The sequence below is a fragment of the Mesorhizobium sp. M8A.F.Ca.ET.165.01.1.1 genome (assembly GCF_004792065.1).
In the GTDB taxonomy this organism is placed as follows: domain Bacteria; phylum Pseudomonadota; class Alphaproteobacteria; order Rhizobiales; family Rhizobiaceae; genus Mesorhizobium.
Map to the genome: position 1 here is coordinate 1 of NZ_SRTH01000012.1, position 54,184 is coordinate 54,184.

Genomic DNA, 54,184 nt, shown 5'->3' on the forward strand with positions numbered 1-54,184 from the left:
ACAAACCGCAGCCGCTCGTCCATGATCCCAGTTTCTCGCCAAACCATCGCCGGTCCTCCCGGCGGACAAGAAAACTGTCACCCATGCTATCGGTCCATTCTGTTACCTATCTATCCGGTTCGGACACCGGCATCCTCTCCCCGTACAGTGACGGGGAGAGGGGTGCTCCCGTCGCCGGTTTCGCCAATCGCCGGCATTGCAAGATGGGCATCGAGGCCACGGCCAGCTTCCTTCTCCCCGTCACTATACGGGGAGAAGTGCCCGGCAGGGCGATGAGGGGCAGCGCCAACCTTGTCCTGTATCTCCGACAACTAATGCTTTCTGGAAAGCTGCTTCGTCGCGGCTTCCAATCCGGCCAGTGTCAGCGGGAACATGCGGCCGCCGAAGATGTCGCGAATCATGGCGATCGAATGCGTAAAGCCCCAATTCCTTTCACTCTCCGGATTCAGCCACACCGCGTTCGGCCATTGCTGCAGGAGCCGGCCGAGCCAAACGGCTCCGGCCTCGGGGTTCCAGTGTTCCACCGAGCCGCCGGGGTGGGCGATCTCGTAAGGGCTCATCGAGGCATCGCCGACGACGATGACCTTATAGTCGGGGCCATATTTGTGGATGAGGTCAAACGTCGGAATCACCTCGGCATGGCGGCGGCGATTGTCCTTCCACACGCCTTCGTAGAGGCAGTTGTGGAAATAGAAATATTCGAGCTGGCGGAATTCGGCGCGAGCCGCCGAAAACAGCTCCTCGACGCTCTTGATGTGGTCGTCCATCGAGCCGCCGACATCGAAGAACATCAGGAGCTTCACCGCATTGCGACGCTCGGGCCGTGTCCGGACGTCGAGATAGCCGTGCTCGGCGGTGGCGTGGATGGTGCCGGGCAGGTCGAACTCTTCCTCGGCGCCTTCGCGCACCCAGCGGCGCAGACGCTTCAGCGCGATCTTGATGTTGCGGGTGCCGAGTTCGACGGCATCGTCGAAATTCCTGAATTCGCGCTTGTCCCAGACTTTTACCGCGCGCCGGTTGCGGCTTTCAGCTTGCCCGATGCGCACGCCTTCAGGGTTGTAGCCATAGGCGCCGAAGGGCGAGGTGCCGCCCGTGCCGATCCATTTCGAGCCGCCCTGGTGGCGGCCCTTCTGTTCCTTGAGCCGCTGCTTCAGCGTCTCCATCAGCCTGTCGAAGCCGCCAAGCGCCTCGACCAGTCTTTTCTCCTCCTCGGTCAGGTGCTTATCGGCGAGCCGGCGCAGCCATTCCTCGGGAATGTCGGCGACGTCGACGGCATCCGGGCCGCCGAGCGCCTCGATGCCCTTGAAGACATGCGCGAACACCTGGTCGAAGCGGTCGATATGGCGCTCGTCCTTCACCAAAGCGGCGCGGGCGAGATAGTAAAAACCCTCGACGTCATAATCGACAAGCCCGGCTTCCAGCCCTTCGAGCAGAGAGAGGTATTCCCTGAGCGAAACGGGAACGCGCGCTGCCTTCAGTTCAAGGAAGAAGGGGATGAACATGACTACAACAGATCATACTCGATAAAGCCGGTCCTGCGCGCGACGTGGTCGTAGAGCTTGCGCGCGGTGGCGTTGGTCTCGTGCGTCATCCAGTAGACGTTTTTCACCTCGATCTTGCCGGCCTCCTGCTTCACGGCTTCGATGAGGGCCGCACCGATGCCCTTGCCGCGCACATCCGGGTCGGCGAACAGGTCCTGCAGGTAGCAATTGTTTTTCTCCGACCAGCCGGAGCGGTGATAGAGGTAGTGGGTGAGGCCGACGGCCTTGCCGTCGAGGGTAGCGATAAAACCCTTCGGCTCGAATTCGCCTGTCGTGAACAGCCGCTTCCAGGTGATCGCGTAGACCTCTTCCGGCAGCTTGGTTTCATAGAAGGTCAGATAGTCGGTCCACAAGCGGCGCCAGTCGGCGTGGTCGGATTGCGCGAGCGGGCGGACAACAATCTCAGACATTTCATCTCCTCCGAACGGTTCTGGCCGATGCTGACGTGCTCTGCGGCCGGCGGCAACGGTCCACATCAGGGGAAAGTGCTATTGCTGCCTTGCTATTGCTGCCGCCTGGCCATGAAGGCCAGCCGCTCGAACAGATGCACATCCTGTTCGTTCTTCAGCAGGGCACCGTGCAGCTTGGGCAGCGCGTTCTTGGCGTCGGCGCGCAAATCCTCGGGCGCGATGTCATCGGCGACCAGCAGGCGGATCCAGTCCAATGCCTCGGAGGTTGACGGCTTCTTCTTCAAGCCCGGCACGTCGCGAATTTCGTAGAACTGGGTGAGGGCCGCGCGCACCAGGTTCTGCTTGATGCCGGGATAATGGACATCGACGATCCGGTGCAGCGTATCGACGTCGGGAAAGCGGATATAATGGAAGAAGCAGCGGCGCAGGAAGGCGTCCGGCAGTTCCTTCTCGTTGTTGGAGGTGATGATGACGATCGGGCGGACGGCGGCGCGGATGGTCTCGCCGGTCTCGTAGACGAAGAACTCCATCCGATCGAGTTCCTGCAGGAGATCGTTGGGGAATTCGATGTCGGCCTTGTCGATCTCGTCGATGAGGAGCACGACCTTCTTGCCAGCCGCGAACGCCTGCCAGAGCTTGCCGCGCTTGATGTAGTTCTTGATGTCGTTGAACCTGACATCGCCGAGCTGGCTGTCGCGCAGCCGCGACACGGCGTCGTATTCGTAGAGACCTTGCTGCGCCCGTGTCGTCGATTTGACATGCCATTCGATGAGGTCGAGGCCGAGTGCTACCGCCACCTGCCGGGCTAGTTCCGTCTTGCCGGTGCCGGGCTCGCCCTTCACCAGCAGCGGCCGTTCCAGCGCTATCGCCGCGTTGACCGCCACCATCAGATCCTTGTCGGCGACATAGGCCGCCGTGCCTTCGAAACGCATTTTTGCTCCTTGGTTCATTCCGGGAACCGTAAGGAGGCCCTCCGGTCCGCGCAAGGGCGGGTCTGCAAGGCGATGATGCCGACCGGTGCGGAAAGAGCGCCTCCTCTCTGGCGCTTGTGTCACCATCGGCCTATATTGATCGAGGCGGTCTGCGCTTCCCGGCAGGAGACACTTTTCCCCGGGGCCTTAACGATCCTTAGGGAGCTGTCCCTGGGAAGACCCGTGGGTTTTCTCACACGGCGCCCACCTACTTTGTAGGCACCCGGGATCGACCTCTCCACCGGTTGTGTGGACCGTCACTTGTCGCAAGGCGTCCACCCATCCTGGCGGATGATGCGGTGGAAAACGTCGCGCTTGAGACGTCACACAGCTCTGACCTTTTCTACCTTGGCCGCATGACCTCTCCCAAAGACCTGAAAAAGCAGCTACGCCTCGAGGCACTCGCTCGCCGCGACGCGCTCGACGAATTCTGGCGGGTCGAGGCCGCGCTCGAAATGGCGGAGACGGCGCGCGACCATCTGGAGATCGGGCCTGGCCAGATCGTCTCCGGTTTCTGGCCGATGCGCTCGGAGGTCGATGTCAGGCCGCTGATGTTCGCCTTGCGTGAGCGGGGCGCACGGCTCTGCCTGCCTGCCATTCTCGACAAGACCACCATCGTCTTTCGCGAACTGGTGCGTGGCGCGCCGATGGTCGACATGGGTTTTGGCACGATCGGACCGCACGCGGAGGCCGAGGTTCTCGACCCCTCGGTCATGCTGGTGCCGCTCGCCGCTTTCGACGCACGCGGCCACCGCATCGGTTATGGCGCCGGCTATTACGATCGCGCGATCGCGAAGCTCGTCGACAAGGGGCATACGCCCCGGCTGATCGGCATAGCCTTCGACTGCCAGGAAGTGGCGCAGGTTCCGGACGAGAACCATGACGTGATCATCCCGGAAATACTCACCGAGAGCGGGTTGCGCCGCTTCACGCCAAAATTGTAGATAATGGAGGCATGATCTTTTCGCGGATGTCATGCGGCATTTGCTTCGCTGACTTTCGGTGCAGGATCATATGAGACTTCTCTTCCTCGGTGACATGGTTGGAAAAACGGGACGTACGGCGGTGTGGGAACAGCTGCCTGGCCTGATCTCGGACTTCAAACTCGACTTCGTCATCGTCAACGGCGAGAATGCCGCCGGCGGCTTCGGCATCACCGAAGAGATCTTTCGGGAGACCATCGCTGCAGGCGCCGATGTCGTCACCACCGGCAACCATGTCTGGGATCAGCGCGATGCGCTGGCCTTCGCGCCGCGCGAGCAGCGGTTCCTGCGGCCTTCCAATTTTCCCAAGGGTACGCCCGGGCGCGGCTCCGGCGTCTACATCGCCAAAAACGGCGCGCGCGTGCTGGTCGCCAACATCATGGGCCGAGTATTCATGCATCCCGAGCTCGACGATCCGTTCCAGGCCGGCGAACGTGAGCTTGCAGCCTGTCCGCTCGGCGAGCAGGCCGATGCGGTGATCATCGACTTCCATGCGGAAGCGACCTCGGAGAAAATGTGCTTCGCGCATTTCGTCGACGGCCGCGCCAGCCTGGTCGTCGGTACTCACACGCACCAGCCCACCGCCGATCACCAGATCCTCAATGGCGGCACCGGCTATCTGTCGGATGCCGGCATGTGCGGCGATTATGATTCCTCGCTCGGCATGGACAAGGAGGAACCACTCAACCGGTTCCTGTCGAAAGTACCGAAAGGGCGTTTCGAGGCAGCGACCGGCCCGGCGACCTTGTGTGGGGTCGGTGTCAATATTTCCGATCGTACCGGACTGACCGAGAAGATCGCGCCGTTTCGTCGCGGGCCGAGACTGGAAGAAACGGCTCCGTCGTTCTGGTCGTGACATTGATATAGGCGCGCGCAGTACCTAACTGCCGACGACATCTGCTTCAGATCGTTAAAAGAGGGGACAACGACCTCCATGCAGCTTATCGAATTTCTTGCGCCGCATTTTCAATTCGTTTCCGATCCAACCGCATGGGTCGCCTTGCTGACGCTGGTGGTGCTCGAGATCGTGCTCGGCATCGACAATCTGATCTTCATCTCCATTCTGACCAACAAGCTGCCCGTGGACCAGAGGGCTCGTGCGCGCCGGCTCGGCATCTCGGCGGCACTGATCATGCGCCTGGTGCTGCTCGCCACCATTTCGGTCATCGTCCAACTGACGACGCCGGTCTTCACCGCGTTCGGCCACGGTTTCTCCTGGCGCGACCTGATCCTGATCGCCGGCGGCCTGTTCCTGGTGTGGAAGGCGACCAAGGAGATCCACCACACGGTCGATCCCGACGACCACAAGGACACGATGATGGGAGAGACGCTCAAGATCTCGCTTGCCGGCGCGATCTTCCAGATTCTGCTGCTCGACCTCGTCTTTTCGATCGATTCCATCATCACCGCCGTCGGCATGACCGACGAGATCGCCATCATGTACATCGCGGTGATCGTGGCCGTCAGCGTGATGATGCTGGCGGCGGGTCCGCTGGCCAACTTCATCGCCAAGAACCCCAGCATCGTCATGCTGGCCCTGGGCTTCCTGTTGATGATCGGCATGACGCTGATCGCGGACGGCATGGGCTATCATGTTCCCAAGGGCTACATCTACGCGGCGATGGGTTTTTCGGCGCTGGTCGAGGGGCTCAACATGCTGGCGCGGCGGCGCAAGAAAGCGAAATCCGGCGACGGGCATTAGAGCGCGGACGCCACAGTCCGACTTTTGACTTGATTTTTACCGAATTGTATGTACAGTAATGTAAATCGAGGCTGCCCGCTTTGCGATTTGAATGGGACCTTGAAAAGGCCAGACGCAACCTTGCCAAACATGGGGTTGCATTCGATCTCGCCCAGAAGGTGTTCGATGACCCGCTTCATCTTATCGTGCCTGACCGCTTCGAAGACGGTGAGCAACGATGGCATGCGATCGGGATGGTCAAAACCGTAGTGGTTCTGCTGGTTGTCCATACCTACCCGGATCGCGAAGCTGAAGAGCGGGTTCGGATTGTCGGGGCTCGGAAAGCGACGCCGCATGAAAGGAGGCGCTATGAGCAGGAAGGACCTTAGCCACGACCAGCGAGACCAGCTTGCAAAGCTGGCCGATTTGCCTGACAGCGAGATTGATACTTCCGATATTCCAGAGGCTCCGGCCGAGAACTGGATACAAGCCCGTCGTGGGCATCTTTACCGCCCAATTAAGCAGCCGGTGACCATTCGGCTCGATGCCGACGTGCTCTCCTGGTTCAAGGAACATGTCGGAGGTGGGGGCTATCAAACCGAGATCAATCGCGTGCTCCGCCACCATGTGATCGAACAGGAAAAACGGCGATCCTGAGTCGTTTAACCTGCCGGTACCCCCTTCGGGTGACGATCACCGATGAGGCTCAGGGTCAGGCCCTGCTCCAGCCAGGCCTTGGCGCCGGCGAGCACCAGCGTGAAGCCGCCGGTTGAGCCGACCGCTTCTTTCACCTGCTCGTCCCCATGGCCGGTAAAGCCAAAATTCCGGACTTCGAGGAATGTCGCCTCGCCAGGCATTTCAGTGAAGGTCCAGACCACCGTGGTCGGCGGGTCGCTCCACGTCATGACGATCTTCTTGTCCCGGACGATCTCGCTGACGTCGACGGTCGTCGAGACGCCATACATGCGCCACTCCCACTGAACAGGCTTGCCACCGTCAAGCCGGCCGCTGCCATGGGTGAACCAGAATTGGGTCGTGATCGCCGGATCGACGATGGCCTCGAAAACATCAGCGACCGGCCGCCGGATCAGCATGGCGGCTTCGGCTGTCGGTGTTTCACGGATTTCCATGGCGATCTCCTTTCGAATACGCTCACCAGGCGTCGGGTTCGCGCACCATATGAATGATGTTGGCCGGATTGGTGATCCAGCCACCACGGAAACCCTCGCCCAATGGCTCGATGGCATCGCAACGCACAACGCCTGCCTTGGCCAGATGATCCGCGGCGCCCGGAAAATCCTGCGTGAAAAGCTCCAGCCAAATCTCGGCCTGGCTCATCATCGGCGCTTCGTCGATCCACAGCCTGTTGGGCCCAAGTTCGAAGCCGATCGCCGGCGGCTTGGCGGTGAACGGCTTGAGGCCGACGACGTCGCGGTAGAAGGCGATCGTCGCTTCGTACTGGTGCGACGGCACCTTCATGGCGATGTTGATGCCGCCAGTGATCTTCGCGGTCATGGTTCACGTCCTTGTTGGGGTGCTGGTTGGCTGGTTCAACTGGCGTTCCGTCATGGCAGGTTGATCTGCCAGGAGACGCCGAACCTGTCGTTCAGCCATGCGAAGCGGCGGCTAAAGCCATAGTTGTCTGGCGGCATCAGGAAGCCGCCCCCCTTCGCCAAGGTTTCGACGATGCGCTCCAGTTCCTGTTCGGAGGAACAGTCGACATAGAGCGAGAACGACGGCGTGAAGGTGAAAGCATGGTGAACAGGGCTGTTATAGACCGTCACCTCCAGGCCGCAGATGGAAACGCGCGCCAGTTTGAGCGTACCTTCCGCGCCGTCTTCACCGGAACCGTAACGTGTGACGTCGAGGATGCTACTGTCGGGAATGGTCCCGCAATAAAGGGTCATTGCCTCTTCGGCCTTGCCCTCGAACATCAGGAATGGCCTTACTTTCGTCATCGCGGGTTCTCCCCTTTTCCTATCGTCGTTCAAACATTGGCCTCGCTGGCGGGTTCGCCCCTCATCTCGCTGCGGTAATAACCGTCGCGCAGATTGATGCCGTACTCGACGTAGGCCTTCATGCAGGCCAGCATCTGCGACCAGCCCTCGCAATTCAGGTAGGACTTCTTCAGGCCGACCGCGCCTTCCTGCCAGCCGCTCTCGGCGATGGTGACGAAGGTGCCGCCATCGTCGAGCGGCTCGAAATTCATCTCGATGCGGGTCCTGTAGGCGGGCTTGCCGTCGATGTCGGTGGCATCCCAGCGCAGCACGATGCGGCTGTCCTTGACCACTTCGTCGACCTCGACCGGCACCTTGCCCCACCAGACGACACCCGAACCGGCAACCAATGGCGCGCTGGCGCCGCCGATGGTGGTGAAATAGCCGCTGAGCTTCTTCGGATTGACGACCGCGTCAAAGACTTCGGCGACCGGTTTGCCGATGCGCCCTGAAACACTGAATCCAAGAGACATATCCACAGCTCCTTGCTTGATCGCGACAACGATATGTTATAGAAACATAACATGTCAAGCCGATCGCAAGACGACAATGTTTTCAAGGCGCTGGCGCATCCGCGCCGGCGCGAAATACTGGATCAGTTGAAAGACGAGCCAAAGACCACCGGCATGCTGTGCGATGCCTTTCCCGCCATCGACCGCTGCACCGTCATGCTGCATCTCAAGGTGCTGGAGGAGGCGGATCTGATCGTTGCGCGTCGTGACGGACGCGAGCGCTGGAACCATCTGAATTCCCTGCCGATCAAGCAGATCCACGACCGCTGGATCAGCCAGTATGCCGGCCACGCGCTCAGCATCATCGACCGGCTGAGGTCCGATCTGGAAGCATAGACAAGGCCGGGATCGCCGTGGCGCTGCGCGGCTGGACGAATTGAGCCGATTTATCTATAAGCCGGCCATTCCGACAAGGAGCGCCGCGCGTCCACCCGGACGCATCAGGGTCGTTCTGAAATTTTGAATTCGAGCCTTTTGCAAAGGCGAGGTGACGCATCTCGCGGCAAGGGGCTCTAGCCGAACACGACAGGGGTGCCATGGCTGGCCATTCACAGTTCAAGAACATCATGCACCGCAAGGGCCGTCAGGACGCGGTGCGGTCGAAAATGTTTTCCAAGCTGGCGCGCGAAATCACCGTTGCCGCCAAGAGCGGGACGCCCGATCCATCGATGAACCCGCGCCTGCGCCTGGCGATCCAGAACGCCAAGGCCGTGTCGATGCCGAAGGACAACATCCAGCGCGCCATCAACAAGGCCTCGATGGGTGATGCAGAGAATTACGAAGCCGTGCGCTACGAAGGGTATGGCCCAGGTGGCGTCGCCGTGATCGTCGAGGCACTGACCGACAACCGCAACCGGTCGGCGTCCAACGTCCGCGCCGCCTTCACCAAGGCCGGCGGCGCGCTCGGCGAAACCGGATCGGTGTCGTTCATGTGGGACCGCGCCGGCGAAATCTACTATCCGGCCTCGGCCGGCAGTGCCGACAAGATCATGGACGCGGCCATCGAAGCCGGCGCCGACGATGTCGAGTCGGACGAGGAAGGCCACACGATCTATTGCGCCTTCGAGACTCTCGGCGAGGTGTCCAAGGCACTTGAAGCCTCGCTCGGCGAGGCCGAATCGGTCAAGGCGATCTGGAGGCCGCAGAACAATGTCCCCGTCGACGAAGAGCGGGCGCAGTCGCTGATGAAACTGGTTGCGACGCTCGAGGACGATGACGACGTGCAAAGCGTGTACGCCAACTTCGAAGTCGATGACGAGACCTTGGCCAAGCTCAGCGCGGCGTGAGTGAAGCCCGATCCGACATGAGCAAAGCTCGGTTGCCCGCCATCCGCATCACCTACTGCACGCAATGCCAATGGCTGTTGCGTGCCGGCTGGATGGCGCAGGAGCTGCTCTCCACCTTCGGCACCGATCTCGGCGAGGTGACGCTGGTGCCGGGCACAGGCGGCATCTTCACCATCTCCTGCAACGATGTGCTGGTCTGGGACCGCAAGCGCGACGGCGGTTTTCCGGACGCGGCTAAACTCAAGCAGTTGGTCCGCGATGTGATCGATCCGGATCGTGATCTCGGCCACGCCGACCGTAAGGCGAAGAGCTGAGATTTTGCTGCGAAAGCAGGACCATCATTTTCCGGGCCGGCGTCCGAAAACAGCACCGATGCCGGCACCGATCGCGATGCCCACGCCGACGCCGAGGGCCGAATCATCCATCGCCGCGCCAAGGGCAGCACCGAGGCCAACGCCGATCGCGATGCCGATGGCCATGGTCGAATAGGGGTCGTTCACGGCTCTTCTCCCGATAATGCTTGCGGCCGCCGCAACGCCCGATGCGGCGGCCCGCAAACATGTCAACGCGAGGCGAACCAGAAGGATGCCATCGCCACGATGGCGGTGACGGTGCGGACGTGGTTCCACATCACCCAGTCCCTGAGAAAGTCGGACCAGACCGCGGCACCATTGCTGCTGGCTGGATCGACTGCGGCCAGTGCATCGTTGAGCGGCACGTTGAAGACCATGGTCACGATCGGGTTGCCGACAAGATAGATAAGCGCGCCGGCGAGTAGCCAGAACGAACCCGGCTGGCTCCAGCCGATGATCGCGCCGGCGACGAGCACCAGGCAGATCAGCCCTGTGCCGAAAAGGGCGGTCATGAACATCGGCGTGATGACGGTGACGTTGATCGAATTCATGGCGGCGATGCCGCCCGCCGCCGGCAGACGGGCAAATGCCGGCATGACGAAATTGGAGAAGGCAAAGAACACGCCTCCGACGACGCCTGCGCCCAGGGCCGCGATGAAGGTGAGGCTGGGGAGAAGTTTGGCGATCATGTCAGTTGCTCCAGATGCCGGTTGCGGCGGTTTCGGTTGCGTAGGCGGAAAAGTCCCTGGGCTGGCGGCCGAGCACGCGCTGGACGCCGTCGGCGAGGGCCTCGTTGCGGCCGTCGAGAACTTGCGTGAACAGCTCGTTGAGCAGCCAGGCGAACTCAGGCGGCAGGTCATGCGCGGCGACCGCCGTGGTGAATTCGTCATGCGAGATACTGACAAAGCGGATGTCGCGCCCGGCGGCCCTTGCGATCTCTGCGACGGCGTCGGCGAAACTCAGCAGCCGCGGTCCGGTCAGTTCATAGAGCAGGCCGACATGGCCGGGCTCGGTCAGCGTGACGAAGGCCACTTCGGCGATGGCGTCGGCATCGACAAAAGGTTCGCCGACAGGCCCGACCGGCAGCGCCACCTCGCCCGCCAGCAGCGGCTCGATGAGAAAACCTTCGGAGAAGTTCTGCGAGAACCAGGCGCAGCGCAGGATCGTCCACTCCGCGCCCGAGGCCTTCAGCATCTCCTCGGCGCGCTGGGCCTCGTGCTCGCCGCGCCCCGAGAGCAGCACCAGCCGGGTGACGCCACTGGCCACCGTAAGCCGGGAGAAGGCGCCAACGGTTTCGGCGGCACCCGGCACGGCGAGGTCTGGATAGTAGCTGATGTAGACGGCGTCGACGCCATCGAGTGCGGGTCCCCAGGTGGCGGGAACTTCCCAGTCGAAGCGCGGCGCGCCGGAGCGCGAGCCGATGCGTACCGGCACGCCATGCGCGGTCAGCCGCGCCGCGAGACGGCTGCCGGTCTTGCCGGTGCCGCCGAGGATCAGGATTGGTTTGGTATCAGTCATGTCATTTTCTCCGCGTCAAAACATGAGTAATCCTCACATTTGCAAAACGTGATAAACCCTCGTATTTTGTAAGTCAAGTCATTCCCGGCGATTTGCCGAGCGGGTTTGTTGGAGACAGTCATGGACGGCACAGCGGCCAACGATCAGATCGCCTCGCCACGCCGGGCGCCGAGCCAGCAGCGCAGCCGCGAGCGGGTCGAGCGCATGCTGGCCGCCGCCTCGGCGCTGATCGCGGAGCAAGGCAGCGATGCCATGCGCATGGGCGAGGTGGCGGAACGGGCAGAGGTGTCGATCGGGTCGCTCTACCAATTCTTTCCGGACAAGCGGGCGATCGTCTGGGCGCTGGCCGAGCGCTACACCGTGGAAAGCCAGGCGTGCATTTCGGCGGCGTTGAAAGACGTCAACGACGCCGAAGGGCTTGGCCGGGCGTTCTCGGAGCTGGTCGACATCTATTACGGGCTGTTCCTGGCCGAGCCGGTGATGCGCGACATCTGGTCTGGTACGCAAGCCGACAAGACGCTGCGCCAGCTCGAGCTCGCCGACAGCCGGGCCAATGCCGAATTCCTGGTCGCGGTGCTAAAGCGGCTACGCCCCGGCGCCGACCCGGTCTCCCTGGAGACCACGGCGTTTCTCGTCTGGCAGATGGGCGAGGCGGTCATGCGCCTGGCGATCTCGGTCGAGAGGCAAGAAGGCGACAGGCTGGTCGCCGCCTACAAGCGCATGGCACTGCGGGAGCTGCTGGCCGAGTAGAGAAGCCTTGAACTTCCCATAGTTTTAACATCTGGTGAAGCCGCCAAGGACGGAGCCCCTCTCCCCCGTCACTATACGGGGAGAGGATGCCGGCAGGCAGGTGAGGGGCAGCGCGGGCCTGTGATATTTAAGAACAGCTTTATGACGGGGGGAGGGGAAGATGGTTCTGGTCAACAAAAAACCCGCCTCGAAGGCGGGTTCTTGATCTGCGAAAGCCCGATGCGGCTTAGAGGCCGAAACCCTCAAAACGCTTCTTGAACTTCGACAGGCGGCCGCCGCGGTCGAGCAGGGTCTGCTGGCCGCCGGTCCAGGCCGGGTGGGTGGTCGGGTCGATATCGAGGTTCATCGTATCGCCTTCCTTGCCCCAGGTCGAACGGGTCATGTATTCGGTGCCGTCGGTCATGACGACCTTGATGGTGTGGTAGTCGGGATGGATTGCGCTCTTCATGGCTCGGTTCCTGGCTTGCCGGCGCGGCTGACGGGCATAAGCCTGCGTCGATGCGCCTCTTTTTAAAACTCGAAGCCGCAGCTATTGAGGAGCCACGGCTTCTAAAACGGTCGGCGTGCCTATACATCAGCCGGAATTGAATCACAAGGCCGCGGCAAGCGCATATTCAAGGCGCATGAAGCTGAGGCGGCTAGAGGAAACAGCGAGATGGCGCAACCAAGCAGCGCAGACCAGCGCCGACGCTCGCTCAAGCCGCTCAGACGCCTGTTTCCCTACATCACTGGATATCGCACGCTGGTGGTCGGCGCCCTCATCTCGCTGGTCATCGCAGCGGCAACGACGCTGGCGCTGCCGCTGGCGGTGCGGCGCATGATCGACCATGGTTTCTCGTCGTCCAGCACCAGTTTCATCGCCGAATACTTCGCCGCCCTGGTGGCGATGGCCGCCGTGCTGGCGGCGGCATCGGCCGGCCGCTACTATTTCGTCATCACGCTCGGAGAGCGCGTCGTCGCCGACATCAGACGCGATGTCTTTGCCCATGTGACGACGCTGTCGCCTGCCTTCTTCGACACCGCCCAGTCCGGCGAGATCGTGTCGCGGCTTGCCGCCGATACCACACAAGTCAAATCGGCGGTCGGCGCCACGGCCTCGGTCGCGCTGCGCAACGTCATCCTTGGCCTCGGCGCATTGGCGATGATGGTTGTCACCAGCCCGAAACTGTCCGGCTTGGTCATTGCCGCGATACCGGTCATCGTGCTGCCGCTGGTCGCCTTCGGCCGCTCGGTGCGTCGCAAGTCGAGGCAGGCGCAGGACACGCTTGCCGACGCTACAGCCTATGCCAGCGAACAGATCGGCGCGGTGCGCACGCTGCAGGCGTTCACCAATGAGACACTGGTCACTGGACGGTTTTCGGGTGCGGTGGAAGCGGCCTTCGAGGCGGCGCGGGCCTCTATCTTCGCACGTTCCTTCCTCACCTTCTTCGCCATCTTTACCATTTTCTCCTCGGTCGTTGCGGTGCTGTGGTTCGGCTCGCGCGACGTGCTTGACGGCAATCTGTCGCCCGGCACACTCGGGCAGTTCCTGCTTTATTCGGTGTTCGCCGCCGGCGCGCTCGGCGCGCTGTCGGAAGTCTGGGGCGAACTCGCGCAAGCAGCCGGCGCCGCCGAACGGCTGACCGAGATATTGGCCGAGACACCGGCGATCCAGGCGCCTGCCGATCCGAAGCCGTTGCCTGCGGCCGCCAAAGGCGCGATCATCTTCGATGATGTCTCGTTCTCCTATCCGGCAAGACCCGACCGCGCCGCCGTCCATGGCTTGAGTTTTTCGGTCAAACCCGGCGAGACGGTGGCCATCGTCGGTCCTTCAGGGGCCGGCAAGAGCACCGTCTTTTCGCTGATCCTGCGCTTCTACGATCCCGAAACCGGCAAGATCCTGATCGACGGCGTCGACGTGCGCGAAGCTGATCCGGTTTCGGTGCGCGAGCGCATCGCCATCGTGCCGCAGGATGTCACCATTTTCGCGGCGAGCGCGCGCGACAATATCGGCTTTGGCCGTCCAGGTGCCAGCGAGGCCGAGATCGAGGCCGCGGCTAAGGATGCGCTTGCCGACGAATTCATTCTCAAGCTCGAACATGGCTATGACAGCCCGGTCGGCGAACGTGGCGTGACGCTGTCGGGCGGCCAGCGCCAACGGGTCGCCATCGCCCGCGCCATCCTGCGCGATGCGCCGATCCTGCTGCTCGACGAGGCGACCTCCGCCCTCGACGCCGAAAGCGAGACGCTGGTGCAGACGGCGCTCGAGCGGCTGATGCAGGGGCGCACCACCATCGTCATCGCCCACCGGCTGGCGACGGTGCTGAAGGCCGACAGGATCCTGGTCATGGATGGCGGCCGCATCGTCGAGGAAGGCACGCATCAGAGCCTGGTCGCCAAGGGCGGCATCTATGCGCGGCTGGCCAAGCTGCAATTCGAGACCGGCGCCAGCGCCTTCAGGGGCGCGGCTGAATAGCGGGCGCGTTTCGGCCGGCGACTACAGCGTCGCCTCACGCAGTTCCGTATCGTTTGCGCAAATGCTCCGTGAAATACATGGCGTTGAGTTTTTCGCCGGTGGCGCGTTCGAGCAGGTCCGGCGTCGACCAGCGCGACCCCTGCGACCAGATTTTCTCGCGACGCCAGCCGTTGATGGCCGCGAAATTCCCTTTCGCCAGGTCGTCCTCGGCTGAAGGATGTTCGCGCACCAGCGCGGCCCATTGCTGCGCCGCCATCATCGCGCCCAACGTGTAGGAGGGGAAATAGCCGAAGGCGGCACCCGGCCAGTGCACGTCCTGCATCGGCCCATCGGCCGGATTGTCGATGGTGGAGAGGCCGAGATAGTCGCGCATCTTGGCATCCCAGGCTTCGGGCAGATCAGCCACCTCCAGGCGGCCGGAGACAAGCTCCTGCTCCAGTTCGTAACGCAGGATGACATGCAGCGGATAGGTCACTTCGTCTGCGTCGACACGGATCAGGCCACGCTCGACACGATGCACATGTGGCAGGATATCGTCGAGCGACCAGGCTTCGCCGAGATGCTTTTCCACCACCGGCAGCGCCCAGCGCCAGAAGGCGGGATTGCGGCCGATCTGCTTTTCGACGAACGGGCTCTGGCTTTCATGCACGGCCATGCCGCGGGCCTTGCCGAGCGGCCAGTGCGACCATGCCTTGGGCAGGTTCTGTTCATAGAGCGCATGCCCGGTCTCGTGCAGCACGCCCATCAGCGCCGACAGGAAATCCGATGTCTTGTAGCGGGTGGTGATGCGCACGTCGCTGGGCACGCCGCCGCAGAACGGATGGTGCGACACCGACAGCGAGCCGTGGGTCAGGTCGAAGCCGACCGCGGCCATCATGGCAAGGCCGAGTTCGCGCTGCCGGTCGATCGCATAGGTGCCCGAAAGCGGCTTCAGCGGATGCTTGCGCAGCCGCGCTTCCTGGATCGCCAGCGCCTCAGGCACGAAGCCTTTGAGGAAGGCCTTCAGGTCGGCGAAGACAGGAGTGATGTCAGCCGTGCGGTTGCCAGGGTCGAATTGCTCCATCAGCGCGTCATAGGGGGCAAGGCCTAGCACGTCGGAGCGCAGGGCCGCCTCTTCGCGCACCAGCGCCACCACGCCCTCGAGCGCCGGCTGGAAGCCAGCCCAGTCGTTCTTGGCGCGCAGGTCGCGCCATAGCTGCTCGCAACGCATGCGCGCCGTCGTCTGGCGTTCGACGAACTCGACCGGCAGGCAGGTCAGGTTGGTGTACTGCCGCCGCAGCTCGGCGAGAGCCGCCCGCTGCTCATCGTCCAATGCCTCGCCTTCAGCGGCGGCGATCCAGTCCGATATTTCCGGTGCGGTCGCCCTGGTGTGATACATGCCGGCAAGGGCTGCCATCGCCTCGGCGCGCTTCTCGCCGCCACCGACGGCCATGTGGGTCGCTTCATCGGCGCCGAGGATGGCCAGCGCATGTTCAAGCGCTTCGAGCTTGTGGCCGAGGTCGTCGAGTTTGTGAAAGGACATGGCGGCTTCCGTGATTGAGGACGGCGCGAAAAGACACCAACGCAAAAGCATTGGCAACCCTCGGATACCATCCGGCGGATGCAGCTTGCGCAGGCGAGGTCGAGCATGAAATGCTGCCGGCGACGCATGAAGGGGAGCAGAATGATCGGCAACATCCTGGTCGGGCTGGTGGCATTGATCCATGCCTACATCGTCTATCTCGAGATGGTGCTTTGGGACACGCCGCGCGGGCACAAGACATTCCGCCTGACGCCGGAATTCGCCAGCGCCTCCAAAGTGCTCGCCGCCAATCAGGGCCTCTACAACGGCTTCCTCGCCGCCGGCCTGATCTGGGGGCTTTACCTCGGCGCCGCCGGTTTCCAGGTCAAGGTCTTCTTCCTGGCTTGCGTGGCCGTTGCCGGTCTCTATGGCGCGGCGACGGTCGGCCGCAAGATCCTGTTCATCCAGACCGTTCCGGCGGTGGTCGCCCTGATCGCGGTCTGGCTCGATTGGTAGATGGGCTGGCGAGGAAAAAGGACGCCCGCGGGATTGGGGTCCCGAAGACGCCAGGTGGTCCCTTCCTCTGGGACGCTTCCAGGCAGATGGCCTCAGCCGTTCGGATAGTTTCCGCCGTCGGAGCCGTCGCCCATCAGGAAACCGGTGCCGGTATCGACCCTCAGTCGCTGGTCGACATTGTCGAGCCGGCGCAGCAGGTCATGGTATTGCGCGGCCGGTATCCTGCCGTGATCCGACGCGGCTATCTTCTCGGCGGCCTGACCGATGCGGGCCGTTCGCATTTCCAGGCGCTCCGCGACGGCCGGGGTGATGTTTTTGGCCTGCCTTGCGTCGGCGATGCCCTGGTGGACACCTTGAACCTGCTGAACGAGCGCCTCGACACGCGGACCCGTCATGTCGGTCGGGTCGGTCGCGTCGAGAGCGCCCTTGTGATGGCCAGCGGCATAGGCGCCGGCAAGCGGGGCGGCGATCAGAATTGCGGCAAGGATTGCAGTCTTGAGAGATGCTGAAGAGCGCATGACGGCGCCTCCTTTTGCTGGGAAGGGAGCGGTCTTGCCGCTCCGCGTTCCGGACGTGGGCCGTCCGGTTCCGTCGCGTCGCGATGGGAGAGGCATCGCTGGCGGTTCTCGGCCCTGTGCGGCAAGCTAGGAGTGCCTCGGCGCGAAGTGTAATTAAAAAAAGATAATCTTTTCAGGCCTTGCCGGCCGATCCCTGCGCCCTAGAGTTGAGCCGACGAACAATTTCGCGTGAGTTCGCGTGATGATGGATCAACGTTCGGTGAGCTTCAGTTCAATGCGGCGGTTCTTGTTGCGCGCTTCGTCGGTGTCGGCGGGATCGAGCGGCTGGAACTCGCCGAAGCCGGCGGCGACCAGCCGGTTGGCTGGCACGCCGTTCTCGATCAGGAACTTGACCACCGAGGTCGAGCGTGCCGTCGACAGTTCCCAATTGTCGCGGTAACGGCCATTGCCGGACAGCGGCTTGTTGTCGGTGTGGCCGTCGACGCGCAGCACCCAGTTGATCTCCGGCGGGATCTCCTTCTGCAATTCGATGATGGCGTCGGCGAGTTTCTTCATCTCGACCTTGCCGGCATCGTTGATCACTTCGGAGCCGGTCGGGAACAGCACTTCCGACTGGAACACGAAGCGGTCGCCGACGATGCGGATGTTCTCGCGATCGGCGAGGATTTCGCGCAGGCGCCCGAAGAAATCGGAGCGGTAGCGGTTCAATTCCTGCACGCGCTGCGCCAGCGCCACGTTCAGGCGACGGCCGAGATCGGCGATCTTGGTGTTGGAATCGCGGTCGCGCGTTTCGGAGACGTTGAGGGCATCCTCGAGCGCGCCGATCTGCTTGCGCAAGGCCGCGATCTGCTGGTTGAGGATCTCGACCTGGCTCAGCGCCTGCTGGCTGATCTGGCGCTGGCTGTCCAGTTCGCCGCCCAGCTCGGCGGCACGCTGGTTGGCGGCGTCGCCGGCGCCGGCACCTTGTGCCAGCAACTGTTCGAGCCGGCTCTTTTCCGCCTGAGCCGCCGACAGCGACGCCTGCAGATTGGCGAGCGAATCCTCCTTGTCCTGCGCCGTCGAGCGCTCCAGCGCCAGAAGCTGGGTCAGTTCGTTGATCTGCGAATTGAGGCGCGACAGTGCCGTGTCCTTGCCGGAGATTTCGCGGCCGAGCAGGAACTGCGCCAGTACGAAGACGGTGAGCAGGAACATGATGGCGAGCAACAGCGTCGACAGCGCGTCGACGAAGCCAGGCCAATAATCGATGCGGCGATCGGTGCGCCGGCCCCTGGCAAGCGCCATGCTAGTGCACCCCGGGCTTCTTCAGCGCGTCGGCGATCTTTTCCAGCGTGTTGCGCATCGCCTTCTGCTCGTCGGACTGGGCCTCGACCCAGTCGCGCATGATCTGCTGCTCGGAACGCATGTTCTTGACCAGGCCGGAAATGCCGTCGGCGAGATTGGCCATGGCGGTGGCGACGCGTGGGTTGGAGCCGCCGCCATTCTCCTGCATGCTGCGCAGCCGCTCCGACAACAGGCGGATTTCGTCGGAGGGCTCGGTCCTGGCCGCATCGGAGACGACGATGTCGGACGACAGGTCGGTGACCGAGGACAGCCAGTTTTCGAGTTCGGTGTAGAAGCGCGTCTGGGCGCGGCCGGCCTGCAGGTCGAGGAAGCCGAGCACGAGCGAGCCGGAGAGGCCGAACAGCGAGGACGAGAAGGCGGTGCCCATGCCGGCCAGCGGCGCCGACAGGCCCTGCTTCAGCGAATCGAGCACCGCCGCGGCATCACCGGTACCGGGATCGAGAGACTCGATGGTCTCGCGGATCGAGCCGATCGTATTCAACAGGCCCCAGAAGGTGCCGAGCAGGCCGAGAAACACCAGCAGGCCGACCAGGTAGCGCGAGGTGTCGCGGCTTTCGTCAAGGCGCGTGGCGATGGAATCCAGCATTGTGCGCATCGATGAGGTCGAAAAGGCCATCGACGACGAGCGGCCGATCATCGCCTTCATCGGCGCCAGCAGCACCGGTTCCGTGGTCTCCGAGCCGGCGCGAAAGGAGTTGACCCAGCGCACCTCGCGAAACAGCCGCCCGACCTGCGTGAAGGCCAGCAGGATACCGACGACGAGCACGCCGACGATGAGGCCATTGAGGCCGGGATTGGTGACGAAAGCGGTGGTGACCTGGCGGGTCAAGATGGCGGCGATGAAGGCGACGATGGCCAGGAAGATGACCATGGTGAGCAGGAAGACCTGCGGACTCGACAATTTGTGTGGATCGTAGACCAGTACGTCGGAGCGCCTGCCCATGCCGAAGGATCTGAGAAAAGCCATCCGTGCCCCGTTTCCGATGCCGCTGCCGCCGATCACGTAGGTGGCGACTCTAAACGGAATTGTGACCAAATTGAATGGTGCTTGGCAATATTGCCACAGGTAGCCTTAGGAGCCGGCGCCTCAAAGGCGGTTGATGACCAGGCAGTCGACCATGGCCGCCAGGTGCAGACCGGCGCCGGTGACGACGAAGCCGTGCCACAGGGCGTTGTGGAAGCGCAGCGCCTTCCAGGCGAAGAAAATCACGCCGCAGGAATAGACGACGCCGCCGGCGACGATGAGCATGATCGACGTGGTCGGCAGCGTCTCGACGAGCGGTTTGACAAGGATGACGCCGCTCCAGCCGATGGCAAGGTAGAAGACGATCGCCAGCCTGTCGAAGCGGCCGGGGAAAAACACCTTGATGGCAATGCCCGTTGCCGCCGCGGCCCAGACCAGAACGATCATCCAGCGCGCCAGCGGCGAGTTTCCCAACTGGGCGAGAAAGGGTGTGTAGGTGGCGGCGATCAACAGATAGATCGCGGCATGATCGAAACGCCGCAAGATCCACTTCGCGGGCGAGGTCACCGGCCACAGATTGTAGGTCAACGATACCGACAGAACAGTGAGCAGCGAGACGACATAGAAGACGGCGGCGATGTATTCGCCGGGCCCGACCCGGAAGGCGGCGAGCGCCAGCAGCGCCGAGCCGGCCGTGATCGCCAGCACGATGCCCACCGCATGGACGATCCCGTCGGCGATCATCTCGGCGCGCGAATAATGCCAGCGTCCGATGAACGGAATCTCGATCTGTGACGGCGTGTTGATCATCTATCGTCCTAGCGTCACCCTTTATCTGGGCAACCGCCGGACAGTATTTCAAGCTTTGTTTGCGGTTTTGCGACTGCGGCCGTTCAGCGCGGCGGGAGCGGCTTTTTCACCGTCTTCAGCAATGCGCGCTGGATGATCTCATTGCCGGCGACGACCGTGCCGGTGTCGAGCATATCCTGTCCGCCATCGATGTCGGAGGCGAAGCCGCCCGCTTCGCGGATCAAGAGCAGGCCGGCGGCGATGTCCCAGGCCGACAGGCCCACTTCCCAGAACCCGTCCATGCGCCCGGCGGCGACATAGGCCAGATCGAGCGAGGCGGAGCCCATGCGGCGGACGCCGGAGACCTCGGCCATGACGTTGCGCAGCTCGACCAGGAAATTGCCGTGGTGGCCGCGGCCGAGATGCGGCACGCCGCAGCCGATCACCGTGTCGACAAGCTTCGTGCGGCCGGCGACGCGCAGGCGGCGATCATTCATGAAGGCGCCGCCGCCGCGCTCGGTGGTGTAGAGCTCGTCCATGGCAGGATTGTAGATGACGCCGGCAACGATCTGGCCCTGGCGCTCGAGCGCGATGGAGACTGCGAAAAGCGGAATGCCGTGGAGGAAATTGGTGGTGCCGTCGAGCGGATCGACGATCCAGCGGTGCTGGCTGTCATCGCCGGCGACCGCGCCGCGTTCTTCCATCAGAAAGCCGTAGCCAGGGCGTGCCTTCGACAATTCGGCAAAGACGATGTCCTCGGCCTTGCGGTCGGCCTGGCTGACATAGTCGCCGGGCCCCTTCATCGAGACCTGCAGGTTCTGGACCTCGCCGAAGTCGCGCGACAGCGAGCGGCCGGCCTTCATTGCGGCCTGGACCATGACGTTGAGGAGGGCTGAGCGTGCCATAGTGCTTCTTCCTGGTGCGGCGCTTTAAACTCTGTCTCGATACATGCCGGTGACCCAAATCCGGGGCCACTTCTGGGCGGCACGCATCAGTCGGCGCGGCGCACGTAAGTGATTTCGTTGGTGTCGACGATGATGCGTTCGCCGGCGCCGATGAAGGGCGGCACCAGCACGCGAATGCCGTTTTCCAGCACCGCCGGCTTGTAGGAGGACGCTGCGGTCTGGCCCTTCACCACGGGATCCGCCTCGGTGATGGTCAGCGTCACATAGTCGGGCAGCGAAATGCCGATCGGCCGTTCCTCGTAGAGCTGAACCGTCACCATCATGCCGTCCTGCAGGAACGCGGCGCGGTCGCCGACGAAATCCTTGTTCAGTTCGAGCTGCTCGTAGCTTTGGGTGTCCATGAACACCAGCGCGTCTTCCTGCTCGTAGAGAAAGGAAAAATCCTTCAGGTCGAGCCGGATCTGCTCGACCGTCTCGGCCGAACGGAAGCGCTCGTTGAGCTTGGTGCCGTTGATGAGGTTCTTCAGTTCGACCTGGTTGTATGCGCCGCCCTTGCCGGGCTTGACGGTGTTGGTCCTGACCGCCACCCAGAGGCCGCCATCGTGTTCGATGACATAGCCGGGACGGATTTCGTTGCCATTGATCTTGGCCATGATGATGGGATCCGGGATGCTGCCAACGGCCAGGCCGTTGGTATGGGATGTTCGCCGTGACAAGCGATTTAAGGCTCCAAGACCACAAATCGCCCGGAGAGGCAAGGGAGGGCGGATCGGCTCCGGCCGGCAAGCCGGCGTCAGGTCTCGACCTCCAGGACATCGCCGACGGTCTTTTCAATGGCCTGCGCGGCCTTTGCCAGGCGGTTGAGGTGCGGAGAGCGCAGGGCCACCACCTGCAATGAAAGATCGAGATCTCCGGTATCGACAAGCGCGAGGTCGTCGGGAAGTCCGCGCGCGGCAAGCCGCGACGGCATGAGGCCGAGGCCGTGTCCCCGACGTACCCATTCCATCTGCATCGCCGGGTCCTGAATTTCCGCCGCTATAACGAGCCGATGCCGTTCGCCGCCCAAAATGGCCAGGAGTCTCTGACGCGCGTCGCAAGGCTCGGGACCAAGTACCCAAGGCCTGGAAGCCCAGGCGGCGTCCGTGAGACGGGGTTTGGTGGTGCCAGCCGGCGCTATGATGGCGAGGCGTTCCGTGCCAAGCGCGTCCGGGCCTTCATGATCGGCGGATCGCAGAACGATCGCCATGTCGAGTTGGCCGCGTTCGAACTGCTCGATCAGCTCCGCGCTCCAGCCGGTCTTGAGCCGCAAGGATATTTTTGGAAACGCCCCAGCCGCGCTGGCTATACCGCCCGCAACGCCCGCGTCGGACAGGCCATGTGCCAGGCCGACACGCAGCACGCCTTGCGGCTCGGTGTCGGCGGCGAAGGCTTTCAGAGCCTCGACCGAAGCCAGTATGTCTTTCGCGCGCTCCAAGACCTCCAGTCCCGCCGTGGTCAGGCGCGGCGGCTTCTGCCGGCGATCGAGAAGCGTCGTCCCGAGCATATCCTCCAGTCGCTGCATCTGACGCGTGACGGCAGGCTGCGTCAGAGGCAGGCGGCGGGCCACGCTCTGGATCGAGCCCTCCTCGGCGAACAGGACGAGCGTGCGTAATTCCTCCAGCATTTCCAACATTGCTCCAAATGCATAATTATCCTGATTATTATGAATTTGAAATCATGACCAAGGCAAGCGATTTTCCTTTCCAGGACCTCCAGACGGAAAGGAAAGACAATGAAGGCCATCGAATTGCAGCACCCGGGCGGCATCGACAACCTCAGACTGGTCGAGCGGCCAATGCCGGAACCGGGGCGCCAGGAGATGATCATCAGGGTCAGGGCAACCGCGCTCAATTACCGCGACGTGGAAATCGCCCGTGGCATTTACCACACTGCCTTTGCGCTGCCGTTGGTGCCGCTTTCGGATGGCGTCGGCGAAGTGGTTGCGGTTGGCGCCGAAGTGACCCGCTTCAAGGTCGGCGATCGTGTCTGCGCCACATTCTGGCAGCGTTGGGTCGGCGGCAGTTTCGCCATGGCTGAGCCCTCCTATCAACGGGGCGGCCCGATCGACGGGTTGCTCAGCGAGTTCGCCAGGCTGGATGAACAGGCGGCCGTCCTTGCGCCGGAGCACCTGAGCGATGTCGAAGCCGCGACGCTGCCTTGCGCCGCCGTGACGGCCTGGCATGCGCTGTTCAGCGAAGGCCGGTTGAAGCCCGGCGAGACGGTGTTGAGCCTGGGCACAGGCAGCGTCTCGCTGTTTGCAGTGCAGTTTGCGGCTGCCGCCGGGGCACACGTCATCGTCACGTCGAGCAGCGACGACAAGCTCACACGCGCAAAGGCGCTTGGCGCCCATGACGGCATCAACTATCGCAGCGACCCGGATTGGGCGTCGGCCGTGCTGGCGCTCACCGGTGGGCGTGGCGCCGATCACATCATCGAAGTCGGCGGCCCGCAAAGCTTCGCCCAGTCGCTGAGGGCTTCGGCGCGCGGTGCCCAGATCAATGTGATCGGCTATCTCGGTGGCAGCGAGGGCGCAATCAATCCGCTCGACATCTTTCGCCGCCAGGTCCGGGCACGCGGAATTCCGGTCGGTTCACGCGAATCCTTCGAGGCGATGAACCGGGCCCTCGCCGTCAACCGGTTGAGGCCGGTGATCGACAAGGTCTTGCCGTGGCGGGAGGCAGCCGGCGCCTTCCGCCATCTCGAACGCGGCTCGCCCTTCGGCAAAGTCGTCCTGGATCACATGCAATGAGCGCGCGCTGTCCTCAGGGCAGGCGGTTCGCCTTCTGCAGGGCCTGCTTGGTCTGGTCATCGCTCAGCCCTTGCAGGAAATCGTCCATCTCCTGATCGATGAGGCCGGCGCGGCGGGCAACGATATACCAGGCGCCGGCGAGTACCAGGTCCGGATCGGTGCCGATGCCTTGCATATAGAGTTTTGCCAGGCGGTTCTGGGCCGCGACATTGCCGCCTTCGGCGGCCTGTTTCGTCCAGCCGAAAGCCGATTTCAGGTCGCGCGCGCCGCCGCGGCCCTCGATCATCCAGGCGGCGAGATCGATCTGCGCGGTGTCGTAGTTCTGACGGGCGGCCTGCGCCAGCAGCCGCCGTGCCTGTGCATCGTCGCGCGGCTTGCCGCCGACGCCGTTGGCATAGATCTGCGACATGGCGTATTGCGCGTCGGCGAGACCGGTCGCGGCAGCGCGCTCATAGTAGGAAACCGCCTTGGCCAGGCCGGCGTCGCCGGGATCCTGCTGGACCAGCATCTGCGCGAAATTGAATTGCGCCAGCTGGTTGCCGGCTTCGGCGGCTGCCTGCATTAGGGCATAGGCTCCCTTCGCGTCCTTCTTGACGTAACGGCCGTCGAGCAGCATCAGCGCATATTGGAACTGCGATTCCGGCACGCCCTGCTCGGCGGCAAGCGCGTACCATTTGGCGGCCTCGGCGGAGTTCAACGGCACACCCAACCCACGCGACAGGATCTCGGCCACCAGCGTCTGCGCCGCCGGGTCGCCGTTCTGGGCACGGACCAGGGCCAGATTATAGGCGGTCTTGTAAAGCCCGCGCTGGAACGCGCCATAGGCGGCGTCCGCCGGCTTGGCGCCGAAGCGGTCGGGATTGACGCTGTCGACCGAGGGCAGCGGTGCGGGCTCCGCCGTGGTGGCGGGCTGCGGCAGCTTGTTTTCGATCGGCTTGTCGGTGTGCATGCCGGTTTCAGGCTTGCGCTGCGGCAAGGGTATAGTTTCGGCGGCGGCGGCCTGGATCATCACCGCCGCAAGCAGGGCCTGAAGGGAAAGCCTTGCCAGGGACACGTCAATCCTCGAAGCGCGGCGCTGTGTCGTCGAGCAGGGCATTGGCCCGGGCGATCGCCACCTTCGGATCGACGCCGTCGGCGAACACGGCGCTCGACAGCGCGACGAATTCGGCGCCGGTGGCGGCCACCGTTTCGACGGAGGCAAGATCGGAACCGGCCTCGACGATGCAAGGAATCTGGATCATCTGCGCCCACCATTGCCCCAATGACAGGTTGCGCGGATGCGGCTCAGGCTTGTTGTCGTAGCCGAAGCGGCCGAAGAAAATGTAATCGGGCCTGGCTTCGCCGAGCTCCAGCGCGTCGTCGCGGGTCTTGGCACCGCCGGTGCCGACCATCATTTTCGCCTGGAAATGCTCGATCGTCTCGGCGAGTTCGGCCTTGGAGACCTCGACATGGATGCCGTCGGCCTGGACCCGGCCGGCGATGCGGGTGTCGCCAGCAATGATGACCGCCACGCCCGCGGCCTGCGCGGCCGGCACGACCTGTTCGGCAAAGGCCTGGAAGGAGGCCTCGTCCATGCCGTTCTCGGGCAGGATCAGCGAGGCGATGTCGCCGCCGTCGAACGCGGCCGCGATGCGGGCGGCCGGCACGCCGGGTGGCGCGATCAGTACGATGCGGCAGCGGTTGGGAGGCGTGGCGTCATTCATGGTTCTTCGATCCCGGGTTTCGCCTATGCCGGGCGAAGATGGTTGGATTGCGGCATAGAGCAAACTGCCCGCTTTGAACAGGCGGACAGCCAGGATCGGATTTTTTGACCGCCGGGTAGCCGGCGTGCCGCCTTACTTGGTCGGCTGCGGGCTCGCGGCGGACGGTCTCGATTTCCACAATGTCCAGCCGAGGTTCATGCCGGCGGCTGCGATCAGGATGGCGGCGGCGCCGACGACCTGGCTAAGATGCAGCCGATGGCCGAAAGCGATGACATCGACCAGGATGGCAACGACCGGATAGATGAAGGACAGCGACCCCTGCAGATGCGTCGGCAGCTTCTGGATGGCGCCGTACATCAGGATGTACATCACGCCGGTGTGGACGATGCCGAGCGTTGCCAGCATGGCCCAGCTCCATGGGTCGGCGGGAAGATGCGAGAGATTGGCGAAGGGCGCCAGCATGACGACGCCGACGCAGACCTGGATGAGCGCGATCAGATGCGGCGGCGTGCCCTTGAGTTTCTTGGTGACGATGGCCGCGACAGCCCAGAAAAAGGCGGCGGCCAGGGCCATCAGGATGCCGGCGAAATAGTTCGTGCCGACATCGCCGGCGTCTGGGGCGGCTCCGACGATCAGCACCATGCCGGCGAAGGCGATTGCCAGCCAGGTCAGCTTGGTCAATGTCAGCCGCTCGGCGAACAACAGCGCGCCGAAGCCGACCAGCATGAAGGGTTGCGTGTTGTAGACCGCGGTGGCGATCGAGATGGAGGCGCGTGAGAATGCGCTAAACAGGAGCAGCCAGTTGATGACGATCGCCGCGCCCCCAAGTGCTGCGAGGCCGACGATGCGCAACGACAGCCTGTTGCGCAACAATCCAAGCGAAGCGCAGATGATGAGCAGCGTCAGCGCGCCGAACGCGCAGCGCCAGAACACTACATCCATGATCGGCTGGCCGGACATGATGACGAACCATCCGATCGTTCCCAGGATCGCCATTGCGGCCGACATTTCGACCGTGCCACGTACCGTATCGTTCATGATAAGCCTCTGAACCCGTTGAGCCAGCATAATCTCATGTGATGTCGAGGCTTTCCATCTCCTCAGGAAGGCTATATGAGGAGGTGGCCTAATTATATTAGGCAGCCGCTCGAATCTGCGAGAAAAAGAAATGCTGGACGATCTCGACCGAAATCTCCTCGAAATCCTGGTCAGGGATGCGCGGACCTCGCTGAAGGATCTGGCGGCCCAGGTCGGGCTGTCGTCGCCGAGCGTTTCGGAGCGCTTGCGGCGGCTCGAGGAGCGCGGCGTCATCCGGGCGTTCACCGTCGAGATCGATCCGCTGGCGCTCGGCTATACGCTGCAGGCGATCGTGCGGATCAAACCTTTGCCGGGCAAGCTGCACATCGTCCAGAAACTGATCGAGGAGATTGAAGAGTTTGGCGAATGCGACAAGGTGACGGGAGATGACTGTTTCGTCGCCCGGCTGTTCGTGCGCTCGATCGGCGACCTCGACGGCATTCTCGACCGGATCGCCGACAAGGCCGAGACCAGCACCGCCATCATCAAGGCACAGCCGATCCGGCGGCGGCCGCCGCCACTGGGGTTGCCGTCGGGCTCATAGGCTTGACACCCCGAGGCCATGGTGGAAAGGCGCGGCCAGTCCACCAAATGTCAGCCTTCCGCCAGATGGCTGTCTGAAGAGCGAGAAAAACATGGCGCAGAACATTTACGATCAACCGGAATTCTTCGCGGGTTACAGCCAGCTTGGCCGCTCGGTCGAAGGCCTGGACGGTGCCGCCGAGTGGCCGGCGCTGCGCGCGATGCTGCCTGATGTCACAGGCCTGAGGATCGTCGACCTCGGCTGCGGCTTTGGCTGGTTTTGCCGCTGGGCGCACGGGCAAGGGGCGCGCGATGTCCTTGGGCTGGACCTGTCGGAGAAGATGCTTGCCCGGGCCAGAGCTGCCGGCCCGGACACGGGCATCACCTATGAAAGAGCCGACCTCGACCAGCTCAGCCTGCCGCGGGCCAGCTTCGACCTCGCCTACAGTTCGCTCGCCTTGCACTATGTCGCGGATGTCGAGCGCCTGTTCGGAACCGTGCATCAGGCCCTGTCGCCAGGCGGCCATTTTGTCTTCTCGACGGAGCATCCGATCTACATGGCGCCGACCAATCCCGGCTGGTCGATCGATGGCGAGGGGAAAAAGACCTGGCCTGTCGACCGGTATCTGGTGGAAGGGCCGCGCAAGACCGACTGGTTGGCCAAGGGCGTGGTAAAACATCACCGCACCATCGGCACCACGCTCAACACGCTGATCGGGACGGGTTTCACGATCGAGCATGTCGAGGAATTCCGTCCGACGGACGCGCAGATCGCGGCCATGCCGGGTCTTGCGGAAGAGCTCGAGCGGCCGATGTTCCTGCTGGTTTCGGCGCGCCGATAGCTATTCGAAGCCCGTCGGCCAGGCGCGTCGCGGCCAGCCCATATTTGCGGTCGCCGGGCACGCGATTCTGGGCTATTCAGGCGTTGATCCGCTTTCCCTCCAGACCAGTCCCTCCCCATGTCAGGCCTGCTTCTCGATCCGTGGTTCTACGCGGCCGCCGTCCCGGCGGTCATTCTGGTCGGCCTGTCGAAGGGCGGCTTTGGCGGCGCCGTCGGCTTCGTCGGCGTGCCGCTGATGGCGCTGACCATGCCGCCGGTGCAGGCGGCCGCCATCCTGCTGCCGATCCTGTGCCTGATGGACATCGTCTCGGTGTGGACGTGGTGGGGCGTATACGATCGCAAGATGCTGGTCGACATGATGCCGGGCGCCGTCATCGGCATCGGGCTTGGCTGGCTGACGGCGGCACTCGTCACCGAGGAAGCGGTGCGGCTGATCGTCGGCGCCGTCGCCATCATCTTCGTGCTGCGCTGGCTTTACCTGCAGTTTCGTCACGGCTCCGACCATGCCGCCGCGCCCAATCGCGTGGCGGCGGCCATATGGGGCACGGTCGCCGGGTTCACCAGCTTCGTCGCCCATGTCGGCGGCCCGCCCTTCCAGGTCTATGCCTTGCCGATCCGGCTCGACCCCAAGGTGCTGTCGGGCACGGCGGCGATCTTCTTTGCCGCCACCAACGCGCTGAAGCTCATTCCCTATTTCGCGCTCGGCCAGTTCGATACCGCCAACCTGACGGCATCGGCGGTGCTGATGCCGCTGGCGCCGCTGTCGACCATCGCCGGCGCATGGCTGGTGCGGCGCATGCGGCCGGAGATTTTTTATCCCTTCACCTATGCGACCGTGGCGGTCGTGGCCGTGAAGCTTCTGTGGGACGGGATCGCCGGCATCATGTAGCACTCCAGCCCGCGTCAGGCGGCGCTGGGCACCATGCGTCTTGGCCGGCTGAGCGCCATGGCGGCACCGGCGGCAAGAACCACCACCATGCCCGCGAGAATGACGACGTCGTGCAGGGTCGGCTTCAGCACCATGTCGGTGATGATGACGAGCATGACCGCATAGTCGAAGCGCGCCGCCCGCAGGATGCGCTGGCCATAGGCCAGTGCCGCGGGCGTCACGCCGTCCCTGGCGATCATCGCGCCCATGCGGTCGGCAGTCGGCTTGAAAACGAACATTCCGATGCAGAAGGTCGTGGCGTAGCCGGCAAGGCCGATCAGGACCCAGAGATCGGAGAAGCCGACCCAGAACGAGCACATGATCAATCCGAAGGCCAATGTCAGCATCGACATCGGCGCGAAGAAGCGGTTGCCCAGCTCGCCGGTGGCGCGCATCGCCTGCAGGGTTCCCTGGATGTTGCCGGCTCGATCCGCCAGCGTCGCCAGCACCATCAGCGTGAAGCCGCCGCCGACCCAAAGCGTCGCTGAAAGGATGTGCAGCAATTTGACGATGGAATACCAATCCATGGCTTTCTCCCCGATGCCCAATGGTTGCTGGCGGGGGTGGGCCATTGCCCGTCCGCTTCGCCGCCGCTGCGTTTAGCGCTGCGGTTGTTTCGAGACGATGTCGTGGAAAAACCGGCTGTGTTTCAGGCCGCCGGCTAACGAAAGGCACCGCTAATATGATGAAGGCGCCGCCCGGCTTTCTGCTATTGTCGGCATTGTCGGGGGCGTGACATCGTCCGGAAACAATGCCGATGCTAGTGCCGACGCCGGAGGTCCGGCGGCGGCAGCGCTTGCCTGACGATCAACTCATTCCCAACTTGGGAAAAGGCAATTCGGGGGACTAATATATGCAAGGGGTAGCACGGAATTTCTTCACGCTGGCGATCATCTACGCGCTGTGCGGCATGGCACTCGGCATCCACATGGCGATTAGCGAGGATCATGGCCAGATGCCGACCCACGCCCACACGATGGTGGCTGGCTGGCTTATGTCGGCGGTCTTCGCGTTCTTTTACCACCTGTTTCCGGCTGCCGGGCAAAAGACGCTGGCCCTCGTCCATTTCTGGCTGACGGCGATCAGCGGCATCGGGCTCATGATCGGCCTTTATATACTGCTTGCCGGAAATCCGGGGATCGAGCCGTTGCTGGGGATATCTTCGATCGGCTTCTACGCAGGCATGCTGCTGTTCGCCTTCATCGCCTTGCCGGTGGTGTGGAAAAAGGCCTGAGTGAGGCCGAAACCTTGCCTGTGCGGCTGTGCTGTTACGGCACAGGAGTAGTGTGTAGGGTCAAAAAATATCAGGGATGTTAAGGGTCCATTAAGCTTTACAGGCGTTTACTATGTGCATCCAGTGATCTGGATTCTTACCGAGTGGTTGGAGCCACTTTGTTTGACGCCTCCCTGTTAAACTCCTGAGAGCCGCCTTATCCGCGGCTCTTTTTTTGTCCGCATTCCGGTGGCATCCCGCGACGCCGGTCGCTGTTAACCTTCTGTTAAACATGTGCTTGCCTTCACCCCGGACGAAGCGCATTTTCAAGCTTCAGTTTTATAGGGTCACGGGTGTATCGGCAGAGAGCCGAATCGGCCGGTTGCAAGTGCAGGGGCGTTATCAATGAACGAGCCGTCGAAAGGCGTTGTGAAAACCGTCAAGCTGGCGGAACGCCGGGTGTTTTCGCACTCCTTCAAACCGCTTTACCAGGAAGGCATGGGCCTAGTCGAACAGGCGGCGGAGTATCTCGACGGCAAGGGCCGGGCCGAGGCCAAGAAACTGTCGCGGCTGGCAGCCACGCTCTACGCGGCCGAGTCGATGCGGCTGACCACCAGGCTGATGCAGGTTGCCTCGTGGCTGCTTTTGCAGCGCGCGGCGAATTCCGGCGAGATGACCCGCGACCAGGTCGCTTCGGAAAAGTCCAAGGTGCGCCTCGACACCGCTTCCGCCCATGACGAGGCGGCCGGCTGGGCCGAACTGCCGAGCGATTTTCTCGACCTCGTCAACCGGTCGCTGCGCCTGCAGGCATTGGTGCGCCGCATGGACGAAGAGATCTACGGCGCCGGCGCGGTGGTCGACATGCAGCCCGTGACCCGCCGGCCCAATCCGGTCTCGGACCAGATCAGCCTGCTCAACACCGCCTTCGCCCGCAACTGAGAAACTTCGAAGCGTTCCCCGGTTGGCGGGGTGGGCGTTTCCGGTTTGTTCACTTTTCGCTGGCATCGCTGTCCGCCGGAGGTACACTCACGGCATGGGGGACGCGATTCGCATCATCGGTATCGATCCGGGGCTCAGGCGCACCGGCTGGGGCATCATCGAGAGCCTCGGCAATTCCTTGCGCTTCGTCGCTTCGGGCACCGTACGCTCCGAGGACAAGGCGGCGCTGGCGACGCGGCTCTGCCAACTGCATGACGGGCTCGCCGAAATCCTGCATCAGGCCATGCCGCATGAGGCCGCGGTCGAACAGACCTTCGTCAACAAGGATGCCGTTGCGACGCTGAAGCTCGGGCAGGCACGCGGCATCGCCATGCTGGTGCCGGCGCGCGCCGGCCTCGTTGTCGCCGAATATGCGCCAAACGCGGTGAAGAAGGCGGTGATCGGCGTCGGCCACGGCGACAAGAAGCAGATCCACATGATGGTGAAGGTGTTATTGCCGAAGGCGGTCGTCGACACCGAACACGCCGCTGACGCGCTGGCCATTGCGATTTGCCACGCGCATCACCGGCAAAGTGCCGCCTATAGGCTGGCGCTGGCGTCGTGAGAGGCTGTCGGGAATGATTGGCAAGCTCAAGGGGACGCTGGACGAGATCGATGAGGATCATTGCCTCGTCGACGTGCATGGCGTCGGCTATGTCGCCTATTGCTCGGCGCGCACGCTCGCCGCGCTGCCTTCGCCCGGCGAAGCTTTGGTGCTGTTCATCGAGACCTATGTGCGCGAGGACATGATCCGGCTCTATGGTTTCCAGTCGCAGCTCGAGCGCGAATGGTTTCGGCTGCTGATGAACAATGTGCCGGGTGTCGGCGCCAAGGTGGCGCTGGCCATACTGTCGACGCTGGCGCCGGCCGACCTCGCCAATGCGATCGCGCTGCGCGACATCGCCATGGTTTCCCGCGCGCCCGGCGTCGGCAAGAAGGTGGCCGAGCGCATCGTCACCGAATTGAAGGCCAAGGCACCGGCCTATGCCGGCGCTGCCTCCGGCACGATCGGGCTGAAGCAGGAGCTCGGCGAAGGCGTGGCGCCGGCGCCGATCACCGACGCTGTCTCGGCCTTGGTCAATCTCGGCTATTCCCGCGACACCGCCGCCAATGCGGTATCGGCGGCGCTGAAGACGGCAGGAGAGGGGGCCGATGCCTCCAAGCTGATCCGTTTCGGGCTGAAGGAACTGGCGCGGTGATTGCTTGAAAACAAAATTCCAACTACAATATGTTTTGTAAGCAATTTCTCAGAAAGTAACAAAATGGGTGCTTATGCAAGCCTGACATCGAAAGGCCAGCTTACCATCCCAAAGGACGTCAGGGATGCACTGTCGCTCAAGGCGGGTGACATGATCGCCTGGACCGTAGTGGATGGCTATTTGATCGGAACGCCACGCAATCTCGACTTTGCTGACCTCGCCGGATTCCTGGGAGATCCGCCCGACGGGCCGGCTTCACTCGAGGAAATCGATGCCGCGGTTCGGGACGCGGTTGGACGGCATGTTGTCGGGGACGCGCCGAAGGGCGGACGTGAGGGCGACGCGTGACGTCGATAGGCATCGATACGAACGTTCTGCTTCGAATGGTGCTGAACGATGATGCCGAGCAAAGGGCAAAAGCCTTGGCTTTCGGCAAAGGCCTTAGTGAGGATACCCCAGGCTTTGTCAGCCTGATTGTCCTGGTCGAGTTCAGTTGGTCGCTGATTTCTCGCTACAGGATGTCCAAGGAACAAGTCCTGGCCGCAATCCAAAGACTGCTGAAAATCAGAACGTTGGTTTTCGAGGATTTCGATGCCATCGTGATCGCGCTCGAAAGGTCCAACATGCCGCAGGTTGACTTTGCCGATGCGCTCATCGCCGAACACAACCGAAATGTGGGCTGTTCTCATACGGTTACTTTCGATCAGCGGGCTGCAAGGTCCATTGCAAGCATGGAATTGCTGGCATGAGCCTTTCCCCCCGTCTCATTGCTCCGGAAAAACGCGGCGAGGATGCCGAGCAGACCTTGCGGCCGCAGACGCTCGACGATTTCGTCGGCCAGGCGGCGGTTCGGGCAAACCTCAAAGTCTTCATCGAGGCCGCCAAGGGCCGCAAGGAGGCGCTCGACCACGTGCTGTTCGTCGGACCGCCGGGGCTGGGCAAGACGACGCTGGCGCAGATCATGGCGCGCGAACTCGGCGTCAATTTCCGCTCGACCTCCGGGCCGGTCATCGCCAAGGCCGGCGATCTCGCGGCACTGCTGACCAATCTCGAAGAAGGCGATGTGCTGTTCATCGACGAGATCCACAGGCTCAACCCGGCGGTGGAGGAAATCCTCTATCCGGCGATGGAGGATTTCCAGCTCGACCTGATCATCGGCGAGGGACCGGCGGCGCGTTCGGTCAAGATCGACCTTGCCCGTTTCACGCTGGTGGCAGCCACCACGCGGCTCGGCCTGCTCACCAATCCGCTGCGCGACCGGTTCGGCATCCCGGTGCGGCTCAATTTCTACACGGTCGAGGAGTTGGAGCAGATCGTGCGGCGCGGCGCCCGCATCCTGCAGATGCCGCTCGGCGACGACGGTGCACTCGAGATCGCCCGGCGCGCGCGCGGCACGCCGCGCATTGCCGGGCGGCTGTTGCGGCGCGTGCGCGATTTCGCCTCGGTCGCCGGCGACGGCCATGTCGACCGCCTGATCGCCGACGAGGCCTTGACCCGGCTCGAAGTCGATGCGCTCGGCCTCGACGCGCTCGACCGCCGCTATCTCAGCATGATCGCCCGCAATTTCGGCGGCGGGCCGGTGGGAATCGAGACGATCGCGGCGGGCTTGTCCGAGCCGCGCGACGCCATCGAGGACATTATCGAGCCCTATCTGATCCAGCAGGGCTTCATCCAGCGCACGCCGCGTGGCCGCGTGCTGACCGCCAATGCCTGGCGCCATCTCGGCCTTGATGCGCCGAAGGACCTGGCGCAGCAGCAGATCAGCCTGTTCCAGGAAGAATAGCGGGGCAATCGATCAGTCACGGGTTCCCGGACCAGTGATCAAGCATCAGTGAACGGGCCTGCGCAAATTCTCCTCATCTTTGCCGGCTTACCGGCGTATTCCTGGATTGTATCGGGTTCGCTGCCTCCATGCATGTCGTCCGCCCAAACCAGGATCGACACGCACCAGCGCATGCCGAAATGAGGTGCCGGAGCCACTCAATGATAACCAGACGCGGGTTCATGCGCTTTATCGGCGGGTCGCTGCTGTCGGTCGCCTCGTTCAGCGCCTACGCCGTCGGCATCGAGCCGATGCTGCTGACGCATGTGAAGCGCTATGCGCTGACGCCACCGCATTGGCCTGATGGATTGAAGCTGCGCGTCGTCGCCCTTGCCGACATCCACGCCTGCCGGCCTTGGATGACGCCGGAGCGGATTGCCTCGCTTGCCGAAGAGGCGAATGCGTTGCAGCCGGACCTGATCGTTCTGCTCGGCGACTACATCGCCGGCATGCGCCTGGCGTCACGTAGGGTCACGCCGCCGGAATGGGCTGGCGCCCTGTCGGGCCTCAAGGCACCGCTCGGCGTGCTGTCGATCCTCGGCAATCACGACTGGTGGGCCGATGGCTTCGCGCAGCGTGCCGGAGTTGGTCCGACGATCGCGCGCAAGGCATTGGAGAAGGTCGGCATCCCGGTTCTGGAGAACGACGCCGTGCGTCTGGAAAAGGACGGACATGGCGTATGGATCGCCGGCCTCGCCGATCAGTTGGCGCTATTGCGGAAAAAGAACACCGAGCGTCCCAGGGGATTGGACGATCTCGACGGCACGCTGGCCAAAATCAGCGACGCCGCGCCTGTCATCCTGCTGGCGCACGAACCGGACATTTTTCCAAAAGTGCCGTCGCGTGTGTCGCTGACGCTAGCGGGACACACCCATGGCGGCCAGGTGCGGCTGTTCGGCTATTCGCCCATCGTGCCGTCGCAGTTCGGCAATCGCTACGCCTATGGCCATGTCATCGAGAACGACCGCAACCTGATCGTCTCGGGCGGGCTCGGCTTCAGCAATTTGCCCATCCGTTTCGGCATGCGTCCGGAAATCCTGCAGATCGACCTCGGCTGACCGGGACTTCAGGGGAGGCTTCGGATTGCGTCCATCACGCCTGGCTCGGCCTTGTCGCCATTGAACGCATCGACGACGCCGAAAGCGCCGCCATAGCTCCACAGCGACCATGAGAAGCCGTGCGCTTCGGCCCGCGCGATCATATCCTTGACATAGGCGGCCCGATACTCCGCCGGCATCACATAGGCATTGCCATATTCCTGGCGGATCATGCCGAACTCGCCCAGGGTGATGTCTTGCGGCTTGATGCCGTTGGCCTTCGCCCACGCCTCGACGGTCTTGAACGGCGCATCCATCAGGCCAAGCAGCTTGTCGGGGCTGTCCATGCTGGCGACCTGCTCGTCGAGATAGGCAACCAGGCCGCTCTGCCGTGTCCACGGCGCCTCGGCCTTAATCCGGGCGCGGATGGTGTCGAGCGTGACGTCGAGCTGCGCCTTGGGAACCGCCGTCAACGGATAGGGCAGGCCGGTCACGTAGGGGATAAAGTCGCCGGCCCAGGTCGCGCCCTGATGGGTGAGCAGGAATGGATCGTAGGAGTGGAAGGTCCAGATGATGTTGTCGTCGGGGATGGTCCCCGGGTCGATCTTCCCCAGCGACGAGGCGGCGGAATAGCAGGCTCCGGTCAGGACCAGCGTCAGCTTCGTCGCCGAGGCGCGCGCCGCGGCGAACAGTTCGCGCTGGCGGTCGGGCCACAGGCTGGTGCCGTCGCTGTCGCAATCGACGATCGGCTCGTTCATCGGTTCGAAAGCGACCTTTTCGGGATCTTCGCCCGCCAGCGTGCGCGCCATGCCGCGAACCATCTCGACGTAGCGGTCGAAGGTCGCGGGATCGTCCATCACCTCACCCATGCCGATCTTGCGGCTGCCGCCGCCCGGGATCAGGTGCATGTCGACGATGACCTTCAGCCCGGCTCGGTTGATCATGCGCGCCGAGGCCAGCACGCTGGCATAGAGTTGGTCACGCAGGTCCGTTGTATTGTCCGAGAGGAAAGGCGACGGATCGACCGGCATGCGCAGGAAATCGAAGCCGGCATCCTTCAACGCCTTGAGGTCGTCTTCCCCAAGGAATTTTCGCCATTCCGGGTAGGGCAGGATGGCCTTGGCATCACCCCACCGATCCTCGCCGGGCCAGGTGACCCACTGGTCGAGATTGAGACCGCGCTTCATCGAGAAGGTGGCCGTTTCAGCCGAAAGTGTAGAAGCCGCCAGCGCTAGCACGACTGCCATCAAGGTCTTGATCATCGTCGTCAACAGTGCCATCGGGTTCATGCGCCAAAAATACCTGCCGCGTCGGCATCCAAAAGGGAAGCGCAATGGGCGATCATGGTGAATCCGCGGCATTGCTGGCTGGGCTTTCCGGCGCGCTGACCGAGTTCGGCCACCGGCTGATGGCGCGGGTCTATTACGCCGACACCGATTTTTCGGGCGTCGTCTACCACGCGCGCTATCTCGAATTCCTCGAGCGCGGCCGCTCCGACTATCTCCGGCTCACCGGCGTGCACCACACCGAACTCGCCGAAGGCAAGCATGGCGAGAAGATCGCATGGGTGGTACGCCGCATGGAGATCGACTTCCGCATTCCCGCTCGCATCGACGACATCCTGACCGTAGACACCCGCACCGATGCCATTTCCGGTGCGCGAATCTTCATGGCACAGCAGCTCAAGCGGGGCGACGAGGTGCTGGTCGAGGCCAAGGTCGAGGCGGCGATCATCGGCGAGAACGGCCGGCCGAGGCGCTTTCCCAGGGAATGGGTGGCGGCGTTCATGCCACGGGTCGGCTGATATTCAGGTGATGCCGGCCTGCGATACCCAGGCGCGGCAATGCGCCGCGCCTTATACACTAACCCATCCTTAACCATAACGGTTCATGAAGAGACTGGTGAAGATTGGCGTTATCCAGCGCCTTCCTTTCACCAATATTTGCCCCGAAAAGGCCGCTAACGGCACGGTTTGGGGTGTCCGGTAGCTTCGTGCGAACCGACCACAAGGGATGCCATGGGCCAGCCGCCAGCTTCGCCCGGAAAATCTTAAGGACGTAACGATGGAAAATATCGCACTCGCCGAACCGGGCGCGCAATTGTCGATTTGGGCCTTGTTCATGCAGGCCAGCTGGGTGGTCAAGCTGGTCATGATCGGGCTGCTCTGCGCTTCGGTGTGGACCTGGGCGATCATCGTCGACAAGCTGGTCGCCTATGGCCGCATGCGGCTGGCGCTGAACCGCTTCGAGCAGGTTTTCTGGTCCGGGCAGTCGCTGGAGGAGCTCTACCGCACGCTCGCCGATCGCAAGACGACAGGCATGGGCGCCATTTTCGTCGCCGCCATGCGCGAATGGAAGAAGAGTTTCGAAAAAGGCGCCAAGTCGCCGCTCGGCCTGCAGACCCGCATCGACAAGGCCATGGACCTGGCGCTGACCCGCGAGATGGAGAAGCTGGAGGGGCGCCTCGGCTTCCTCGCCACCACCGGATCCGCGGCACCTTTCATCGGCCTGTTCGGCACCGTCATCGGCATCATGACCTCGTTCCAGGCCATCGCCGGCTCCAAGAACACCAGCCTCGCGGTGGTCGCGCCCGGCATCGCCGAGGCGCTGCTGGCGACGGCCATCGGCCTGCTCGCCGCGATTCCGGCGGTCATCGCCTATAACAAGCTGTCATCGGATGCGAGCAAGATCGCCGTGCGCATGGAGGGGTTCTCGGATGAGTTCTCCGCCATACTCTCGCGCCAAATCGATGAAAAAGTCGCGCCTAAGGCCTGAGGAGTAACGAGATGGGTATGTCCGTAGGCATGGGAGGGCGCGGCGGGCGCGGCCACCGGCGGCGCGGCCGTCACCATGCGCTGATGTCGGAGATCAACGTCACGCCGATGGTCGACGTGATGCTGGTGCTCTTGATCATCTTCATGGTCGCGGCACCGATGCTGACGGTCGGCGTGCCGATCGACCTGCCGGACACCCAGGCCAAGGCGATGAATGCCGACACCCAGCCGATCACCGTCTCGATCGATGCGACCGGGAAGATTTTCCTGCAGGAAACCGAGATTCCGATCGAGGAGCTGGTGGCCAAACTGCAGGCTATCTCGAAGACCGGTTATGAAGAGCGCATCTTCATCCGTGGCGACAAGTCGACCGACTATGGCACGGCCATGAAGGTCATGGCTCGCATCTCGGCCGCTGGCTACAAGAACATCGGCCTGGTTTCACTGCAGGAACAGGATCAATAGACTCACGATGAGGACCGGCCTCACCACATCGGTGATCTTGCATACGGCGGTGCTGGCCTTCGGCCTGTTCACCCTGTCGGCGCCGGCCGCGCTTCCGTCCGCCGACGTGGAGTCGGTCGCGGTCGACATCGTGCCGATGGAAGCCATCGCGCAGACGCTGCAGGGCGACAAGAAGGCCGTGATGCATGAAAAGCCGGCGCCGCTGCCGACGCAGCGTCCCGATATCGTACCCAACGCGCAGAAGGTCGGCGAAAACAGCGTCGACACCGACAAGCCGATAACGCCGGAAGCCAAACCAAAACCCGTCGACACGACCTCGGCGCCGCCACCCGCGCCGACCCCGAAGGAAATCCCGAAGACCGAGGACGTTCCGAAGCCGCAGGAAAAGCCCAAGCCCACTCCGGCGACGGAAGTGGCGCCAGCGCCGACGCCCAAGGAAGAGGTGAAGCCCGAGCCGGTCAAGCAGACCGAGCCCAAGCCGACGCCGGCCAAGCCGGCGCCGACCCCGCCGCCGCAGGACAAGACAGCCGCTATCGATCCGACGCCCGAGGTCAAGCCCGACGCCGTCGCCGAGGCCATAGCGAAGGACCCGCCAACCGAAGAGACGCAATTGCCGAATTCGGCGCCCGCGCCGGAAGCGCGGCCAAAGCCGCAGCCGGCACAGGCCGAAAGCGCCAAGGCGCCGGAACGCAAGGATGCCGACAAGCCGGTCAAGGAAGCCTCGTCCAAGCCGAAGTCCGACGACAAGCAGTTCAACGCCAATGAGATTTCGGCCTTGCTCGACAAGCAGAAGCCGTCCGGCGGTGGTGCCAAGCGCTCGACCCAGCAGGCGTCGCTCGGTGGCGACAAGGATCAGGGCCAGAAGCTGTCGAAGTCGGAGCAGGGCGCCCTGGAAAGCCAGTTGGGCGGTTGCTGGACATTGCCGGCCGGGCTTGAAGGTTCGGAGAATTTCGTCGTCGTGGTCCGCTTCAACCTGGACAATTCGGGCAAGCTCGACGGCCGCCCGTCCGTCGAAAAGTCGAGCGGCAACCGGCAATTTGACGAAAGCGCGGTGCGCGCGGTTCAGAAATGCGACGTGGCCGGCCTGCAGGTTCCCGCCGGCAAACAGGACATCTGGAACGACATCCGGGTCACCTTCGATCCAAGGGAAATGCTTGGCCTCTAGGCCGGGCGTCCACCCAATCAAAGAAGAGAAGCGAGAAGATATGCGATCTTTCCTCAAGCCGCTCCTGACGATTGCAGCGATGGCGCTGGGCATGACGGCCGTCGTTCCGATGCCTGCGTGGGCGCTGGTCGAACTCAACGTCAACAAGGGCAATGTCGAGCCGCTGCCGATCGCCATCACGGATTTCCAGGGTGGCGATGCGCTTGGCGCTCAGATCTCACAGATCGTCACCGCCGATTTGAAGCGCTCCGGCCTGTTCGCGCCGATCGACAAGAGCGCCTTCATCGAGAAGATCGCCAATCCGGACGCAACCCCCCGCTTCGACGACTGGAAGGTGATCAACGCGCAAGCGCTGGTCACCGGAAGCGTCAGCAAGGAAGCAGACGGCCGCATCCGCGCCCAGTACCGGCTGTGGGATACATTCGCGGGCCAGCAGATGGCCGGCGAGCAGTTCTTCGCCAACGACGCCAATCAGCGCCGCGTCGCTCATATCATCGCCGATGCCATCTATGAGCGGCTGACCGGCGAGAAGGGCTATTTCGACACGCGCGTCGTCTTCATCGACGAGTCCGGCGCCAAGAACGCGCGCAAGAAGCGTCTCGCCATCATGGACCAGGACGGCGCCAACATCCGCTACCTCTCGGATGGGCGGTCGATCGTGCTGACGCCGCGCTTCTCGCCGAACCGGCAGGAAATCACCTACATGTCCTATGAGAGCGGCCAGCCGCGGGTCTATCTCTTGCAGATCGAGACCGGGCAGCGCGAACTGGTCGGCAATTTTCCCGGCATGACGTTCGCGCCGCGCTTCTCGCCCGACGGCCAGAAGGTGATCATGAGCCTGCTGCGCGACGACGGCAATTCCAACATCTTCGCCATGGACCTGCGCAGCCGTTCGACCACGCGTCTGACCAACTCGACCGCCATCGACACCTCGCCCTCCTATTCGCCCGACGGCAGCAAGGTGGTGTTCACCTCCGACCGTGGCGGCCGCGCGCAGATCTACGTCATGGGCGCCGATGGCTCCGGCCAGACCCGCATCTCCTTCGGCGACGGCGTCTATTCGACGCCGGTGTGGTCGCCGCGCGGCGACCTCATCGCCTTCACCAAGCAGAGCGGCGGCGAATTTCAGATCGGCGTCATGAAAACCGACGGCTCTGGCGAGCGCATCCTGTCGTCCGGCTTCCAGCAGGAAGGCCCGACCTGGGCGCCGAACGGCCGCGTGCTGATGTTCTTCCGCGACTCCAATGGCGGCCCGAAGCTGGTTTCCGTCGATCTCACCGGCCGCAACGAGCAGCCGATCCCGACCGCGAATTTTGCTTCTGATCCGGCCTGGTCACCGCTGCTGGAATAATACGGGAATTGGCGAATTGAAGAATTGAAGAGATGGAGAAAGCAGAAGGCTACGTAAAGCGAGCAAAGGATCTGGAGGTCTACAAGCGCGCTTACATGGTCTCTCTTACGGTTCACAAGGCCACGCTCGCTTTCCCCAAAATAGAGCAATACGCGCTGGCCGATCAGCTGCGGCGTTCCAGCAAAGGGATTTGCGCCAATCTGGCCGAGGGGTTTGCCAAACAGACCCACTCCAAAGCCGAATTCGCCCGGTTCGTTTCGATGGCCATGGGATCGTGCAGTGAAGTCGAGACGTGGATTTCATACGCATTCGACCTCGAATACATCTCACAGGCGCAACGGGACGAGTGGCTACAATCGTATGCCCATGTGTACGGAATGCTGGTGAACCTCAGAGAGAAGTTAAGGTGAACATCCTTCTTCAATTCTCCAGTTCTCCAACTCTTCAATTCCCCTTACATTCCCCCTTTTCCACGCCTTCGTCGCGTTTTGGCCGCATTTCCGCCTAGGGTCCGCGCCAACTGTGGCTTACGACAAACGGCTGCGGACGGGCGGCCTAAACCAAATTTTAACCGTGTTTCTTGAATGCCGGTTAACCCAAACGTGGTTACTGGGTGATCAACGAAATCACTCGAAACACGATCACTCGAATACGAAGGAGAGGCGGCATGGGCCGTATCGCAGCACTTACCAGAAACCCGGTCATGATCGCGCTGGTGGCGATGCTCGCCGTCGCCGGTTGCGCCTCGAAGAAGACGCCGAACAACGCGGCCGATCTTGGTCTCAACGGCGCAGGTGCAGCAACACCCGGCTCGGCGCAGGACTTCACCGTCAACATCGGCGACCGCATCTTCTTCGATACGGACTCGACCTCGATCCGGGCCGACGCGCAGACGACGCTTTCGCGCCAGGCGCAGTGGCTGAACCAGTACAAGCAGTATGCCATCGTCGTCGAAGGCCATGCCGACGAACGCGGAACGCGCGAATACAATCTGGCGCTCGGTGCCCGTCGTGCCGCCGCCACCCGCGACTTCCTGGTTTCCAAGGGCGTTTCGGCCAGCCGCCTCAAGACGATTTCCTACGGCAAGGAACGTCCGGTCGCCGTGTGCGATGACATCTCCTGCTGGTCGCAGAATCGCCGGGCCGTCACCACGCTCAGCGGCGCCGGTTCCTGATCGGCAAAAATACAACACACCTCTGCGAAAGGCGGCCTCCCGGCCGCCTTTTTCATATCCTGGGGCCCGAAACAAAATTTGGCCGAAGTCTCGCGCCCTGCTATGAGCCGAGGGCGCTTGGCTGGTCTCACATCGATTGGAAGGCGCGAACAAGCTAACGATTGGACGGCGAGAGGCACATGCATTTGAGATCGGTTCTGAGCGGCACGCTTGCGCTGCTGCTCCTATCAGGCGTAACCGCTTTGGCGAGCGGTTCGGGGCAATCAACCGAGAGCGGGTTTTCGTTCCATCTGCCGACACTTGAGTTGCCCAGCCTTTTCGGTGAGAAGAAAAAGCAGGATCAAGTCCAGCTCGCGCAGTCGAGCGGCGTCGGCGTGACCGGGCTCGAGGACCAACTGCGGCAGCTGACCGGCAAGGTCGAGGAACTCAATTTCCAGATCTTGCAGATGCAGGAGCAGATCCGCAAACAGCAGGAAGACAACGAGTTCCGCTTCCAGCAGCTGGAAGGCGGCTCGCAAGGCGGACAACCGCCGGCGCAGAAGAAATCAGATGCCACCACCGGAACCAACACCGACGTGGCCTCGGCCCCGGCAACCCAGGCGCCGGCTGGTGCCGGCGCCGCGCCCGGCGGCGATCAATCCACAGGCGGCAAGACGGTCGAGGACGTCATCGTCGAATCGCCCGACGGTGACCCCGGCAAGCTGATCCCCGGCAAGGGAGCGCCCGAAAAGACTTTTGGGTCCATCACCGTCGACAAGAACGGCAATGTGATCGATGCCGGCGGCAGCACGCAGGCAACCGCGCCGGCACAGGACACCGCACCTGCCGCCAGCGCACCTGCCAAGGCTGGCAAGTCCGGCGGCACGCAGGTCGCGGCGCTGCCCGCCACCAACAATCCCGAAGAGCTCTACCGCAACTCCTACCAGTTCATCCTGTCGGGCGACTACGGCACCGCCGAACAGGGTTTCCGCGACCATATCTCCCGCTTCCCCAAAGACGCCAAGACGGCGGACGCGCATTACTGGCTGGGGGAATCGCTGCTTGGCCAGCAGAAATACCGCGATGCGGCGGAAGTCTTCCTCGCTGCCAGCAAGGACTATCCCAAGGCCAAGAAGGCACCCGACATGCTGTTGAAGCTCGGTGTGTCGCTGGTCGGCCTCAAGCAGCATGATGTCGCCTGCGCCACCTTCAGCGAGGTCGGCAAGCGCTATCCCGATATTTCCAGCACACTCAAGGAACGCGTCAAGCAGGAGAAGGCCCTGGCTGCGTGCTGATCTTTCCCGGGGATGTCGCAGTCCCAAACCGGGGACTTTTGGACGAATGCATTGATGCTCGACACCGGGCCTGAGTTTTCGACGAGACTTTTTTCGCATATCGATTTTACCAACGGCGCCGTTGCGGCCGTATCAGGCGGCAGCGACTCGATCGCGCTCCTTCTTCTTCTCAAACAGCATCTCGACAAAACCGCGCCGTCCACGAGGCTGCTCTCGATCACGGTCGATCACGGCTTGCGGCGGGGTTCGGCTGGTGAGGCGCAGGCCGTGGCGCAGCTTTGCGCGGATCGCGGCATCGTCCACCGCATCCTGGCCTGGTCCGGAGAAAAACCGTCGACCGGCCTGCCTGCGGCAGCGCGCGAGGCGCGCTACCGGCTGCTCGCCAGCGCCGCCCGGGCGGAGGGCATCGGCCTGATCGTGACCGGACATACATCGGACGACCAGGCCGAGACGGTGCTGATGCGGCGCGATCGCAACGATGCGGGCCGCGATGAAGGACGGGGCCTTGCCGGGATGGCGCCCGCCACCTTGCATGACTGGCGCGACTGGATCGTGCGACCGCTTCTTGGCGTCCGGCGCTCTGCGCTACGCGATTTCCTGCGCCGCCAACAGGTCGGCTGGGCCGAGGACCCGACCAATGCCGATGAAGCCTTCGAGCGGCCGCGCATGCGCGCGGCCCTTGCCGGGGAGGCCGGCGCACAGCGCATGAACGACGCGCTGGCGTTGGCGGCACAGGCGGCCGGCGCCCGCATGCGGCTTGGCGCCAAGGCCGCCTCTCTGGTCGAGCGCTTTGCCAGCCGGCCGGCGACGGGTCTCGTCCGGCTCGACCCGGCCCTGCTCAGCGCCGGCGACGACCAGGCGGCCGTCTACGCGCTGCGCATTCTCCTGGCGACGACAGGCGGGATTGCCTTCCTGCCGGACCAGGCTCGCAGCGAGGCGTTGTTCGCCCGGCTGAAGGCGGGGCTTCTTTGCGCCACATTGTCGCGGACGGTGATCGACTTCCGGCGCGCCGGCATCTTCCTGCGCCGGGAAATGCGGGGCTTGCCGGCGGCAGCGGCAACGGTCGACGCCACCATCTGGGATGGCCGCCGCCAAATCACATTGCACGACGCCAGCGGCGCATTGTTGATCGCCCCATTCGGGGCGTTGGCGGCGAAGCGGCTGGCTGTAGGCCGGGGCGAAACCCCGCCAAGCCTGATGCGCGCGGCATTGGCGGCTGAACCAGGCCTGCTGCAAGCCGTCGAAAAGGCCGGTTCGGCGCCTGATTGGCCGACATCGCAAGGGTTTGCGGCCTCGCCATTCGTTGCTCCCTTCGCCCGCTTCCTGCCGTCCTTCGATCTGGCCCCGGCGCGCGCCGTCGCCGGGTTGATCGGCGCGGCGCCGTTTCCCGCCTTGCCATTCGCCGGCCACAGTGCCGGTTGATGCTGCGCGAAAGCTTAACCCAGACATGCTGTTCTGCTTGGCAAGGGGGGACGCTCTCCCTATGTTAGGCCCAAGTTTCCTCTCATGATGCTGTCCGCTCGCGGACACCAACGGGACAATTGATGAATCCGAACTATCGCAACCTCGCGCTCTGGGCGATCATAGCGGTCCTGCTCATCGCCCTCTTCAATCTGTTCCAGACGCCGCAGACGCGCGGGGCTTCGAGCGATGTGCCTTATTCGCAGTTCCTGCAGGATGTCGCGGCCGGCCGGGTCAAGACGGTGACCATCGCGGGTGCCCGCATCACCGGCACCTACACCGACAATTCCAGCGGCTTCCAGACCTATTCGCCCGGCGATCCCCAACTGGTCTCGCGGCTGCAGGACAAGAACGTCACCATCAATGCGCGGCCCGAGACCGACGGTTCCAATTCGCTGTTCGGCTACCTGATCTCGTGGCTGCCGATGATCCTCATCCTCGGCGTGTGGATATTCTTCATGCGCCAGATGCAGTCCGGCTCCGGGCGCGCCATGGGCTTCGGCAAGTCGAAGGCCAAGCTCCTGACCGAGGCGCATGGCCGCGTCACCTTCCAGGACGTCGCCGGCGTCGACGAAGCCAAGGAAGATCTTGAAGAGATCGTCGAGTTCCTGCGCGATCCGCAGAAGTTCCAGCGCCTCGGCGGCAAGATTCCGCGAGGCGTGCTGCTGGTCGGTCCTCCCGGCACCGGCAAGACTCTGCTCGCCCGCTCGGTCGCCGGCGAAGCCAACGTGCCGTTCTTCACGATCTCCGGTTCGGATTTCGTCGAGATGTTCGTCGGCGTCGGCGCCAGCCGCGTCCGTGACATGTTCGATCAGGCCAAGAAGAATGCGCCCTGCATCATCTTCATCGACGAAATCGACGCCGTCGGCCGCCATCGCGGTGCCGGTCTCGGCGGCGGCAATGACGAGCGCGAGCAGACGCTGAACCAGTTGCTGGTCGAGATGGACGGCTTCGAATCCAACGAAAGCATCATCCTGATCGCCGCCACCAACCGGCCCGACGTGCTCGATCCGGCGTTGCTGCGTCCCGGCCGTTTCGACCGCCAGGTGGTGGTGCCCAACCCCGACATCGTCGGCCGCGAGAAGATCCTCAAGGTGCATGTGCGCAACGTGCCGCTGGCGCCCAATGTCGACCTCAAGGTCGTCGCTCGTGGTACGCCCGGCTTCTCCGGCGCCGACCTGATGAACCTTGTCAACGAATCCGCGCTGATGGCCGCGCGGCGCAACAAGCGCCTCGTCACCATGGCCGAGTTCGAGGACGCCAAGGACAAGATCATGATGGGCGCCGAGCGCCGCTCGTCGGCCATGACCCAGGCCGAGAAGGAGCTGACCGCCTATCACGAGGCCGGCCACGCCATCCTGGCGCTCAACGTGCCGTCGGCCGATCCGCTGCACAAGGCGACCATCATCCCGCGCGGCCGCGCGCTTGGCATGGTCATGCAGTTGCCGGAAGGCGACCGCTACTCCATGAGCTACAAATACATGGTCTCGCGCCTCGCCATCATGATGGGCGGCCGCGTCGCCGAGGAGTTCAAGTTCGGCAAGGAGAACATCACGTCGGGTGCCTCCTCCGACATCGAGCAGGCGACCAAGCTGGCGCGCGCCATGGTCACGCGCTGGGGCTTCTCCGACAAGCTCGGCCATGTCGCCTATGGCGACAACCAGGAAGAGGTCTTCCTTGGCCATTCGGTGGCGCGCACGCAAAACATCTCGGAAGAGACGGCGCAGATCATCGATGCGGAAGTGCGCCGGCTGATCGACGACGCCTATTCGACGGCGAAGTCGGTGCTGACCAAGAAGAAGAAGGAATGGATCGCGCTGGCGCAAGGCCTGCTCGAATACGAGACACTGTCCGGCGAGGAGATCAAGCAGTTGATCGCAGGGCAGAAGCCCTCGCGCGACCTTGGCGACGACACACCGCCGAGCCGTGGCTCGGCCGTTCCGAAGTCCGGAGGCCGCCGCAAGAAGGGTCCCGAGCCCGAAGGCGGCATGGAGCCGCAACCGCAGGGCTAGAGCGGTTCAGCGTTTGATAGAATCGCTAACCCGCTCTAACTCTTTGTTTTCACGCAATTCCGGACGGAAAGCCGTTACGCACTTTCCTGGAAATTGCTCCAGAACTCAAGGGGCGTGCCGGACGTACATTGGAGCGTCACCCCTCGGGCTGTCCCGATGACCTGCAAACGCAGTTGGCGGTTTCCAACTCATACCCGGCGCCCAGATGTCGCCCGACAGCAGATCCTCGGGACAAGCCCGAGGATCACGGCTCAACGTCTGCGTGAAAAACTGTGAACCGCTTTATCCGCCGTATTCGACTTTTATGATTCAGCTTTCAGCCGCGCATTGCAAAGGCTGTAATAACCGCCGCCCTTCTGGATCCAGCGAAGGCCGTTCAACGTACCCGCCTCCTTGTTGCCGTGGTAACCCTGCAGGCAGGTCTTCATCCTCGCCTTCGCGGGCTTTTCGGTCTTGAACTCGGCGGCGAGGGTGGTCGGGAATGTCACGCCCACCGGCGCTACAGTTGGGGCGACCGCCGCGCTGGTTTCCTTTTTCGGCTGCGGCGTGGTTTCGACCGTATCCGCGCTGACACTCTCGGCGGCGGACGTCGCGCATTTCTCTTTGCGGAAAGCGGCCCAGTCCATGCCGTTCAGAGTGCCGCCTTCCTTGGCTGTCCGATAATTCTCGCCGCATTCCTTCATCGTCAGTGCGCTTGCAGGGGCGACGCTCCAAGCAACAAATGCGGTCGCAGCCAATACCGCCAATTTCAAACTGTGCATAAGACCCTCCTGGTTGATAATAAGCTTGACGTCCTTTTGTATACGTTTTGTTCTTTGTATGTTCAACCAGAATCTTTGCGGATTATCGATGAGCCTGGCGGGGGCAGTGTAGGCGAATTGATGATGCCGGCAGCCCCCGCGACATGCGTGCAAAGCCGCAGGCGTCTTCGCGCGCAACAAAAAGGCCCGCGCATCTTGCGATGCGCGGGCCTTTGTTTGGAGACTATGGCTACGCGATCAGCCCTTCAGCTTGGCATTGCAGAGGCTGTAGAAGCCGCCGCCCTTCTGGATCCACTTCAGGCCGCCGAGCGCGTTGGCGTCCTTGAGGACATAGTACTGGTCGAGGCAGGTATGCATGCGGCCCTTTCCGGGAGTTTCGCTGGCATACTTCGCCGAGATCGCGGACGGGAAGGTGACGCCCTTGGGCGCAACCGTCGTCGGCTTTGCCGGCTCCTTGGTGTAAGTGGCCTCGCTCGGGGCGGGCACGGTGTCGTCGTCGGACGCGCTGGCGCCGCATTCAGCCTTGCGGAAGTCGTTCCACTTCATGCCCTTCAGGGTGTTCGCCGTCTTGGCGGCCTGGTACTTGGTGCTGCATTCTGCCATGCTCAGACCCTTGCCAGAAGCAGCGGCCGGAGCTGCCGCCGCCTTGGTGGTCGCCGGTTTGGTGTCGGCGGCAGCGGATGCACCAGCGGCACATTCAGCCTTGCGGAAGTCGTTCCACTTCATGCCGTTCAGCGTGCCGGCGGCCTTGGCCGCCTGGTACTTGGTGCTGCATTCCTTGGCGGTCAGGCCCTTGGCCGTGCTGTCGGCAGCCGCGGCCGCAGCCTTGGTGGTCTTGGCCGGCTTGGTTTCAGTCGCCTTGGTGGTGGCAGCCTTGGTATCGGTGGTGGCCGCGGCGTCGGTACCGCATTGCGCCTTGCGGAACTGGTTCCAGGTCGCCCCCGCAAGCGTCCCCGCGTCCTTGGCGGCGTTATACTTCGTGCTGCACTCGGCCATCGTCAGCGCGTTGGCTGGCGCGGCCAGGAACAACGTCGCGACCGCGAGGCCGGTGAGAGTGGCAATTCGGTGGATGAGCATAGCGTTTCTCCGTGGCTGAAGCCCATTATACGTCCCAGCGAATCAATAACGCTCAACGGTCGGTTGCGCCAGATGCCAGGTGGCTTATATATCGCCGGAAATCGCCTTCTAACGACAAGGTGATGAAATCATTTGAACTTACGGCCGCCGAGCTAAGAATTCTCGGGGTGCATCCGCGCTCGATGGCTCGCAAAACTGGTATATTGTGGCGCAACGGTGGCTCGGTAACAGGACGCCACCAGGTTGTGTGCAGTGCACAACAATGATTTTCTAAGGATTGGTAACATATAATCACACAATGTGATCGGGGCACGACGGCCAATTGTGGCATGACGTGCCGGCTAAGGACAATCAGGGATACTGGCTAGCATGGCAGGGAATTACTTCGGCACGGACGGCATTCGCGGGCGCGCCAACAAGTTTCCGATGACCGCGGAAATCGCCATGCGGGTCGGCATGGCCGCTGGCCTTTCGTTCCAGCGCGGCAGCCATCGCCATCGTGTCGTGCTCGGCAAGGACACCAGGCTTTCCGGCTACATGATCGAGAACGCGATGGTGGCCGGCCTTTGCGCCGCCGGCATGGACGTGTTCCTGCTCGGCCCGATCCCGACGCCGGCGGTGGCCATGCTGGTGCGTTCGCTGCGCGCCGATATCGGCGTCATGATCTCGGCTTCGCACAATCCCTATTACGACAACGGCATCAAGCTGTTCGGCCCGGACGGCTACAAGCTCTCCGACGAGATCGAAGAACGCATTGAGAGCATGCTCGACAAGGACATCGAACTGGCGCTCGCCGATTCCGACGGGCTTGGCCGCGCCAAGCGCGTCGATGGCGTGCACGACCGCTACATCGAATTCGCCAAGCGCACCTTGCCGCGCTCGATGTCGCTTTCGGGTCTCAGGATCGTCGTCGACTGCGCCAATGGCGCGGCCTACAAGGTGGCGCCAGAGGCGCTGTGGGAGCTTGGCGCCGAGGTCGTGGCCATCAATGTCGAGCCCAACGGCTTCAACATCAACAGGGAATGCGGTTCGACCCATCCGGCCGGGCTGCAGAAGAAGGTGCATGAAGTGCGCGCCGACATCGGCATCGCGCTCGACGGCGATGCCGACCGCGTCGTCATCGTCGACGAGAACGGGGCCATCGTCGACGGCGACCAGATCATGGCGCTGATTGCCGAATCCTGGCACCAGAGCGGGCGGCTGGCCGGCGGTGGCGTCGTTTCGACCGTCATGTCCAATCTCGGCCTTGAACGCTTTCTCGGCGACATGAAGCTGCAATTGCACCGCACCAAGGTCGGCGACCGCTATGTCGTGGAGCATATGCGCGCGCATGGGCTCAATGTCGGCGGCGAGCAGTCGGGTCACATCGTGCTGTCCGACTTTTCGACCACCGGCGACGGTCTGGTCTCGGCGCTGCAGGTGCTGGCCTGCATCAAGCGGCAGGGCCGCCCGGTCAGCGAACTGTCGAAGAAGTTCGAACCGGTGCCGCAACTGTTGAAGAACGTTCGCATCGCCGGCGGCAAGCCGCTGGAGGAAGCCCTGGTCAAGGCCGCGATCGAAGACGCCCGTCACCGTCTCGGCAAGGCCGGGCGGCTGGTCATCCGCCCATCCGGCACCGAGCCGCTGATCCGTGTCATGGCCGAGGGCGACGATCCGCAACTGGTCGAGGCCGTCGTCAACGACATCGTCGGGGTCATCTCGGAAACCCGCAGCGCCGCCTGACATTCGCCCGCCGGAAGGCGCCGCCGCCTTGCTTGCATCGAAGCCCGCCCCGCCGGCGGGCTTTTTGTTGGCCGGAGAACCGGTTCATTCTGTCGAAATCATCGCCAGATCTCCTGGATTTTAGAGATTCGTGGTTAATCGACAAGGTTAAACGCCTTTTAACTTTTGCAATTCATTATCCACGCCTGAAAGCCAATTTCATTCGGACACGATCGCCGTTCCGAGGGTTTCTAGGGGTGACAAGCATGTTCAATACAGCAAGAAAGGCACTGTTCGCGCTGCTGTTCGCGGGCTTGGCCTGGCCGGTACTCGCAGCTGATCTGCCTGAGCCGCAGGTCGAAGAAGCGCCACCGCCGGTCTATGAGCCTGTCGATGTCGGCGGATGGTATATCCGCGGCGACCTCGACTATCACAAGTCGAAGGTGGGTGACATCGACTACATCACCTATGGGGCCGCGCCTTGCCCGTGCGGACCTCCCGTCGGGGTCGCTGGCAGCAAGAGCTTCGACTACGGCAAGCTCAAGGGCGGCTTCTCGCTCGGCGGCGGCGTCGGCTACAAGATCAATGAACACTTCCGCACCGACCTGACCGCCGATTATTGGTTCAAGTCGAACTTCAACGGCGCCACCTCGGATCTCACCACGACCTCCACCGAAGTGTCGAAGATGAGCGCCTTGCTGCTGCTGGCCAATGCGTATGTCGATATTGGCACCTGGCATGGCATCACGCCCTATGTCGGCGCCGGCATCGGCGGTGCGCGCGTCAAGTGGGATACTGTCTACGATCCGAACACGACCGAGTCCAACCCCGGAACATCCAGCTGGCGCTTCGCCTACGCGGTCATGGCCGGCGCCTCCTACTGTCTGACCGACAAAGTCATCCTCGATGCTGGCTACCGTTTCTCCCATATTCAGGGCGGTCGCATGTTCGAGTATGGTCCAAGCGGCGCCACGCCGGGCGCCGGGCCGGGCTTCGATCACGGCTTCAACACCAACGAAGTGCGCGGTGGCTTGCGCTATCAGTTTGGCGGTAACAACGGGTGCAGCGTACCGGTTGCCTATCAGCCCGAACCCGAGCCGATCTACACCAAGTAATCGTCTAGAAGTTCCAAGAATTCGTCGACCGCCCGGCATCAGCCGGGCGGTTTTCGTTTGAGATGATCCGGGGTGAGTCCGTTCGAAATCAATTAGCTAACGCTCTGTTAGCCTTAACCGGCACTTAACCACTATGGTTAACAATGCTCCTTGAAACGATGGCTGCCTGCGAGATCGCAGGTGTCGCCAAATCGGGAGTCGGGGACCATGACACTCATATCGCGTATTGCGTTGGCGCTTGCCGGATTTGGCCTCTTGCCACTGACATCGGCATTCGCCGCCGATTACGATCCGCCGGTCTATGTCGACCAGGCGCCGGACTATGTGCCGGTCGAGGTCGGCTCCGGATGGTATCTGCGCGGCGACGTCTCCTATCTGGTGCAAAAGAGCTTCAAAAACGGGGATTTCACCTTCCCGTCGGCGATCAACAACGAAAACTTTAGCGAGAGCAACAAAGCGGCCTTCGCGAGCATCGGTTTCGGCTATCATTTCACCGACTATCTGCGCGCCGATCTCAACCTCGGCTATTTGCCCGGTAACGACGTCAGCTTCAGCTATGACGATTCAGCGGTCGTCACGCTGCCGACATTGTCGACCCAGGGATCGGGATCGCTGAAGAACTATGCCTTCTCAGGGATACTCAATGGCTATGTCGATCTCGGCACATATGTCGGAATCACGCCCTATCTCGGCGCCGGCATCGGTGTTGTCCGCAGCAGGCACACGCTTTCGGCGACTTACACGGATAACAATGTCCCCGCCAACAGTTTCAACCTGCAGGACAACAAGACACAGTATTCCTTCGCCTATACGTTGAATGCCGGCCTTGCCTATCAGGTTTCCAAGAACGTTTCCGTCGATCTCGGTTATCAGTATTTCTCGGCCCCCGACGCCGAATATGTGACGGCCGAAAGCCTGACCTCCTTCCCGGTCCACAAGGGAATCAGCAATCACCAGGTCAAGCTGGGGCTGCGCTACGATCTCTGGTAGGTCCCGGACAGATCAGCATTTCGGCGGCGGATCCCTGCGGTCCGCCGTCTGCATTCGAATCACGCGATCCTGATCACGGACATTCTTGTTTGATGCATGTCGTCGACCCAAAACCGCCGGGCACTTTTGGACGACATGCATTTGGTATCCCGGCAGCGACAAAAACTTTCCTCTTGACGCCCGAGGCTTGAACGCATATCGCCGTCCGTGGGCCACCCCTCCCCAACGAGGGGCCACTATCTGGAAGGATAGACCACGATGACGACGCATACGAAGCCCGGATTCCGTCCGGTAAATCCCAATTTTTCCTCAGGTCCCTGCGCAAAACGTCCCGGCTGGTCGGTCGAGGCGCTGAAATCCGCTGCGCTCGGCCGCTCCCACCGCGCCAAGATCGGCAAGACCAAGCTCGAACAGGCGATCGAGCTGACGCGCGAAATCCTGCAAGTTCCGGCGGACTATCGCATCGGCATCGTGCCGGCATCGGACACTGGTGCCGTCGAGATGGCGCTGTGGTCGCTGCTCGGCGAACGCGGCGTCGACATGGTCGCCTGGGAAAGCTTTGGCTCCGGCTGGGTGACCGACGTGGTCAAGCAGTTGAAGCTCGCCGATGTGCGCAAGATCGAGGCCGGCTACGGCGAATTGCCGGATCTGGCCAAGATCGATTTCGACCGCGACGTTGTCTTCACCTGGAACGGCACCACGTCGGGCGTGCGCGTGCCCAACGGTGATTTCATCCCAGCCGATCGCAAGGGCCTGACCATCTGCGACGCGACGTCGGCCGCCTTCGCGCAAAGGCTGGACTTCGAGAAGCTCGATGTCGTGACCTTCTCCTGGCAGAAGGTGCTGGGCGGCGAGGGCGCGCATGGCATGCTGATCCTGTCGCCACGTGCCGTCGCGCGGCTGGAGAGCTACAAGCCTTCATGGCCGTTGCCGAAAATCTTCCGCCTGACCTCGGGCGGCAAGCTGATCGAAGGCATCTTCAAGGGCGAAACCATCAACACGCCATCGATGCTTTGCGTCGAGGACTATCTCGATGCGTTGAACTGGGCGAAGTCGATCGGTGGCCTCGATGCGCTGATTGCCAGGGCGGATGCCAATGCCGCCGTGCTCGACCGGTTCGTGGAAAGCTCATCCTGGCTCGGTCATCTCGCCGTCGCGCCGGCGACACGCTCGAACACGTCGGTCTGTCTGTCCTTCAGCGATCCGGATATCGCGGCGCTCGACGCTGACGGGCAGGCGGCGTTCGCCAAGGGGCTTGTCTCGACGCTCGACAAGGAAGGCGTCGCCTACGACATCGGTTCCTACCGCGATGCCCCACCGGGATTGCGCATCTGGTGCGGCGCAACCGTCGAGACCTCCGATCTCGAAGCGCTGCTGCCCTGGCTCGACTGGGCCTTTGCCAGCCAGAAGGCGTCGCTGAAAGCGGCTGCCTGAGGTACTCCGCGGCGGCCCGAGGGCCGCCCGTTCCCGGATCAATCTCATTTTCAAGGAGGCCGCCATGGCGCCCCGCGTTCTCGTTTCCGACAAACTCTCTCCTACCGCCGTGCAGATCTTCAAGGATCGCGGCGTCGAGGTCGACTATCTGCCCGACCTCGGCAAGGACAAGGAAAAGCTGCTTGAAGTGATCGGCCAGTACGACGGCCTCGCCATCCGCTCGGCGACCAAGGTCACCGAGAAGCTGATCAACGCCGCCACCAATCTCAAGGTCATCGGCCGCGCCGGCATCGGCGTCGACAATGTCGATATCCCGGCGGCAAGCCGCAAAG

Annotated in this window: 64 protein-coding genes and 1 other RNA gene (1 of these 65 cut by a window edge); 39 read left to right on the plus strand and 26 right to left on the minus strand. The window is 62.9% G+C overall.

Going from position 1 to position 54,184, the window contains the following annotated elements:
• Positions 1-311 precede the first annotated feature (311 nt).
• The 3 genes from EN808_RS25545 to EN808_RS25555 form a co-directional block, all read right to left on the minus strand.
• Complete coding sequence (locus tag EN808_RS25545) at positions 312-1,502, minus strand: VWA domain-containing protein (RefSeq protein ID WP_135917114.1); 1,191 nt, start codon at positions 1,500-1,502, stop codon at positions 312-314.
• A 2-nt stretch (positions 1,503-1,504) separates the two neighbouring features.
• On the minus strand, positions 1,505-1,951 hold the full coding sequence (locus EN808_RS25550; RefSeq protein WP_135917115.1) for a GNAT family N-acetyltransferase: 447 nt from the start codon (positions 1,949-1,951) through the stop codon (positions 1,505-1,507).
• 92 nt (positions 1,952-2,043) lie between these two features.
• Positions 2,044-2,883 carry a MoxR family ATPase gene (locus EN808_RS25555; RefSeq protein ID WP_135917116.1) on the minus strand — a complete coding sequence of 280 codons (840 nt, stop codon included), beginning with the start codon at positions 2,881-2,883 and terminating at the stop codon, positions 2,044-2,046.
• Positions 2,884-3,026: 143 nt separating this feature from the next.
• On the opposite strand from EN808_RS25555, the gene ssrS reads away from it, so the two are divergent.
• From ssrS to EN808_RS25585, 6 genes are all read left to right on the plus strand, one after another.
• Positions 3,027-3,182: non-coding RNA, 6S RNA (ssrS, locus tag EN808_RS25560), on the plus strand.
• Between the two features lie 96 nt (positions 3,183-3,278).
• Positions 3,279-3,866 (plus strand): 5-formyltetrahydrofolate cyclo-ligase, encoded by a 588-nt coding sequence (locus tag EN808_RS25565; protein WP_135917197.1) that lies wholly within the window; start codon positions 3,279-3,281, stop codon positions 3,864-3,866.
• A 70-nt stretch (positions 3,867-3,936) separates the two neighbouring features.
• Positions 3,937-4,761 carry a YmdB family metallophosphoesterase gene (locus EN808_RS25570; RefSeq protein ID WP_127278128.1) on the plus strand — a complete coding sequence of 275 codons (825 nt, stop codon included), beginning with the start codon at positions 3,937-3,939 and terminating at the stop codon, positions 4,759-4,761.
• 78 nt (positions 4,762-4,839) lie between these two features.
• Positions 4,840-5,607, plus strand: a complete 768-nt coding sequence (locus tag EN808_RS25575) for a TerC family protein (RefSeq protein WP_135863230.1) — start codon at positions 4,840-4,842, stop codon at positions 5,605-5,607.
• Between the two features lie 80 nt (positions 5,608-5,687).
• Entirely contained in the window at positions 5,688-5,975 is a 288-nt protein-coding gene (locus EN808_RS25580) for a BrnT family toxin (RefSeq protein ID WP_245525123.1), read from the plus strand.
• A complete protein-coding gene (locus tag EN808_RS25585; RefSeq protein WP_135917118.1) occupies positions 5,956-6,243 on the plus strand; it encodes a BrnA antitoxin family protein in 288 nt (95 codons plus the stop codon). The genes EN808_RS25580 and EN808_RS25585 overlap by 20 nt, the downstream gene beginning before the upstream one ends.
• Before the next feature lie 5 nt (positions 6,244-6,248).
• Here EN808_RS25585 and EN808_RS25590 read toward each other — a convergent pair whose 3' ends face one another.
• The 4 genes from EN808_RS25590 to EN808_RS25605 are packed head-to-tail and all read right to left on the minus strand — an operon-like array spanning position 6,249 to position 8,056.
• Positions 6,249-6,716: an SRPBCC family protein gene (locus tag EN808_RS25590; RefSeq protein ID WP_135863225.1), complete on the minus strand. Its 468-nt coding sequence runs from the start codon at positions 6,714-6,716 to the stop codon at positions 6,249-6,251.
• A gap of 22 nt (positions 6,717-6,738) precedes the next feature.
• Entirely contained in the window at positions 6,739-7,101 is a 363-nt protein-coding gene (locus EN808_RS25595) for a hypothetical protein (RefSeq protein WP_135917119.1), read from the minus strand.
• Between the two features lie 50 nt (positions 7,102-7,151).
• On the minus strand, positions 7,152-7,544 hold the full coding sequence (locus EN808_RS25600) for a VOC family protein (protein WP_135917120.1): 393 nt from the start codon (positions 7,542-7,544) through the stop codon (positions 7,152-7,154).
• Positions 7,545-7,573: 29 nt separating this feature from the next.
• Positions 7,574-8,056 carry an SRPBCC domain-containing protein gene (locus tag EN808_RS25605; RefSeq protein WP_135917121.1) on the minus strand — a complete coding sequence of 161 codons (483 nt, stop codon included), beginning with the start codon at positions 8,054-8,056 and terminating at the stop codon, positions 7,574-7,576.
• A 51-nt stretch (positions 8,057-8,107) separates the two neighbouring features.
• Between EN808_RS25605 and EN808_RS25610 the strand changes: the two genes are divergently transcribed.
• From EN808_RS25610 to EN808_RS25620, 3 genes are all read left to right on the plus strand, one after another.
• Positions 8,108-8,431: a helix-turn-helix domain-containing protein gene (locus EN808_RS25610; RefSeq protein WP_127278120.1), complete on the plus strand. Its 324-nt coding sequence runs from the start codon at positions 8,108-8,110 to the stop codon at positions 8,429-8,431.
• A 200-nt stretch (positions 8,432-8,631) separates the two neighbouring features.
• Positions 8,632-9,381 carry a YebC/PmpR family DNA-binding transcriptional regulator gene (locus tag EN808_RS25615; protein WP_127278119.1) on the plus strand — a complete coding sequence of 250 codons (750 nt, stop codon included), beginning with the start codon at positions 8,632-8,634 and terminating at the stop codon, positions 9,379-9,381.
• Between the two features lie 17 nt (positions 9,382-9,398).
• Complete coding sequence (locus tag EN808_RS25620; protein ID WP_032934919.1) at positions 9,399-9,695, plus strand: SelT/SelW/SelH family protein; 297 nt, start codon at positions 9,399-9,401, stop codon at positions 9,693-9,695.
• Between the two features lie 24 nt (positions 9,696-9,719).
• On the opposite strand, the gene EN808_RS36440 is transcribed toward EN808_RS25620, so the two are convergent.
• From EN808_RS36440 to EN808_RS25630, 3 genes are all read right to left on the minus strand, one after another.
• Entirely contained in the window at positions 9,720-9,881 is a 162-nt protein-coding gene (locus EN808_RS36440; protein ID WP_167531406.1) for a hypothetical protein, read from the minus strand.
• Positions 9,882-9,943: 62 nt separating this feature from the next.
• Positions 9,944-10,423 carry a DUF1772 domain-containing protein gene (locus EN808_RS25625; RefSeq protein ID WP_189343584.1) on the minus strand — a complete coding sequence of 160 codons (480 nt, stop codon included), beginning with the start codon at positions 10,421-10,423 and terminating at the stop codon, positions 9,944-9,946.
• A 1-nt stretch (position 10,424) separates the two neighbouring features.
• Positions 10,425-11,252, minus strand: coding sequence for an NAD(P)H-binding protein (locus tag EN808_RS25630; RefSeq protein WP_135917122.1), 828 nt, complete (start codon positions 11,250-11,252; stop codon positions 10,425-10,427).
• Between the two features lie 120 nt (positions 11,253-11,372).
• Between EN808_RS25630 and EN808_RS25635 the strand changes: the two genes are divergently transcribed.
• The gene (locus EN808_RS25635; RefSeq protein WP_135917123.1) at positions 11,373-12,002 is read left to right on the plus strand and encodes a TetR/AcrR family transcriptional regulator; all 630 of its coding nucleotides are present in this window, start codon (positions 11,373-11,375) and stop codon (positions 12,000-12,002) included.
• Between the two features lie 226 nt (positions 12,003-12,228).
• Here EN808_RS25635 and rpmE read toward each other — a convergent pair whose 3' ends face one another.
• Positions 12,229-12,450 carry a 50S ribosomal protein L31 gene (gene rpmE, locus EN808_RS25640; protein WP_096451251.1) on the minus strand — a complete coding sequence of 74 codons (222 nt, stop codon included), beginning with the start codon at positions 12,448-12,450 and terminating at the stop codon, positions 12,229-12,231.
• 207 nt (positions 12,451-12,657) lie between these two features.
• Here rpmE and EN808_RS25645 point away from each other — a divergent pair, with 207 nt between their 5' ends.
• Positions 12,658-14,457, plus strand: coding sequence for an ABC transporter transmembrane domain-containing protein (locus EN808_RS25645; protein WP_135917124.1), 1,800 nt, complete (start codon positions 12,658-12,660; stop codon positions 14,455-14,457).
• Between the two features lie 34 nt (positions 14,458-14,491).
• Here the strand turns inward: EN808_RS25645 and EN808_RS25650 are convergent, their stop codons facing one another.
• Positions 14,492-15,979 carry a carboxypeptidase M32 gene (locus EN808_RS25650; protein WP_135917125.1) on the minus strand — a complete coding sequence of 496 codons (1,488 nt, stop codon included), beginning with the start codon at positions 15,977-15,979 and terminating at the stop codon, positions 14,492-14,494.
• A 141-nt stretch (positions 15,980-16,120) separates the two neighbouring features.
• On the opposite strand from EN808_RS25650, the gene EN808_RS25655 reads away from it, so the two are divergent.
• Positions 16,121-16,474, plus strand: coding sequence for a DUF1304 domain-containing protein (locus EN808_RS25655; RefSeq protein WP_135917126.1), 354 nt, complete (start codon positions 16,121-16,123; stop codon positions 16,472-16,474).
• Positions 16,475-16,566: 92 nt separating this feature from the next.
• Here the strand turns inward: EN808_RS25655 and EN808_RS25660 are convergent, their stop codons facing one another.
• The 7 genes from EN808_RS25660 to EN808_RS25690 form a co-directional block, all read right to left on the minus strand.
• Complete coding sequence (locus EN808_RS25660; RefSeq protein ID WP_127277954.1) at positions 16,567-16,992, minus strand: hypothetical protein; 426 nt, start codon at positions 16,990-16,992, stop codon at positions 16,567-16,569.
• Between the two features lie 249 nt (positions 16,993-17,241).
• On the minus strand, positions 17,242-18,273 hold the full coding sequence (locus EN808_RS25665; RefSeq protein WP_127277953.1) for a peptidoglycan -binding protein: 1,032 nt from the start codon (positions 18,271-18,273) through the stop codon (positions 17,242-17,244).
• A gap of 1 nt (position 18,274) precedes the next feature.
• Positions 18,275-19,300 carry a MotA/TolQ/ExbB proton channel family protein gene (locus EN808_RS25670; RefSeq protein WP_127277952.1) on the minus strand — a complete coding sequence of 342 codons (1,026 nt, stop codon included), beginning with the start codon at positions 19,298-19,300 and terminating at the stop codon, positions 18,275-18,277.
• A 120-nt stretch (positions 19,301-19,420) separates the two neighbouring features.
• On the minus strand, positions 19,421-20,107 hold the full coding sequence (locus tag EN808_RS25675) for a hemolysin III family protein (RefSeq protein ID WP_127277951.1): 687 nt from the start codon (positions 20,105-20,107) through the stop codon (positions 19,421-19,423).
• An 83-nt stretch (positions 20,108-20,190) separates the two neighbouring features.
• A complete protein-coding gene (locus EN808_RS25680) occupies positions 20,191-20,991 on the minus strand; it encodes an inositol monophosphatase family protein (protein ID WP_127277950.1) in 801 nt (266 codons plus the stop codon).
• Positions 20,992-21,077: 86 nt separating this feature from the next.
• Positions 21,078-21,644, minus strand: coding sequence for an elongation factor P (efp, locus tag EN808_RS25685; protein WP_027141779.1), 567 nt, complete (start codon positions 21,642-21,644; stop codon positions 21,078-21,080).
• 140 nt (positions 21,645-21,784) lie between these two features.
• A complete protein-coding gene (locus EN808_RS25690) occupies positions 21,785-22,654 on the minus strand; it encodes a LysR family transcriptional regulator (RefSeq protein ID WP_245525127.1) in 870 nt (289 codons plus the stop codon).
• A gap of 108 nt (positions 22,655-22,762) precedes the next feature.
• On the opposite strand from EN808_RS25690, the gene EN808_RS25695 reads away from it, so the two are divergent.
• Entirely contained in the window at positions 22,763-23,779 is a 1,017-nt protein-coding gene (locus EN808_RS25695) for an NAD(P)-dependent alcohol dehydrogenase (protein ID WP_135917128.1), read from the plus strand.
• A 13-nt stretch (positions 23,780-23,792) separates the two neighbouring features.
• Here EN808_RS25695 and EN808_RS25700 read toward each other — a convergent pair whose 3' ends face one another.
• The 3 genes from EN808_RS25700 to EN808_RS25710 all read right to left on the minus strand — a co-directional run bounded on the left by EN808_RS25700 (position 23,793) and on the right by EN808_RS25710 (position 26,520).
• Entirely contained in the window at positions 23,793-24,833 is a 1,041-nt protein-coding gene (locus tag EN808_RS25700) for a tetratricopeptide repeat protein (RefSeq protein ID WP_135917129.1), read from the minus strand.
• A gap of 1 nt (position 24,834) precedes the next feature.
• The gene (locus EN808_RS25705) at positions 24,835-25,482 is read right to left on the minus strand and encodes a thiamine phosphate synthase (RefSeq protein WP_127872139.1); all 648 of its coding nucleotides are present in this window, start codon (positions 25,480-25,482) and stop codon (positions 24,835-24,837) included.
• Between the two features lie 132 nt (positions 25,483-25,614).
• A complete protein-coding gene (locus tag EN808_RS25710) occupies positions 25,615-26,520 on the minus strand; it encodes a DMT family transporter (protein WP_135917130.1) in 906 nt (301 codons plus the stop codon).
• A gap of 130 nt (positions 26,521-26,650) precedes the next feature.
• Here EN808_RS25710 and EN808_RS25715 point away from each other — a divergent pair, with 130 nt between their 5' ends.
• The 3 genes from EN808_RS25715 (at position 26,651) to EN808_RS25725 (ending at position 28,811) form a co-directional block, all read left to right on the plus strand.
• Complete coding sequence (locus EN808_RS25715; protein ID WP_127872137.1) at positions 26,651-27,103, plus strand: Lrp/AsnC family transcriptional regulator; 453 nt, start codon at positions 26,651-26,653, stop codon at positions 27,101-27,103.
• Positions 27,104-27,194: 91 nt separating this feature from the next.
• Positions 27,195-27,923 carry a class I SAM-dependent methyltransferase gene (locus tag EN808_RS25720; RefSeq protein ID WP_135917131.1) on the plus strand — a complete coding sequence of 243 codons (729 nt, stop codon included), beginning with the start codon at positions 27,195-27,197 and terminating at the stop codon, positions 27,921-27,923.
• Between the two features lie 117 nt (positions 27,924-28,040).
• The gene (locus tag EN808_RS25725) at positions 28,041-28,811 is read left to right on the plus strand and encodes a sulfite exporter TauE/SafE family protein (RefSeq protein ID WP_127872136.1); all 771 of its coding nucleotides are present in this window, start codon (positions 28,041-28,043) and stop codon (positions 28,809-28,811) included.
• Between the two features lie 14 nt (positions 28,812-28,825).
• On the opposite strand, the gene EN808_RS25730 is transcribed toward EN808_RS25725, so the two are convergent.
• Complete coding sequence (locus EN808_RS25730) at positions 28,826-29,377, minus strand: DUF2269 family protein (protein ID WP_127872135.1); 552 nt, start codon at positions 29,375-29,377, stop codon at positions 28,826-28,828.
• Between the two features lie 326 nt (positions 29,378-29,703).
• On the opposite strand from EN808_RS25730, the gene EN808_RS25735 reads away from it, so the two are divergent.
• The 8 genes from EN808_RS25735 to EN808_RS25770 all read left to right on the plus strand — a co-directional run bounded on the left by EN808_RS25735 (position 29,704) and on the right by EN808_RS25770 (position 35,120).
• On the plus strand, positions 29,704-30,084 hold the full coding sequence (locus EN808_RS25735; protein WP_023771684.1) for a hypothetical protein: 381 nt from the start codon (positions 29,704-29,706) through the stop codon (positions 30,082-30,084).
• Positions 30,085-30,468: 384 nt separating this feature from the next.
• Positions 30,469-31,002 (plus strand): DUF1465 family protein, encoded by a 534-nt coding sequence (locus EN808_RS25740; protein ID WP_135917132.1) that lies wholly within the window; start codon positions 30,469-30,471, stop codon positions 31,000-31,002.
• A 94-nt stretch (positions 31,003-31,096) separates the two neighbouring features.
• Entirely contained in the window at positions 31,097-31,606 is a 510-nt protein-coding gene (gene ruvC, locus EN808_RS25745; RefSeq protein ID WP_135917133.1) for a crossover junction endodeoxyribonuclease RuvC, read from the plus strand.
• Positions 31,607-31,619: 13 nt separating this feature from the next.
• Positions 31,620-32,240, plus strand: a complete 621-nt coding sequence (gene ruvA, locus EN808_RS25750; protein ID WP_135917134.1) for a Holliday junction branch migration protein RuvA — start codon at positions 31,620-31,622, stop codon at positions 32,238-32,240.
• A complete protein-coding gene (locus EN808_RS25755; RefSeq protein WP_245525124.1) occupies positions 32,241-32,588 on the plus strand; it encodes an AbrB/MazE/SpoVT family DNA-binding domain-containing protein in 348 nt (115 codons plus the stop codon).
• Positions 32,585-32,989: a type II toxin-antitoxin system VapC family toxin gene (locus EN808_RS25760; RefSeq protein ID WP_135882190.1), complete on the plus strand. Its 405-nt coding sequence runs from the start codon at positions 32,585-32,587 to the stop codon at positions 32,987-32,989. Before EN808_RS25755 ends, EN808_RS25760 begins: the two co-directional genes overlap by 4 nt.
• Complete coding sequence (ruvB, locus tag EN808_RS25765) at positions 32,986-34,023, plus strand: Holliday junction branch migration DNA helicase RuvB (RefSeq protein WP_135882188.1); 1,038 nt, start codon at positions 32,986-32,988, stop codon at positions 34,021-34,023. Before EN808_RS25760 ends, ruvB begins: the two co-directional genes overlap by 4 nt.
• A 200-nt stretch (positions 34,024-34,223) precedes the next feature.
• Positions 34,224-35,120 (plus strand): metallophosphoesterase, encoded by an 897-nt coding sequence (locus EN808_RS25770; RefSeq protein WP_127872131.1) that lies wholly within the window; start codon positions 34,224-34,226, stop codon positions 35,118-35,120.
• An 8-nt stretch (positions 35,121-35,128) separates the two neighbouring features.
• On the opposite strand, the gene EN808_RS25775 is transcribed toward EN808_RS25770, so the two are convergent.
• Positions 35,129-36,379, minus strand: coding sequence for a cellulase family glycosylhydrolase (locus EN808_RS25775; protein ID WP_135917199.1), 1,251 nt, complete (start codon positions 36,377-36,379; stop codon positions 35,129-35,131).
• A gap of 53 nt (positions 36,380-36,432) precedes the next feature.
• Between EN808_RS25775 and ybgC the strand changes: the two genes are divergently transcribed.
• From ybgC to ftsH, 10 genes are all read left to right on the plus strand, one after another.
• Entirely contained in the window at positions 36,433-36,903 is a 471-nt protein-coding gene (ybgC, locus tag EN808_RS25780) for a tol-pal system-associated acyl-CoA thioesterase (protein WP_127280352.1), read from the plus strand.
• A gap of 259 nt (positions 36,904-37,162) precedes the next feature.
• Positions 37,163-37,873: a protein TolQ gene (tolQ, locus tag EN808_RS25785; RefSeq protein WP_015315267.1), complete on the plus strand. Its 711-nt coding sequence runs from the start codon at positions 37,163-37,165 to the stop codon at positions 37,871-37,873.
• An 11-nt stretch (positions 37,874-37,884) separates the two neighbouring features.
• On the plus strand, positions 37,885-38,337 hold the full coding sequence (tolR, locus tag EN808_RS25790; protein ID WP_027141797.1) for a protein TolR: 453 nt from the start codon (positions 37,885-37,887) through the stop codon (positions 38,335-38,337).
• A 7-nt stretch (positions 38,338-38,344) separates the two neighbouring features.
• Positions 38,345-39,502 (plus strand): TonB family protein, encoded by a 1,158-nt coding sequence (locus EN808_RS25795; protein ID WP_127872130.1) that lies wholly within the window; start codon positions 38,345-38,347, stop codon positions 39,500-39,502.
• Positions 39,503-39,542: 40 nt separating this feature from the next.
• Positions 39,543-40,853, plus strand: coding sequence for a Tol-Pal system beta propeller repeat protein TolB (tolB, locus tag EN808_RS25800; RefSeq protein ID WP_127872129.1), 1,311 nt, complete (start codon positions 39,543-39,545; stop codon positions 40,851-40,853).
• A 32-nt stretch (positions 40,854-40,885) separates the two neighbouring features.
• Positions 40,886-41,263 (plus strand): four helix bundle protein, encoded by a 378-nt coding sequence (locus EN808_RS25805; protein ID WP_127872128.1) that lies wholly within the window; start codon positions 40,886-40,888, stop codon positions 41,261-41,263.
• A 257-nt stretch (positions 41,264-41,520) separates the two neighbouring features.
• Entirely contained in the window at positions 41,521-42,027 is a 507-nt protein-coding gene (pal, locus tag EN808_RS25810; RefSeq protein ID WP_127279987.1) for a peptidoglycan-associated lipoprotein Pal, read from the plus strand.
• Between the two features lie 179 nt (positions 42,028-42,206).
• Positions 42,207-43,301 (plus strand): tol-pal system protein YbgF, encoded by a 1,095-nt coding sequence (ybgF, locus tag EN808_RS25815; protein ID WP_135917135.1) that lies wholly within the window; start codon positions 42,207-42,209, stop codon positions 43,299-43,301.
• Positions 43,302-43,355: 54 nt separating this feature from the next.
• Positions 43,356-44,723 carry a tRNA lysidine(34) synthetase TilS gene (gene tilS, locus EN808_RS25820; RefSeq protein ID WP_135917200.1) on the plus strand — a complete coding sequence of 456 codons (1,368 nt, stop codon included), beginning with the start codon at positions 43,356-43,358 and terminating at the stop codon, positions 44,721-44,723.
• 122 nt (positions 44,724-44,845) lie between these two features.
• On the plus strand, positions 44,846-46,774 hold the full coding sequence (ftsH, locus tag EN808_RS25825; protein WP_127279662.1) for an ATP-dependent zinc metalloprotease FtsH: 1,929 nt from the start codon (positions 44,846-44,848) through the stop codon (positions 46,772-46,774).
• A 302-nt stretch (positions 46,775-47,076) separates the two neighbouring features.
• Here the strand turns inward: ftsH and EN808_RS25830 are convergent, their stop codons facing one another.
• Both EN808_RS25830 and EN808_RS25835 read right to left on the minus strand, forming a co-directional pair.
• Positions 47,077-47,535, minus strand: a complete 459-nt coding sequence (locus EN808_RS25830) for a hypothetical protein (RefSeq protein WP_135917136.1) — start codon at positions 47,533-47,535, stop codon at positions 47,077-47,079.
• A gap of 237 nt (positions 47,536-47,772) precedes the next feature.
• On the minus strand, positions 47,773-48,612 hold the full coding sequence (locus EN808_RS25835) for a hypothetical protein (RefSeq protein WP_127872124.1): 840 nt from the start codon (positions 48,610-48,612) through the stop codon (positions 47,773-47,775).
• 369 nt (positions 48,613-48,981) lie between these two features.
• On the opposite strand from EN808_RS25835, the gene glmM reads away from it, so the two are divergent.
• The 5 genes from glmM to serA form a co-directional block, all read left to right on the plus strand.
• Entirely contained in the window at positions 48,982-50,334 is a 1,353-nt protein-coding gene (gene glmM, locus EN808_RS25840; RefSeq protein WP_127279665.1) for a phosphoglucosamine mutase, read from the plus strand.
• 245 nt (positions 50,335-50,579) lie between these two features.
• Positions 50,580-51,428, plus strand: coding sequence for an outer membrane protein (locus tag EN808_RS25845; RefSeq protein ID WP_135917137.1), 849 nt, complete (start codon positions 50,580-50,582; stop codon positions 51,426-51,428).
• A 207-nt stretch (positions 51,429-51,635) separates the two neighbouring features.
• Positions 51,636-52,418, plus strand: a complete 783-nt coding sequence (locus EN808_RS25850; RefSeq protein ID WP_135917138.1) for an outer membrane protein — start codon at positions 51,636-51,638, stop codon at positions 52,416-52,418.
• 258 nt (positions 52,419-52,676) lie between these two features.
• Entirely contained in the window at positions 52,677-53,852 is a 1,176-nt protein-coding gene (locus EN808_RS25855; protein ID WP_127279678.1) for a phosphoserine transaminase, read from the plus strand.
• Between the two features lie 64 nt (positions 53,853-53,916).
• A protein-coding gene (gene serA / locus EN808_RS25860; protein WP_127279677.1) for a phosphoglycerate dehydrogenase crosses the window boundary here: on the plus strand, positions 53,917-54,184 show its 5' portion. 1,334 nt of this gene lie beyond the right edge of the window; the window shows 268 of its 1,602 coding nt (coding positions 1-268); its start codon is at positions 53,917-53,919; the stop codon falls past the right edge of the window.

Coding starts and splice junctions, on each gene's coding strand:
- tolQ (WP_015315267.1), top strand. CDS start 37,163: ATGGAAAATATCGCACTCGCCGAACCGGGCGCGCAATTGTCGATTTGG.
- EN808_RS25650 (WP_135917125.1), bottom strand. CDS start 15,979: ATGTCCTTTCACAAACTCGACGACCTCGGCCACAAGCTCGAAGCGCTT.
- EN808_RS25625 (WP_189343584.1), bottom strand. CDS start 10,423: ATGATCGCCAAACTTCTCCCCAGCCTCACCTTCATCGCGGCCCTGGGC.
- EN808_RS25720 (WP_135917131.1), top strand. CDS start 27,195: ATGGCGCAGAACATTTACGATCAACCGGAATTCTTCGCGGGTTACAGC.
- EN808_RS25705 (WP_127872139.1), bottom strand. CDS start 25,482: ATGAATGACGCCACGCCTCCCAACCGCTGCCGCATCGTACTGATCGCG.
- EN808_RS25645 (WP_135917124.1), top strand. CDS start 12,658: ATGGCGCAACCAAGCAGCGCAGACCAGCGCCGACGCTCGCTCAAGCCG.
- EN808_RS25690 (WP_245525127.1), bottom strand. CDS start 22,654: ATGCTGGAGGAATTACGCACGCTCGTCCTGTTCGCCGAGGAGGGCTCG.
- EN808_RS25770 (WP_127872131.1), top strand. CDS start 34,224: ATGATAACCAGACGCGGGTTCATGCGCTTTATCGGCGGGTCGCTGCTG.
- ftsH (WP_127279662.1), top strand. CDS start 44,846: ATGAATCCGAACTATCGCAACCTCGCGCTCTGGGCGATCATAGCGGTC.
- EN808_RS25795 (WP_127872130.1), top strand. CDS start 38,345: ATGAGGACCGGCCTCACCACATCGGTGATCTTGCATACGGCGGTGCTG.
- EN808_RS25675 (WP_127277951.1), bottom strand. CDS start 20,107: ATGATCAACACGCCGTCACAGATCGAGATTCCGTTCATCGGACGCTGG.
- EN808_RS25575 (WP_135863230.1), top strand. CDS start 4,840: ATGCAGCTTATCGAATTTCTTGCGCCGCATTTTCAATTCGTTTCCGAT.
- EN808_RS25855 (WP_127279678.1), top strand. CDS start 52,677: ATGACGACGCATACGAAGCCCGGATTCCGTCCGGTAAATCCCAATTTT.
- EN808_RS25555 (WP_135917116.1), bottom strand. CDS start 2,883: ATGCGTTTCGAAGGCACGGCGGCCTATGTCGCCGACAAGGATCTGATG.
- EN808_RS25850 (WP_135917138.1), top strand. CDS start 51,636: ATGACACTCATATCGCGTATTGCGTTGGCGCTTGCCGGATTTGGCCTC.
- ruvC (WP_135917133.1), top strand. CDS start 31,097: ATGGGGGACGCGATTCGCATCATCGGTATCGATCCGGGGCTCAGGCGC.
- efp (WP_027141779.1), bottom strand. CDS start 21,644: ATGGCCAAGATCAATGGCAACGAAATCCGTCCCGGCTATGTCATCGAA.
- EN808_RS25665 (WP_127277953.1), bottom strand. CDS start 18,273: ATGGCGCTTGCCAGGGGCCGGCGCACCGATCGCCGCATCGATTATTGG.
- EN808_RS25805 (WP_127872128.1), top strand. CDS start 40,886: ATGGAGAAAGCAGAAGGCTACGTAAAGCGAGCAAAGGATCTGGAGGTC.
- EN808_RS25845 (WP_135917137.1), top strand. CDS start 50,580: ATGTTCAATACAGCAAGAAAGGCACTGTTCGCGCTGCTGTTCGCGGGC.
- EN808_RS25835 (WP_127872124.1), bottom strand. CDS start 48,612: ATGCTCATCCACCGAATTGCCACTCTCACCGGCCTCGCGGTCGCGACG.
- EN808_RS25735 (WP_023771684.1), top strand. CDS start 29,704: ATGCAAGGGGTAGCACGGAATTTCTTCACGCTGGCGATCATCTACGCG.
- EN808_RS25725 (WP_127872136.1), top strand. CDS start 28,041: ATGTCAGGCCTGCTTCTCGATCCGTGGTTCTACGCGGCCGCCGTCCCG.
- EN808_RS25740 (WP_135917132.1), top strand. CDS start 30,469: ATGAACGAGCCGTCGAAAGGCGTTGTGAAAACCGTCAAGCTGGCGGAA.
- EN808_RS25715 (WP_127872137.1), top strand. CDS start 26,651: ATGCTGGACGATCTCGACCGAAATCTCCTCGAAATCCTGGTCAGGGAT.
- EN808_RS25670 (WP_127277952.1), bottom strand. CDS start 19,300: ATGGCTTTTCTCAGATCCTTCGGCATGGGCAGGCGCTCCGACGTACTG.
- EN808_RS25595 (WP_135917119.1), bottom strand. CDS start 7,101: ATGACCGCGAAGATCACTGGCGGCATCAACATCGCCATGAAGGTGCCG.
- ruvA (WP_135917134.1), top strand. CDS start 31,620: ATGATTGGCAAGCTCAAGGGGACGCTGGACGAGATCGATGAGGATCAT.
- ybgC (WP_127280352.1), top strand. CDS start 36,433: ATGGGCGATCATGGTGAATCCGCGGCATTGCTGGCTGGGCTTTCCGGC.
- ruvB (WP_135882188.1), top strand. CDS start 32,986: ATGAGCCTTTCCCCCCGTCTCATTGCTCCGGAAAAACGCGGCGAGGAT.
- EN808_RS25550 (WP_135917115.1), bottom strand. CDS start 1,951: ATGTCTGAGATTGTTGTCCGCCCGCTCGCGCAATCCGACCACGCCGAC.
- EN808_RS25775 (WP_135917199.1), bottom strand. CDS start 36,379: ATGGCACTGTTGACGACGATGATCAAGACCTTGATGGCAGTCGTGCTA.
- EN808_RS25695 (WP_135917128.1), top strand. CDS start 22,763: ATGAAGGCCATCGAATTGCAGCACCCGGGCGGCATCGACAACCTCAGA.
- EN808_RS25585 (WP_135917118.1), top strand. CDS start 5,956: ATGAGCAGGAAGGACCTTAGCCACGACCAGCGAGACCAGCTTGCAAAG.
- EN808_RS25610 (WP_127278120.1), top strand. CDS start 8,108: ATGTCAAGCCGATCGCAAGACGACAATGTTTTCAAGGCGCTGGCGCAT.
- pal (WP_127279987.1), top strand. CDS start 41,521: ATGGGCCGTATCGCAGCACTTACCAGAAACCCGGTCATGATCGCGCTG.
- EN808_RS25680 (WP_127277950.1), bottom strand. CDS start 20,991: ATGGCACGCTCAGCCCTCCTCAACGTCATGGTCCAGGCCGCAATGAAG.
- EN808_RS25660 (WP_127277954.1), bottom strand. CDS start 16,992: ATGCGCTCTTCAGCATCTCTCAAGACTGCAATCCTTGCCGCAATTCTG.
- EN808_RS25635 (WP_135917123.1), top strand. CDS start 11,373: ATGGACGGCACAGCGGCCAACGATCAGATCGCCTCGCCACGCCGGGCG.
- tolR (WP_027141797.1), top strand. CDS start 37,885: ATGGGTATGTCCGTAGGCATGGGAGGGCGCGGCGGGCGCGGCCACCGG.
- ybgF (WP_135917135.1), top strand. CDS start 42,207: ATGCATTTGAGATCGGTTCTGAGCGGCACGCTTGCGCTGCTGCTCCTA.
- EN808_RS25565 (WP_135917197.1), top strand. CDS start 3,279: ATGACCTCTCCCAAAGACCTGAAAAAGCAGCTACGCCTCGAGGCACTC.
- EN808_RS25605 (WP_135917121.1), bottom strand. CDS start 8,056: ATGTCTCTTGGATTCAGTGTTTCAGGGCGCATCGGCAAACCGGTCGCC.
- tolB (WP_127872129.1), top strand. CDS start 39,543: ATGCGATCTTTCCTCAAGCCGCTCCTGACGATTGCAGCGATGGCGCTG.
- EN808_RS25630 (WP_135917122.1), bottom strand. CDS start 11,252: ATGACTGATACCAAACCAATCCTGATCCTCGGCGGCACCGGCAAGACC.
- EN808_RS25730 (WP_127872135.1), bottom strand. CDS start 29,377: ATGGATTGGTATTCCATCGTCAAATTGCTGCACATCCTTTCAGCGACG.
- EN808_RS25620 (WP_032934919.1), top strand. CDS start 9,399: ATGAGCAAAGCTCGGTTGCCCGCCATCCGCATCACCTACTGCACGCAA.
- EN808_RS25655 (WP_135917126.1), top strand. CDS start 16,121: ATGATCGGCAACATCCTGGTCGGGCTGGTGGCATTGATCCATGCCTAC.
- EN808_RS25615 (WP_127278119.1), top strand. CDS start 8,632: ATGGCTGGCCATTCACAGTTCAAGAACATCATGCACCGCAAGGGCCGT.
- tilS (WP_135917200.1), top strand. CDS start 43,356: ATGCTCGACACCGGGCCTGAGTTTTCGACGAGACTTTTTTCGCATATC.
- EN808_RS25545 (WP_135917114.1), bottom strand. CDS start 1,502: ATGTTCATCCCCTTCTTCCTTGAACTGAAGGCAGCGCGCGTTCCCGTT.
- glmM (WP_127279665.1), top strand. CDS start 48,982: ATGGCAGGGAATTACTTCGGCACGGACGGCATTCGCGGGCGCGCCAAC.
- EN808_RS25710 (WP_135917130.1), bottom strand. CDS start 26,520: ATGAACGATACGGTACGTGGCACGGTCGAAATGTCGGCCGCAATGGCG.
- rpmE (WP_096451251.1), bottom strand. CDS start 12,450: ATGAAGAGCGCAATCCATCCCGACTACCACACCATCAAGGTCGTCATG.
- EN808_RS25570 (WP_127278128.1), top strand. CDS start 3,937: ATGAGACTTCTCTTCCTCGGTGACATGGTTGGAAAAACGGGACGTACG.
- EN808_RS25600 (WP_135917120.1), bottom strand. CDS start 7,544: ATGACGAAAGTAAGGCCATTCCTGATGTTCGAGGGCAAGGCCGAAGAG.
- EN808_RS25830 (WP_135917136.1), bottom strand. CDS start 47,535: ATGCACAGTTTGAAATTGGCGGTATTGGCTGCGACCGCATTTGTTGCT.
- EN808_RS25590 (WP_135863225.1), bottom strand. CDS start 6,716: ATGGAAATCCGTGAAACACCGACAGCCGAAGCCGCCATGCTGATCCGG.